The sequence below is a fragment of the Inquilinus sp. 2KB_23 genome (genome assembly GCF_052115705.1).
GTDB classification, from domain to species: domain Bacteria; phylum Pseudomonadota; class Alphaproteobacteria; order DSM-16000; family Inquilinaceae; genus Inquilinus; species Inquilinus ginsengisoli_A.
In genome coordinates, this window is record NZ_JBFRHF010000011.1 from 165,396 (window position 1) to 221,430 (window position 56,035).

At 69.0% G+C, this 56,035-nt stretch carries 53 protein-coding genes (2 of these 53 only partly in view); 31 read left to right on the forward strand and 22 right to left on the reverse strand.

Features of this window, described 5'->3' with window-relative positions; translation table 11 throughout:
• Positions 1-827, forward strand: the 3' portion of a protein-coding gene (locus AB4112_RS16300; protein ID WP_441721037.1) for an MFS transporter. The gene continues 493 nt to the left of window position 1, outside the view; the window shows 827 of its 1,320 coding nt (coding positions 494-1,320); its start codon lies beyond the left edge, outside the window; it ends in the stop codon at positions 825-827.
• A gap of 56 nt (positions 828-883) precedes the next feature.
• Here AB4112_RS16300 and AB4112_RS16305 read toward each other — a convergent pair whose 3' ends face one another.
• On the reverse strand, positions 884-1,756 hold the full coding sequence (locus AB4112_RS16305; protein WP_309793037.1) for an NmrA/HSCARG family protein: 873 nt from the start codon (positions 1,754-1,756) through the stop codon (positions 884-886).
• Positions 1,757-1,855: 99 nt separating this feature from the next.
• On the opposite strand from AB4112_RS16305, the gene AB4112_RS16310 reads away from it, so the two are divergent.
• Complete coding sequence (locus AB4112_RS16310) at positions 1,856-2,782, forward strand: LysR substrate-binding domain-containing protein (protein WP_441721040.1); 927 nt, start codon at positions 1,856-1,858, stop codon at positions 2,780-2,782.
• Positions 2,783-2,801: 19 nt separating this feature from the next.
• Here AB4112_RS16310 and hisI read toward each other — a convergent pair whose 3' ends face one another.
• The 3 genes from hisI to AB4112_RS16325 all read right to left on the reverse strand — a co-directional run bounded on the left by hisI (position 2,802) and on the right by AB4112_RS16325 (position 5,056).
• On the reverse strand, positions 2,802-3,200 hold the full coding sequence (gene hisI / locus AB4112_RS16315) for a phosphoribosyl-AMP cyclohydrolase (protein ID WP_309793035.1): 399 nt from the start codon (positions 3,198-3,200) through the stop codon (positions 2,802-2,804).
• Positions 3,197-4,381, reverse strand: coding sequence for a cystathionine beta-lyase (gene metC / locus AB4112_RS16320; RefSeq protein WP_441721042.1), 1,185 nt, complete (start codon positions 4,379-4,381; stop codon positions 3,197-3,199). The genes hisI and metC overlap by 4 nt, the downstream gene beginning before the upstream one ends.
• Before the next feature lie 105 nt (positions 4,382-4,486).
• The gene (locus AB4112_RS16325) at positions 4,487-5,056 is read right to left on the reverse strand and encodes a GNAT family N-acetyltransferase (RefSeq protein ID WP_309793032.1); all 570 of its coding nucleotides are present in this window, start codon (positions 5,054-5,056) and stop codon (positions 4,487-4,489) included.
• A gap of 137 nt (positions 5,057-5,193) precedes the next feature.
• On the opposite strand from AB4112_RS16325, the gene AB4112_RS16330 reads away from it, so the two are divergent.
• Positions 5,194-5,631, forward strand: a complete 438-nt coding sequence (locus AB4112_RS16330; RefSeq protein WP_309793031.1) for an HIT family protein — start codon at positions 5,194-5,196, stop codon at positions 5,629-5,631.
• A gap of 174 nt (positions 5,632-5,805) precedes the next feature.
• On the opposite strand, the gene AB4112_RS16335 is transcribed toward AB4112_RS16330, so the two are convergent.
• The 3 genes from AB4112_RS16335 to lptF form a co-directional block, all read right to left on the reverse strand.
• Positions 5,806-6,624 carry a hypothetical protein gene (locus tag AB4112_RS16335; protein ID WP_309793029.1) on the reverse strand — a complete coding sequence of 273 codons (819 nt, stop codon included), beginning with the start codon at positions 6,622-6,624 and terminating at the stop codon, positions 5,806-5,808.
• Positions 6,625-6,839: 215 nt separating this feature from the next.
• A complete protein-coding gene (gene recQ, locus AB4112_RS16340) occupies positions 6,840-8,654 on the reverse strand; it encodes a DNA helicase RecQ (protein WP_309793027.1) in 1,815 nt (604 codons plus the stop codon).
• Positions 8,655-8,772: 118 nt separating this feature from the next.
• Entirely contained in the window at positions 8,773-9,912 is a 1,140-nt protein-coding gene (gene lptF / locus AB4112_RS16345; RefSeq protein ID WP_309793026.1) for an LPS export ABC transporter permease LptF, read from the reverse strand.
• A gap of 117 nt (positions 9,913-10,029) precedes the next feature.
• On the opposite strand from lptF, the gene AB4112_RS16350 reads away from it, so the two are divergent.
• The 5 genes from AB4112_RS16350 (at position 10,030) to rnk (ending at position 16,135) form a co-directional block, all read left to right on the forward strand.
• Positions 10,030-11,541 (forward strand): FGGY-family carbohydrate kinase, encoded by a 1,512-nt coding sequence (locus AB4112_RS16350; RefSeq protein WP_309793025.1) that lies wholly within the window; start codon positions 10,030-10,032, stop codon positions 11,539-11,541.
• A 24-nt stretch (positions 11,542-11,565) separates the two neighbouring features.
• Positions 11,566-12,015, forward strand: a complete 450-nt coding sequence (locus AB4112_RS16355; protein WP_309793024.1) for an RbsD/FucU family protein — start codon at positions 11,566-11,568, stop codon at positions 12,013-12,015.
• 13 nt (positions 12,016-12,028) lie between these two features.
• Positions 12,029-12,958, forward strand: coding sequence for a ribokinase (rbsK, locus tag AB4112_RS16360; protein ID WP_309793023.1), 930 nt, complete (start codon positions 12,029-12,031; stop codon positions 12,956-12,958).
• Positions 12,959-13,244: 286 nt separating this feature from the next.
• Entirely contained in the window at positions 13,245-15,365 is a 2,121-nt protein-coding gene (locus AB4112_RS16365) for a calcium-binding protein (RefSeq protein ID WP_441721051.1), read from the forward strand.
• Between the two features lie 359 nt (positions 15,366-15,724).
• A complete protein-coding gene (gene rnk / locus AB4112_RS16370) occupies positions 15,725-16,135 on the forward strand; it encodes a nucleoside diphosphate kinase regulator (protein WP_309793020.1) in 411 nt (136 codons plus the stop codon).
• A gap of 20 nt (positions 16,136-16,155) precedes the next feature.
• Here the strand turns inward: rnk and AB4112_RS16375 are convergent, their stop codons facing one another.
• Positions 16,156-16,869: an HAD family hydrolase gene (locus tag AB4112_RS16375; protein ID WP_441721053.1), complete on the reverse strand. Its 714-nt coding sequence runs from the start codon at positions 16,867-16,869 to the stop codon at positions 16,156-16,158.
• Between the two features lie 117 nt (positions 16,870-16,986).
• On the opposite strand from AB4112_RS16375, the gene AB4112_RS16380 reads away from it, so the two are divergent.
• From AB4112_RS16380 to AB4112_RS16400, 5 genes are all read left to right on the forward strand, one after another.
• A complete protein-coding gene (locus tag AB4112_RS16380) occupies positions 16,987-17,856 on the forward strand; it encodes a carbohydrate ABC transporter permease (RefSeq protein WP_441721056.1) in 870 nt (289 codons plus the stop codon).
• Positions 17,853-18,890: a carbohydrate ABC transporter permease gene (locus AB4112_RS16385; protein ID WP_441721059.1), complete on the forward strand. Its 1,038-nt coding sequence runs from the start codon at positions 17,853-17,855 to the stop codon at positions 18,888-18,890. The genes AB4112_RS16380 and AB4112_RS16385 overlap by 4 nt, the downstream gene beginning before the upstream one ends.
• 26 nt (positions 18,891-18,916) lie before the next feature.
• Entirely contained in the window at positions 18,917-20,377 is a 1,461-nt protein-coding gene (locus AB4112_RS16390) for an extracellular solute-binding protein (protein ID WP_309793015.1), read from the forward strand.
• Positions 20,378-20,456: 79 nt separating this feature from the next.
• Entirely contained in the window at positions 20,457-21,542 is a 1,086-nt protein-coding gene (locus tag AB4112_RS16395) for an ABC transporter ATP-binding protein (RefSeq protein WP_441721063.1), read from the forward strand.
• Positions 21,543-21,829: 287 nt separating this feature from the next.
• On the forward strand, positions 21,830-22,339 hold the full coding sequence (locus AB4112_RS16400; RefSeq protein WP_441721066.1) for a winged helix-turn-helix transcriptional regulator: 510 nt from the start codon (positions 21,830-21,832) through the stop codon (positions 22,337-22,339).
• A 12-nt stretch (positions 22,340-22,351) separates the two neighbouring features.
• Here the strand turns inward: AB4112_RS16400 and AB4112_RS16405 are convergent, their stop codons facing one another.
• Positions 22,352-22,549, reverse strand: coding sequence for a hypothetical protein (locus AB4112_RS16405; protein ID WP_309793012.1), 198 nt, complete (start codon positions 22,547-22,549; stop codon positions 22,352-22,354).
• Positions 22,550-22,712: 163 nt separating this feature from the next.
• Here AB4112_RS16405 and AB4112_RS16410 point away from each other — a divergent pair, with 163 nt between their 5' ends.
• The 7 genes from AB4112_RS16410 to AB4112_RS16440 all read left to right on the forward strand — a co-directional run bounded on the left by AB4112_RS16410 (position 22,713) and on the right by AB4112_RS16440 (position 31,691).
• A complete protein-coding gene (locus AB4112_RS16410) occupies positions 22,713-23,654 on the forward strand; it encodes a nucleoside hydrolase (RefSeq protein WP_441721069.1) in 942 nt (313 codons plus the stop codon).
• Between the two features lie 339 nt (positions 23,655-23,993).
• Complete coding sequence (locus AB4112_RS16415) at positions 23,994-25,022, forward strand: amino acid ABC transporter substrate-binding protein (RefSeq protein ID WP_309793010.1); 1,029 nt, start codon at positions 23,994-23,996, stop codon at positions 25,020-25,022.
• Between the two features lie 92 nt (positions 25,023-25,114).
• Positions 25,115-26,305, forward strand: a complete 1,191-nt coding sequence (locus AB4112_RS16420; protein WP_309793009.1) for an amino acid ABC transporter permease — start codon at positions 25,115-25,117, stop codon at positions 26,303-26,305.
• Between the two features lie 2 nt (positions 26,306-26,307).
• Positions 26,308-27,486: an amino acid ABC transporter permease gene (locus AB4112_RS16425; protein ID WP_309793008.1), complete on the forward strand. Its 1,179-nt coding sequence runs from the start codon at positions 26,308-26,310 to the stop codon at positions 27,484-27,486.
• Positions 27,487-27,502: 16 nt separating this feature from the next.
• Entirely contained in the window at positions 27,503-28,273 is a 771-nt protein-coding gene (locus AB4112_RS16430; RefSeq protein WP_309793007.1) for an amino acid ABC transporter ATP-binding protein, read from the forward strand.
• 620 nt (positions 28,274-28,893) lie between these two features.
• On the forward strand, positions 28,894-30,042 hold the full coding sequence (locus AB4112_RS16435; RefSeq protein WP_309793006.1) for a porin: 1,149 nt from the start codon (positions 28,894-28,896) through the stop codon (positions 30,040-30,042).
• Positions 30,043-30,530: 488 nt separating this feature from the next.
• Positions 30,531-31,691 (forward strand): porin, encoded by a 1,161-nt coding sequence (locus AB4112_RS16440; protein ID WP_441721074.1) that lies wholly within the window; start codon positions 30,531-30,533, stop codon positions 31,689-31,691.
• A gap of 141 nt (positions 31,692-31,832) precedes the next feature.
• Here the strand turns inward: AB4112_RS16440 and AB4112_RS16445 are convergent, their stop codons facing one another.
• Genes AB4112_RS16445 through AB4112_RS16465 form a run of 5 tightly spaced genes read right to left on the reverse strand, consistent with a single transcriptional unit; the run spans position 31,833 to position 35,691 of the window.
• Positions 31,833-32,414, reverse strand: coding sequence for a GNAT family N-acetyltransferase (locus tag AB4112_RS16445; RefSeq protein ID WP_441721077.1), 582 nt, complete (start codon positions 32,412-32,414; stop codon positions 31,833-31,835).
• 2 nt (positions 32,415-32,416) lie between these two features.
• On the reverse strand, positions 32,417-33,271 hold the full coding sequence (locus AB4112_RS16450; RefSeq protein ID WP_441721080.1) for a sulfurtransferase: 855 nt from the start codon (positions 33,269-33,271) through the stop codon (positions 32,417-32,419).
• The gene (locus AB4112_RS16455) at positions 33,268-33,993 is read right to left on the reverse strand and encodes an alanyl-tRNA editing protein (protein WP_441721082.1); all 726 of its coding nucleotides are present in this window, start codon (positions 33,991-33,993) and stop codon (positions 33,268-33,270) included. Before AB4112_RS16455 ends, AB4112_RS16450 begins: the two co-directional genes overlap by 4 nt.
• Positions 33,990-35,018, reverse strand: a complete 1,029-nt coding sequence (locus AB4112_RS16460; RefSeq protein ID WP_441721085.1) for a cysteine synthase A — start codon at positions 35,016-35,018, stop codon at positions 33,990-33,992. The genes AB4112_RS16455 and AB4112_RS16460 overlap by 4 nt, the downstream gene beginning before the upstream one ends.
• Before the next feature lie 37 nt (positions 35,019-35,055).
• Entirely contained in the window at positions 35,056-35,691 is a 636-nt protein-coding gene (locus tag AB4112_RS16465) for an NUDIX domain-containing protein (protein WP_441721088.1), read from the reverse strand.
• A gap of 335 nt (positions 35,692-36,026) precedes the next feature.
• Here AB4112_RS16465 and AB4112_RS16470 point away from each other — a divergent pair, with 335 nt between their 5' ends.
• From AB4112_RS16470 to AB4112_RS16495, 6 genes are all read left to right on the forward strand, one after another.
• On the forward strand, positions 36,027-37,691 hold the full coding sequence (locus AB4112_RS16470) for an ABC transporter substrate-binding protein (RefSeq protein ID WP_309792999.1): 1,665 nt from the start codon (positions 36,027-36,029) through the stop codon (positions 37,689-37,691).
• 76 nt (positions 37,692-37,767) lie between these two features.
• A complete protein-coding gene (locus AB4112_RS16475) occupies positions 37,768-38,700 on the forward strand; it encodes an ABC transporter permease (RefSeq protein WP_309792998.1) in 933 nt (310 codons plus the stop codon).
• Positions 38,701-38,711: 11 nt separating this feature from the next.
• On the forward strand, positions 38,712-39,602 hold the full coding sequence (locus AB4112_RS16480) for an ABC transporter permease (protein ID WP_309792997.1): 891 nt from the start codon (positions 38,712-38,714) through the stop codon (positions 39,600-39,602).
• A gap of 4 nt (positions 39,603-39,606) precedes the next feature.
• Complete coding sequence (locus tag AB4112_RS16485; protein ID WP_309792996.1) at positions 39,607-41,706, forward strand: ABC transporter ATP-binding protein; 2,100 nt, start codon at positions 39,607-39,609, stop codon at positions 41,704-41,706.
• A 288-nt stretch (positions 41,707-41,994) separates the two neighbouring features.
• Positions 41,995-42,318 (forward strand): helix-turn-helix domain-containing protein, encoded by a 324-nt coding sequence (locus AB4112_RS16490; protein ID WP_441721092.1) that lies wholly within the window; start codon positions 41,995-41,997, stop codon positions 42,316-42,318.
• Positions 42,319-42,419: 101 nt separating this feature from the next.
• Positions 42,420-43,541: a DegT/DnrJ/EryC1/StrS family aminotransferase gene (locus AB4112_RS16495; protein ID WP_441721095.1), complete on the forward strand. Its 1,122-nt coding sequence runs from the start codon at positions 42,420-42,422 to the stop codon at positions 43,539-43,541.
• Here AB4112_RS16495 and AB4112_RS16500 read toward each other — a convergent pair.
• Positions 43,538-44,149 carry a LysE family translocator gene (locus AB4112_RS16500; protein WP_309792993.1) on the reverse strand — a complete coding sequence of 204 codons (612 nt, stop codon included), beginning with the start codon at positions 44,147-44,149 and terminating at the stop codon, positions 43,538-43,540. The genes AB4112_RS16495 and AB4112_RS16500 overlap by 4 nt on opposite strands.
• 261 nt (positions 44,150-44,410) lie before the next feature.
• Here AB4112_RS16500 and lpxA (AB4112_RS16505) point away from each other — a divergent pair, with 261 nt between their 5' ends.
• The 4 genes from lpxA (AB4112_RS16505) to AB4112_RS16520 all read left to right on the forward strand — a co-directional run bounded on the left by lpxA (AB4112_RS16505) (position 44,411) and on the right by AB4112_RS16520 (position 47,358).
• Positions 44,411-45,199, forward strand: a complete 789-nt coding sequence (lpxA, locus tag AB4112_RS16505; RefSeq protein ID WP_441721099.1) for an acyl-ACP--UDP-N-acetylglucosamine O-acyltransferase — start codon at positions 44,411-44,413, stop codon at positions 45,197-45,199.
• A 151-nt stretch (positions 45,200-45,350) separates the two neighbouring features.
• Positions 45,351-46,133 (forward strand): acyl-ACP--UDP-N-acetylglucosamine O-acyltransferase, encoded by a 783-nt coding sequence (gene lpxA, locus AB4112_RS16510; RefSeq protein ID WP_441721101.1) that lies wholly within the window; start codon positions 45,351-45,353, stop codon positions 46,131-46,133.
• Positions 46,134-46,232: 99 nt separating this feature from the next.
• The gene (locus AB4112_RS16515) at positions 46,233-46,703 is read left to right on the forward strand and encodes an SRPBCC family protein (protein WP_441721104.1); all 471 of its coding nucleotides are present in this window, start codon (positions 46,233-46,235) and stop codon (positions 46,701-46,703) included.
• Between the two features lie 94 nt (positions 46,704-46,797).
• Positions 46,798-47,358 (forward strand): GrpB family protein, encoded by a 561-nt coding sequence (locus AB4112_RS16520; protein ID WP_441721106.1) that lies wholly within the window; start codon positions 46,798-46,800, stop codon positions 47,356-47,358.
• 12 nt (positions 47,359-47,370) lie between these two features.
• Here AB4112_RS16520 and AB4112_RS16525 read toward each other — a convergent pair whose 3' ends face one another.
• On the reverse strand, positions 47,371-48,273 hold the full coding sequence (locus AB4112_RS16525) for an NAD-dependent epimerase/dehydratase family protein (RefSeq protein WP_441721108.1): 903 nt from the start codon (positions 48,271-48,273) through the stop codon (positions 47,371-47,373).
• 228 nt (positions 48,274-48,501) lie between these two features.
• On the opposite strand from AB4112_RS16525, the gene AB4112_RS16530 reads away from it, so the two are divergent.
• Positions 48,502-49,344, forward strand: a complete 843-nt coding sequence (locus AB4112_RS16530; protein ID WP_441721111.1) for an aldo/keto reductase — start codon at positions 48,502-48,504, stop codon at positions 49,342-49,344.
• An 8-nt stretch (positions 49,345-49,352) separates the two neighbouring features.
• On the opposite strand, the gene AB4112_RS16535 is transcribed toward AB4112_RS16530, so the two are convergent.
• From AB4112_RS16535 to AB4112_RS16560, 6 genes are all read right to left on the reverse strand, one after another.
• Positions 49,353-50,105: an SDR family NAD(P)-dependent oxidoreductase gene (locus tag AB4112_RS16535; protein ID WP_441721114.1), complete on the reverse strand. Its 753-nt coding sequence runs from the start codon at positions 50,103-50,105 to the stop codon at positions 49,353-49,355.
• A 181-nt stretch (positions 50,106-50,286) separates the two neighbouring features.
• Positions 50,287-51,354 carry a glycerol dehydrogenase gene (locus tag AB4112_RS16540; RefSeq protein ID WP_441721117.1) on the reverse strand — a complete coding sequence of 356 codons (1,068 nt, stop codon included), beginning with the start codon at positions 51,352-51,354 and terminating at the stop codon, positions 50,287-50,289.
• A gap of 38 nt (positions 51,355-51,392) precedes the next feature.
• The gene (locus AB4112_RS16545; RefSeq protein ID WP_441721120.1) at positions 51,393-52,898 is read right to left on the reverse strand and encodes a xylulokinase; all 1,506 of its coding nucleotides are present in this window, start codon (positions 52,896-52,898) and stop codon (positions 51,393-51,395) included.
• Positions 52,899-52,933: 35 nt separating this feature from the next.
• A complete protein-coding gene (locus tag AB4112_RS16550; RefSeq protein WP_309792980.1) occupies positions 52,934-53,917 on the reverse strand; it encodes an ABC transporter permease in 984 nt (327 codons plus the stop codon).
• Positions 53,918-53,919: 2 nt separating this feature from the next.
• A complete protein-coding gene (locus AB4112_RS16555) occupies positions 53,920-55,425 on the reverse strand; it encodes a sugar ABC transporter ATP-binding protein (protein WP_309792979.1) in 1,506 nt (501 codons plus the stop codon).
• A gap of 175 nt (positions 55,426-55,600) precedes the next feature.
• Positions 55,601-56,035: the final stretch of a substrate-binding domain-containing protein gene (locus AB4112_RS16560; protein WP_309792978.1), read on the reverse strand. Its footprint extends 531 nt past the window's final position; only the last 435 of its 966 coding nucleotides appear in the window; the start codon falls outside the window, past its right edge — the gene reads right to left on this strand; its stop codon occupies positions 55,601-55,603.

Consider the following 56,035-nt stretch of genomic DNA (forward strand, 5'->3'; position numbering starts at 1 on the left):
TCGGCGCCCCGATCGGCTTCCTCGCCGCCAACGGGCTGTTCCTGCTGCTGGCGCTGGGGCTGGACGACGCGCATTTCCGCAGCTGGGGCTGGCGGGTGCCGTTCCTGCTCAGCGCCGCGCTGGTGATCGTCGGCCTCTATGTCCGGCTGAAGCTGGTGGAGACGCCGGTGTTCCGCGAGGCGATGGCGCGGCAGGAGCGGGTGCGGGTGCCGATCGGCGAGGTGCTGACCCGCTACGGCAGGGTCACCCTCCTCGGCACCCTGGCGATGGTGTCCTGCTATGCCCTGTTCTACATCACCACGGTGTTCGCGCTGGGCTTCGGCACCAAGTCGCTGGGCTATTCGCGGCAGGCGTTCCTGGGCCTCGAATGCATCGCCATCGTGTTCCTCGGCATCGGCATCCCGATCTCGTCGCGGCTCAGCGACCGCTTCGGCCGCCGCCCGGTGCTGATGATCGGCGGCATCCTGACCGCGCTGTTCGGCTTCGCCCTGGCCCCGCTGCTCGGCAGCGGCTCGGTGGTGCTGGTCACCCTGTTCCTGTGCCTGGGGCTGTTCCTGATGGGGCTGATCTTCGGGCCGATGGGCGCGTTCCTGCCCGAGCTGTTCCCGACCCGGGTGCGCTACACCGGGGCATCGCTGACCTACAATCTGGCCGGCATCCTCGGCGCCTCGCTGGCCCCCTACATCGCCCAGACCCTGGCGACGGAAGGCGGCCTCGGCTGGGTCGGCGGCTACATCACCGTCGCCGCGGTGATCAGCGTGATCGCGGTGTGGCTGATCAACGAGACCAGCCGCGAGGACCTGACCCGGGTGTCCGGACACAACTGAGACGCACCGATCCCCGCGGGCACGACGCGCCCGCGGGGATCGGCGGCCAGTGCCCCTCAGCCGAGCACGCTCCAGTCGAAGCCGCCCGCCCAATCGGCATAGCTGTGCCAGCGGACCTCCGGGAAGTCCCGCCGCAACCCGGCGATGTCGGTGGAGTAGCCGGTGCGGGTGAACCACTCGAACATCAGCGCCGTGTCCTCGCTCTGCTGCCGCGCGGCGGCGATCGGGATCTCCTGATAGGCGATCGGGCGGCCGATGGCCTGTGACAGGATCCGCGCCTGCTCCGCGCCCGCCAGCTCGTCCCCGGCGATGTCGAAGCGCCGGCCGAACACCGGCTCGCGCCGCTCGGCCAGGGCCGCGACGAAGGCCCCGATATCCGCCAGGGCGACCAGCTGGAGGGCGCGATCGGGCGGCATGGCAAAGGCGTGCACGCCCTGGCGCAGCCCGCCGATCCCCCAGGGCGCGACGGCATTCTCCATGAACGCGACCGGCGCGCTGACGGTGAAGGGCAGGCCGAGCCCGGCGATATGCCGCTCGACCAGATATTTGCTCTCGAAATGCGGCACGCCGGTCTTGCGGTCGGCGCTCGCGACCGAGGAATAGATCAGGTGCCCGATGCCGGCGGTCTTCGCCGCATCCGCGGCCTTGATCCCCTGGCGGGTCTCTTCCTCCGGCCCGGCCTCGTAGCTGGTGCCCATCAGGAACATGGTGTCGACGCCCTGGGCCGCCTTCACCACGGCGGCCGTGTCGTCGAGATCGCCGGGCACGATCTCCGCGCCGGCCGCGGCCAGCCGCCGCGCGGCCTCGCCGTCCGGCTTGCGGGTCAGCGCCTTGACGCGATGGCCCCGCGACAGCAAGGCGTCGGCAACCGCGCCGCCCTGCTGGCCCGTGGCGCCGGTGACCAGGACGCTTCGTTTGATGCTGCTCATGGGTCTGCTCCTTCTGTGGCTGACGGAGCAGAGTTGGGGTCTCCCATATTGGTCCATTATAGGCGACAATCGGGAAATCCTGTCCCATCTGGGGATATAATGCTCGATCTGAACGACATCGTGGTGTTCGCCCGCGTGGTCGAGGCCGGCAGCTTCACCGCCGCCGCGCGGCTGCTCGGCATGCCCAAGACGACGGTCAGCCGCCGCGTCGCCGCGCTGGAGCTGGCGGTCGGGGTGCGGCTGCTGCAGCGGACCACGCGCAGCCTGGGCGTGACGGATGCGGGCCGGCTCTACTATGAGCAGGGCAGTCAGGCGCTGCGGCTGATCGACGACGCCCATCAGCGGCTGGCGGAAGCGCGGTCGGAGCCGTCGGGCACGATCCGGATCTCGGCGCCGGTCGGCTTCGGCAGCGGCTTCCTGACCGCCACGGTGTTCGACTTCCTGGCGGCCTATCCCAAAGCCAAGGTCGAACTGCGGCTGACCGACGACAAGCTGAACCTGGTCGAGAACGGCATCGATCTTGCCTTCCGGACGGGGATCCTCCCGGACTCGACCTTGATCGCGCGCAAGCTCGGCCCCATCCGCCGCATCCTGTGCGCCAGCCCGGACTATCTGGCGCGCCGCGGCGTGCCGGCCGCGCCGGCGGATCTCGCCGGCCATGACTGCATCATCGCGGGCCCGTCGGCGGCCGGCGCGTCCTGGGTGCTGGACGGGCCGCAGGGCCAGGAGACCGTGGCGGTGTCCGGGCGCTTCGCCGCAAACGAGATGCAGGCGGTGGCGGGGGCCACGCTCGCCGGCCACGGCATCGCCCTGCTGCCCGACGCGTTCGCCCGGCCCCTGGTCGCGGACGGGCGGCTGCGCCGCGTCCTGGCCGGCTACGCCACGCCGGCCGGCGGTCTCCATGCGGTCTATCCCAGCAGCCAGCACCTGCCGCCGCTGGTCAGGGCCTTCATCGAGCTTGCCGCCGCGAGGCTGGCCGCGCTCGGGATCGGCGCGCACGACGACGCCGGCATCGCACCGCCGTGACGATCGCCGCCCGCGCGGCTCACCCGTGGCTGTGGCCGTACAGCGCCTTGGGATCGTGCAGCACCGGCTGGTCGGTCTTCCAGGCGCCGCCATCGGCCACCCGGAAGAAGCAGCTGCGCCGGCCGGTGTGGCAGGCGACGCCGGTCTGGTCGACCCGGACCAGCACCGCATCGCCGTCGCAATCCAGCCGCAGCTCGACCAGCCGCTGGGTCTGGCCCGAGGTGTCGCCCTTGCGCCATAGGGCCTGGCGCGAGCGCGACCAGTAGCAGACCCGGCCGGTGGCCAGCGTCTCCGCCAACGCCTCGCGGCTCATCCAGGCCATCATCAGGATCTCGCCGGTGTCATGCTGCTGCGCGATCGCCGGAACCAGCCCGTCGGCGTCGAACCGGACCTCGTCGAGGAACGGATCCGCAGTCATGCCCCCGCCCGCAGCCGGTCGAAGCCGGCCTCCAGGTCGGCGATCAGGTCGCCGGTGTCCTCCAGCCCGACATGTAGGCGGATGCCGGGGCCTTCGGCCTGCCAATGCGTCGCGGTGCGGATCTTCTCCGGCTGGATCGGGGTGATCAGGCTCTCATAGCCGCCCCAGCTGGCGCCCATCTGGAACAGCTCCATCCCGTCCAGCATGGCGTCGACCTGGGCCTTCGCCGCCGGCTTCAGCACGAAGGAGAACAGGCCGGACGCGCCGGTGAAGTCGCGCTTCCACGTGGTGTGGCCGGGATCCTGCGGCAGGGCCGGGTGCAGCACCCGCGACACCTCGGGCCGCGCCTGCAGCCAGCGGGCGACCTCCAGGCCGTTCTCCTGGTGCTGGCGCAGCCGCACCCCCATGGTGCGCAGGCCGCGCTGGGCGAGGTAGAGGTCGTCGGGCCCGGCGCAGTGCCCGGCCTGGACCGCGAAGGTCTTCAGCTGCGACCAGACCGACTTCTCGCGGGCGCCGACGATGCCCATCATCGCGTCGGAATGGCCGACCATGTATTTGGTCGCGGCATGGACGGTGACGTCGACGCCATGGCCGAAGGCGTCGAAGTACAGCGGGGTGGCCCAGGTGTTGTCGAGGATGGAGACGATGCCCTGCGCCCGCGCCACGGCGGTGATCGCCGGCACGTCCTGCACCTCGAAGGTCAGCGATCCCGGGGATTCGAGATAGACCAGCCGGGTGTTGTCGCGGAACAGGGCCTCGATCCCGGCGCCGATCAGCGGGTCGTAGTATTCGACCTGGACGCCGAAGCGGCTCAGCACCGCATCGCCGTAGCGGCGGCCGGGGCCGTAGACGCTGTCGGTCACCAGGACATGGTCGCCGGCCTTGACGAAGGCGGTCATCGCCACGTTGACCGCGGCGAGGCCGGAGGACACGGCGATGCTGCCATAGCCGCCCTCCAGCGCCGTGACCACGTCCTCGAAGGCCTCGCTGGTCGGCGTGCCGACCCGACCATAGCTGTACTGGCCATGCTCGAAGCCGGTGTGCGCCGCGTCCATCGCCGCCACGGTCGGCCAGATCACGGTGGAGGTGTGATAGACCGGCGGATTGACCATGCCGTGATTGGCCCCGGGGTCGCGGCCGGCATGGGCGAGGATGGTGGCGGGGCGGCGGGATTTGGACATGGGGTTGGCTGTCAGTCGGTGGTGGCGCTGGACGCCGCCATCTTTCGGCCAGCCGGACAGCACGGTCAAACCCGATCCGCGCAATTCCGCCCTGACTGCGTGGATTCAGCGCGGAACGGCCGACCTCGCCCGGTGCTCCGCGGCGGTGGTCTCGTAGACCACGTGGCGCCGCAGGGCGTGGCCTTCCGGCAGGTTGGGATGGTCGAACTCGCCGAGCCGGCGCATGCCCAGCCGCTCCATCAGCCCCCAGGACGGGGTGTTCGCCGGCACCGTGAAGCTGACCACCCGGTCCAGCTCGAGGGTGCCGAAGGCGAAGTCCAGCGCGGCCGACGCGGCCTCCCGCGCCAAGCCCCGGCCTTGCCAGGGGGTGGACAGGCGCCAGCCGATCTCCACCGCCGGGGTGAAGAAGGCCGGCCAATCGGCCCGCGCCAGCCCGCACAGCCCGATCAGGGCGCCGCCCTCGCGCTCCTCGACCGCCCAGAAGCCCCAGCCGTGCCGGGCGAAATGCGCGTCGATCCGGTCCAGCATGGCATCCGACCCCTCGCGCGTGAGGGGGTTGAGGTGGCGCTGCACGGCGGGTTCGGCGTTGATGGCCGCGAAGCGCGGGCGATCCTCGGCGCGCCAGCGACGCAGCCGAAGCCGGGGAGTCTCCAGGTCGATACCGGCCGGTTCCATGTCGGCGAGGATAGCAGAGGGCGCGGGGCAGGGGCCACGGGCTACCGCTGCAACCCGAAACGCGATCGGTGCAAATCCGCGGTAACCCGGGCCGGCGATGCTGGCGCGATCGTCGATTTCTGCAGTCAGGACAAGCGATGTCGCTGGACGGACCCTACGACCCCGAGAACATCTTCGCCCGCATCCTGCGCGGCGAGGCCCCCGCGATCCCCGTCCATGAGGATGCCGACGCCCTGGCGTTCATGGACCTGTTCCCGCAATCCAGGGGCCATGTGCTGGTCATCCCCAAGGCCGACGCCCGCACCATCCTCGACGCGGAGGCCGAGACGCTGCGGCGGCTGATCGTGGTGGTGCAGCGGGTGGCGGCGGCGGTGCGGGTGGCGCTGCTGCCCGACGGCGTGGTGGTGACGCAGTTCAATGGTCGCGCCGCGGGGCAGACGGTCGACCACCTGCACTTCCACGTCATTCCGTGCTGGCAGGGCCGGCCGCTGAAGGGGCATGGCCACGGCCAGATGGCCGATGGCGACGACCTGCGCCGCCTGGCCCGGGACATCGCCGCGCATCTGGAGGTGTGAGGGGGGGCGGGCGGGACGCCGGGGCAGCCGTTCACCTCGCCTCTCCCGCCATCCCCCATTGTCATTGTGAGCGCAGCAAAGCAATCCATCGGGCCGCTCGTGCGGGCCCATGGATTGCTTCGTCGGCTTCGCCTCCTCTCAATGACGAGGGAGGGGGCGGGAGAGGCGACGCGCTCACCCCGTGTCCGGCGCCTCGGGCCTGCGGGCGGGGGCGGCGGGGGGCGCCTCCGGCTCGGGGATGAAACCCTCCTCCTCCAGCATCTCATCCGCCAGCTCGAGCCATCGATCCGCCTCCGGCGGCAGGCCGAGCTCCCGGCACAGCCGGGCCACCGCCTCCGGCGCCGGACTGCGCTCAATCATCTCCGCCACCTCCGGCTGCTCCAGCCGCTGGCAGACCCTGGCATGGAGGCGGTCGCTCTCCTCGCTCCCACTCCCGTCATCGGCCGCCCGGACGACGGCCAGCTTCACCCGCTCCTGGTGCCACGCCCACCGCGGCACCACGGTCGACCGGGCTTTCGGCATCGGGCAGCGCTCGACCCGTTCCGCCATCTCCACCCGCTCGGGACGTTCCAGCCGCTCGACGGTCTCGGCGCGCAGGTGGTCGCCCGCCTTGTTTTCGGTCCTTCCGACCGCCGCCTCGACAGCCACCTCGGCAGCCACTGGGGTGACGCCCAGCGTCGCGTGCTTCTCGTGCCAGTTGGCCCATGGCGATGCCGCGGGCCTGGCCTTCGCCAGCGCCGCGCGCTCCTCCGGGGGTCGGGCCATCTCCTCCTCCAGCAGCAGGGTCAGCCGCAGCGAGCGGGTGGCGACCGCGATGTGCTGGCAATAGTCGATGCCGGGCTGCGGTTTCGTGATCGCCTCGGTGCGGGTGGCCTCCATCACCTCCATCTGGATCTCGGCCGCCCGGGCCAGCAGGCGCAGATGCCGCGCCGCCCGCTCCTCCTGGGGAGCGGCCGGGGCCTCCGATGCCTGGGCGGTCTGCGGCTTGTTCATGGAACACATCATGAACGAGAATCGAGAGTTAAGGATATATGGGCTTCATCTTTTTTTTGTCATGCCACGGCTTGACCGTGGCATCCAGGGGCGGGCCAGAACAGCTCTTGGTGGCCCCTGGATTGCCCGGTCAAGCCGGGCAATGACATCTTAAGTAAGTCCCGTAGCTCACTGAAGCCAAGAGGGTTTCGCCCGACCCGAATCTGGCCTCCGCTCTATTCCGCGTGCTGTTCGATCACCGTCAGGAAGGCTTCGGCATAGCGCAGCAGCTTGGCCTGGCCGACGCCGGGGATGGCGGCGAATTCGGTCATCGAGCGCGGCTTGGCATGGGCCAGCTCGGTCAGGGTGGCGTCGTGGAAGATGACGTAGGGCGGCACGCCCTGTTCCCGTGCCAGCTCCAGCCGCCGGGTCCGCAGCGCCTGGAACAGCGAGGCCTCGGCCGGGTCGCTCGGCAGGGCCCGCGGGGTGCGGCTGCCGTTGCGGCCGTTGCCGCGAACCGCCTTCTTCACCGCCTCGCGCCGCAGCCGGATCTCGCGCTCGCCGCGCAGCACGTCGCGGCATTCCGGGGCCAGGTGCAGCGCGCCATGGCCTTCGGTGTCGACGATCAGCAGGCCGGCCGCCACCAGCTGGCGGAAGACCGATTTCCACTCCGCCTTGGCCAGGTCGCGGCCGATGCCCCAGGTGCTGAGCTTGTCGTGGCCGAGCTGGCGGACGCGGTCGGTCTCGGTCGCGGTCAGCACGTCGATCACCTGGCCGACGCCGAAGCGCTGGCCGGTGCGGTAGACGCAGGACAACGCCTTGCGCGCCAGCTCGGTGCCGTCGAAGGCCTCGATCGGCTCCAGGCAGGTGTCGCAGTTGCCGCAGGGGGCGGGCAGCGAGTCGGAGAAATACTCCAGCAGCACCTGGCGCCGGCAGCGCACCGTCTCGCAATAGCCCAGCAGCGCATCCAGCTTCTGCCGGTCGATCTGCTTCTGCCGCTCCGGTGCGTCCGATTCGGCGATCAGCCCCTGGATCTTGCCGACATCCTGGATGCCGTAGGCCATCCAGGCGTCCGAGGGCAGCCCGTCGCGCCCGGCGCGGCCGGTCTCCTGGTAATAGGCCTCCAGGCTCTTCGGCAGGTCGAGATGGGCGACGAAGCGGACGTCCGGCTTGTCGATGCCCATGCCGAAGGCGATGGTCGCGACCATGACCACGCCGTCCTCCTTGAGGAAGCGGTCCTGGTTCCGGGCCCGGACCTCGCGGTCCAGCCCGGCATGGTAGGGCAGGGCCTCGATGCCCTCGCCGCGCAGCCACTCGGCCGTGGTGTCGACCTTGTTGCGCGACAGGCAATAGACGATGCCGGCCTCGTTCTGGTGCTCGCGCTGGATGAAGGACAGCAGCTGCGCCTTCGGATTCTCCTTCGGCACGATGCGGTAGCGGATGTTCGGCCGGTCGAAGCCGGCGACGAAGATGCGGCCGCCCTGCAGCTTCAGCCGCTCGGCGATGTCGCGCCGGGTCGGACCGTCGGCGGTCGCGGTCAGGGCGATGCGCGGCACGCCGGGATAGCGCGTCGCCAGCACGTCGAGCTGCAGGTATTCCGGCCGGAAGTCGTGGCCCCATTGCGACACGCAATGGGCCTCGTCGATCGCGAACAGGGCCAGCTTGCAGCCGTCGAGCAGGTCCAGCAGCCCGTCGGTCAGCAGCCGCTCCGGCGAGACGTAGAGCAGGTCCAGCTCACCCGCCCGCATCGCCCGCATGATGTTCCCCGATTCGCCGGGGGGCAGCGATGAATGCAGCGCCGAGGCGCGGACGCCGAGCTGGCGCAGCGTCTCGACCTGGTCCTGCATCAGCGCGATCAGCGGCGAGACCACGACGCCGATCCCCGGCCGCACCAAAGCCGGCACCTGGAAGCACAGCGACTTGCCGCCGCCGGTCGGCATCAGCACCAGCGCGTCGCCGCCGGAAACCAGATGGTCGACGATCTCCGCCTGCTCGCCGCGGAAGGCGGAATAGCCGAAGACATCGTGGAGGACGGTGAGCGGATCGCGCATGAGCCGCTTATAGCGGCCCGCGCGGATCAAACCAAATGCTGGTTTGGGTTCGATTCAAACCACAACAGATTGTGGTTGGACGACGTCGTTCCACCAGCCTTGGCTGGCCGGATCCGCGTCAGGCCGGGGCCATGCCGGAGGCGCGCGGCGCCTCCGCCGGGACATGCCGGCGGCGGGACAGCAGCAGGATGGCGAAGCCCACCACCGTGGTCAGGACCGGCAGCGCGTACATGAGCGGCAGCAGCGCCAGCGAATCGCGGGCCATGCCGGCGACGCTCATGGTGGTGGCCTGCACGGCGACCACGCCGAGGGCGGCGATCAGGATGCGTCGGGCCAGGCCGCGGCGGTTGTAGTCGCCGCTGAGCAGCACGCCGAGGCAGAACACGACATAGGCGAAGGGCAGCAGCGGGTCGGTCAGCCGCTTGTGGCCTTCCATCACCAGCCGGCCATAGTTCTTCTGGTCGCGGGGCGAGTTCGGGTCGGGGTACAGCAGGTCGGGCAGGAACCGCTCGGAGGGCTGGCGGTAGTTGCGGGCCAGATCCTCGGCGCCGGCCGAGCTCAGGGGCACCGTATAGCTGTCGAAGGCAACCGGCTCGACCCGCCCGGTCTTGCGGTTGAGCTGCTGGATCACGCCGTCGATGGCCACCATCCGCGGCCCGTCGTCGCTGTCCTCGATATAGCCGCGCTTGGCGATGATGGTGACCGGCTGGTCCTGGTTGTCGGTGTTGTGCACCAGGATGTCGCTGAGATCGCCGGTCACCGGGTTGCGGTCGCGCACGAACACGGTCATCGAATCGCCGATGGCGTTGAACTCGCCGGTCTGCAGCAGCGCGGCCGAGACGTCCGACTGGGCGATGGCGCTGAGATCGCGGAACTCGCGATTGGCCACCGGCCAGAAGTACAGGGTCATCGAATAGCTGAAGCCGGTGATGATCACCGCCATCGCCAGGCCGGGCAGGGCCAGACGCATCTGGCCGATACCGGCGCCGCGCATCACCAGCAGCTCGCCGTCGGCCAGCATCCGGTTGTAGATGATCAGGCAGGCCGCCACGACGCCGATCGGCAGCACCGCGATCAGGAACTCCGGCATCGACAGGATGACGAGGTGCAGGAAGGTGCCCACGCCGACGCCGCCGTCGACGATCAGCTGGATCAGCCGCATCGAGGTGGTGAGCATGATGGCGAAGACGAGGATCACGGTGGCGAGCACCGTGGCCACCGCGATCTGACGGAAGACATAGCGGCTGAGCAGCGACATGGCCGAGGCTATACACCAGCGCGCGCGAGACGGCCAATGTTGCCAAGCGTCGCGGCCCTGATCCACAATGCCGCGCGCCGAAATGCACGACAAATCAACGCGCGAATGGGGAGGCGCATGGCAGGCGGATATGTGATCGGCGTGGATGGCGGCACCGAAGGGCTGCGCGCCGCCGTGTTCGACCTGCAGGGCGCCGTGCGGGGCATGGGTGTCGCGACCTATCCCACCCGGTTCCCGGCCCCGGCCCAAGCCGAGCAGGATCCCGAGGACTGGTGGCGGGCGATGGGCGAGGCGGTGCCGGCTGCCCTGGCCCAGGCCGGGATCGCGGCCGACCAGGTCGACGCCCTGTCGGTCGACACCACCTGCTGCTCCGTCGTCGCGCTCGACCGGGCGGGCCGGGCCCTGCGCCCCGCCTTGATCTGGATGGATGTGCGGGCCGCGGCACAGGCCGCCAAGGTGGCGGCATCGGGCGACCCGGCGCTGAAGGTCAACAGCGCCGGCGCCGGGCCGGTCTCGTCGGAATGGATGATCCCCAAGGCGCTGTGGCTGAAGGAGAACGAGCCCCGGGTGTTCGACGCCGCCGCGCTGATCGGCGAATACCAGGACTTCATCACCCTGCGCCTGAGCGGCCGCTGGGTCGGGTCGATCAACACCGCGTCGATCCGCTGGCACCACGACAACCGCAATGGCGGCCACCCCCGCAGCCTGCTCGACACGCTCGGCCTGTCCGCGCTGCTCGAGAAATGGCCGTCCGAGATCCTGCCGCTGGGTGAGGTGATCGGACCCCTGACGCCGGACGCCGCCGCCCATCTCGGGTTGAAGCCGGGGACGCCGGTGGCCCAGGGCGGGCCCGACGCCTTCATCGGCATGATCGGCCTCGGCGTGGTGACGCCGGGCAAGCTGGCCTTCATCACCGGCTCCTCGCATCTCCTGCTCGGCCTGTCGCCCACGGCCCTGCACGGCCGCGGCATCTGGGGCAGCTATCCCGACGCGGTGGTGCCGGGGCTGCATGTGGTCGAGGGCGGCCAGACCTCGACCGGCTCGGTGATCGCCTGGCTGAAGCGGCTGTTCGGCGAGGGCGCGAGCTACGACCAGCTGAACCGGGAGGCCGCGGCGCTGCCGCCGGGGGCCGAAGGCCTGCTGATGCTCGACCATTTTCAGGGCAACCGCACGCCCTACACCGACCCGGCCTCGCGCGGCGCCATCACCGGCCTCAGCCTCAAGCACGGGCCGGCGCACATCTTCCGCGCCGCGATCGAGGGCATTGCCTTCGGCAGCGAGCTGATCCTGGACGCGATGCGCGCCAACGGCTTCGCCCCCAGCGAGGTGGTGATCTGCGGCGGCGCCACCCGCTCGCCGCTGTGGCTGCAGACCCATGCCGACGTCTCCGGCGTGCCGCTGCAGGTGACCAGGGTGCCGGAGGCGCCGCTGCTGGGCAGCGGCATGCTGGCGGCGCTCGGCGCCGGCCATTTCGCCGACATGGCGGAGGTCGCGGCGGCGATGGTGCAGCCGGAGCGGGTGGTCGAGCCCGACCCTGCCCGCCACGCCGCCTACCGCGAGATCTACGCCCGCTACCAGCAGCTGTACCCGGCCCTGGCGCCGCTGCGCACGCCATCACAAACAATCTGAAGTTCTTCAGGGAAGCGACAGAAAATGCTCAAGAACATCGATCCGATCATCACCCCGGACCTGCTCTACACCCTGGCCAGCATGGGCCATGGCGACGACCTCGTGATCTGCGACACCAACTTCCCCGCCCGCTCGGTGGCGCAGCTGACCATGGTCAAGACACCGCTGGAGCTGCCGGGCATCAGCGCCGCCCGCGCGGTGCGCGCCATCCTGTCGGTGATGCCGCTCGACACCTTCGTCGACCATCCCGCCCAGCGCATGGAGGTGGTGGGCCAGCCCGACGAGATCCCGGAGGTGCAGCGCGAGGTCCAGGCCGAGATCGACCGCGCCGAGGGCCGGTCCTGGCCGATGGGGTCGATCGAGCGCTTCGCCTTCTACGAGGCGGCGAAGAAGTCCTTTGCCGTGGTCCGGGCCGGGGAGGGGCGGTTCTATGGCTGCTTCCTGCTGAAGATGGGCGTGATCGCGCCGAAGTAGGGAACCGACCGCCATGGCCTTGCCGAAGATCGCCATCCAAGGCGTGTTCGTCGCCGACCTCGCCTTCCGCGCCGCCCGCCTGCCGATGATGGGCGAGACCCTGCTGTCGAACGGCTTCAAGCTCGGCCCCGGCGGCAAGGGGTCGAACCAGTCGGTCGCGGCGGCGCGGGCCGGCGCCGACGTCGCCTTCATCACCAAGATCGGGGCCGATCCGTTCGGCGAGATGGCGCGCGGGCTCTATGCCGCCGAGGGCATCGATTCCGGCCATGTGCTGACCGATGCGCAGCGCCCGACCGGCGCCGCCTTCATCTTCATCGACAGCCGGACCGGCGAGAACGCCATCATCATCGAGGCCGGGGCGGCCGCCGCCCTGACCGAGGCCGAGATGGAGGCGGCGGCCCCGGCGATCGCCGGGGCGCGGATCTTCGTCGCTCAGCTCGAGCTGCCGCTGCCGGTGGTGCGGCGGGGGCTGGAGATCGCCCGGCGGCATGGCGTCACCACCATCCTGAATCCGGCCCCGGCCATGGCCTTGCCGGACGATCTCTATCCCCTGGTCGACTATCTCACCCCGAACGAGACCGAGGCGGAAAGCCTGGTCGATTTCGCGGTCGACAGCGGCCAGCAGGCCGAGCGGGCGGCCCAGGTGCTGCTGGCCAAGGGCGTCGGCGCCGTGGTCGTCACCCTCGGGGCCAAGGGCGCGCTTCTGAAGAACCGGTCAGAATGCATTCACATTCCAGCGTTTTCGGCCGGCGAGGTGGTCGAGACCGCGGGGGCGGGCGACGCCTTCAACGGCGGCTTCGCCCTGGCGCTGGCCGAAGGCCGGCCGGTCGCCGAGGCGGTGCGCTTCGGCTGCGCCGTCGCCGGCATCTCGGTGACCCGCCCCGGCACCGCCCCCTCGATGCCACGGCGCGACGAGGTCGAGGCCCTGCTGCGCAACGCCTAGCCCGGGCCATCCGGGCATTGCCGGTGCGGCACGGTCGCCGCAGCGGGTGGCCTGCGCACGGTGTTGATTAATATTTTATGCAAAGTGAAATCAAATACTGATGCAATTTGTTCTGCAGTTGAAAAGTTCTGAATCCTACTTTTCTGCATAAATTCTTATTCAAACCCGTAATGCGTGCTAGCTTGATAGCAGAGGCTAGCAACCATCGCAAAGAACGATGGCGTCTGGGGCAATTCTTTCCCTGGAGGAGGAGACGATGGCTTCAGCGAATTCCTTGGATGGATTGTTGGATGACGGCGGCCTGCTTGGGGGGTTGCTCGACGGCCTCTTGGGCGAGGACGGCCTGCTCGGCGGCGTCCTCACCGGCGTCGACGACCTGCTCGGCGGGCTCGACGACCTGCTCACCGGCGTGGTCGGCGGCCTGCTCGGGGCGGTGCTGGGCGGCGTCGGCGGCCTGCTGGACGGCGTGCTGAACGGCCTGCTGGAAGGCCTGCTCGGCGGGTTGCTCAGCAGCGGCCTGACCGGCTTGCTCACCGGGCTGCTCGACGGCTTGGCCGATGCCGGCGGCCTGCTCGGCGACTTGCTCAGCGGCGACGCGCTCACCGGCATCATCAGCGGGCTCGTCACCGATGTGCTCGGCAACCTCGACGGGTTGTTGGGCAACCTGCTGGGCGGCCTGCCCCTGGGCGCGCTGCTCGACGCGCTGCTCAGCGACACCGGCCTGCTCGGCGCCCATGGGCTGCTTGGCAACCTGCTGGGCGAGGACGGGCTGCTGACCCATCTCGTCGACGTGCTGCAGAGCGGGCCAGCCGGCCTGATCGACGCGCTGATCGGCGCTGACGGGCTGCTTGGCGGCGTCGTCGGCACGGTCGGCGGCATCGCCGACAGCCTGGTCGGCGAGCATGGCCTGATCACCGGGCTGATCGGCGGCCTGCTCGGGAATGTCGGCGACCTGTTCGACGACCTCTCGGTGTCCGGCATCGTCGGCAACCTGCTGGCCGAAGACGGCCTGATCGGCAGCATCCTGCACGGCATCGGGGTCAGCACCGACATCGGCGAGATCATCGGCGGGATCTTCACCTCGCTGCCGGGCCTGGACGTGCTCGACACCCTGCTGCAGGACGGCATCCTCGGCGGGCTGCTGGGCGGCGTGCTGGGGCCCGACGGCAGCGGCCTGACCGACCTCTTGACCGGCATCCTCGGCAGCCTGTCGCCGGACGTGCTGCTGGGCGGCCTGCTCGGCACCGGCGGGGTGGCGGGCCTGCTGAACAGCGTGCTCGGCGCCGCCACCGGCGTGGTCGACACCCTGCTGACCGATGTGCTCGGTGGGGTGCTGACCGGCAGCCTGCTGCACGGCGACGGCGGCCTGATCGGCAACATCTTCGGCGAGTTCGGCATCCTCGGCGGCGACCAGCTCGGCCTGCGCGGCGCCCTGAGTGACGGCCTGGTCGGAGACGTGTTCAACACACTGCTCGACGTCGGCGTGCTGGTCGCGGGCGGCGAGGTGATCAAGGTCGCCGGCCCGCTGGCGATCGCCGGCACGGTGGCCGACCTGCTGGCCGGCGACAACGGCCTGCTGCACGGCGTCGTGCCCGACGCGATCCTCAACCAGTTCTTCGGCGAGCATGGCGTGCTCGGCGTGGCGCTGGAGGACCTGGTCGGGGGCGTCAACGGCCGCGACGGCCTGCAGGCGGTGCTCGACATGACACTGACCAACACCTCCGACGTGGTGCAGGACCTCAAGGAGGTGATCGCCGACCTGCAGGACATCGGCGGCGTGCCGCAGCTGGCCGCCCTGATCCAGCTGGCCGGCACGCTGGAGAGCACGGTGGATGCGGCGGCGCAGACCCTGACCGACCTGCACGGCGCGCTGCGCGACATCAACGACATCCGCGTCGGCACATCAGGTGCCGACACCATCGACGGCTGGCTCGGCAACGACCAGCTCGACGGCGGCAGCGGCAATGACAAGCTCTCGGGCGGCACCGGCGACGACCTGCTGAAGGGCGGCGTCGGCAATGATGCCCTGAAGGGCGGGCTGGGCCAGGACGCGCTGGTCGGTGGCGCCGGCACCGACACCATGACCGGTGGCGGCGGGGCCGACACGTTCCGCTTCACGCTGGCCACGGAATCCGCGGTGGGCACCGGGCGCGACGTGATCACCGACTTCAGCCATATCGAGGGCGACAGGATCGACCTGTCGGCGATCGACGCAAACTCGAACTTCTTCGCCTTCGGCAACCAGGCCTTCACCTTCATCGGCAACCAGGCCTTCCACAATGTCGCGGGCGAGCTGCGGTTCGCCGGGGGGATCGTGTCCGGCGACACCAATGGCGACGGCCGCGCGGATTTCGAGATCCGCGTGGACACCCACGGCCAGCTGGTGGCGGCCGACTTCGTGCTCTGACCGGGCTTCGGTCCGGGACGGCCGCGCGGCGCCCAGCGTCGCGCGGCCCTTTTCCTTGCGTGGCCCTGGCCCGCAGCGGCCGTCGTTGACGCCTGCCGTCCGACTGCCTATCTCTTGGCTATGAGAACCGTGTGGACGAACCGGATGGCGGCGTGTCGAACGCCGCTTGTGATTCCAGGCCGCTGACCGCCGGGGCTGTCGCCCCGCACCGTCGGCGCCCTTCGTCCGTTCTCGCCTGAGTCGCGTCCCGCGACACCGTTCGCCCCACCCCCGAAAAAAGCCCTCGTGTCCCGGCCAGACTGGGCGCCAGCCGCGATCACGATCCCGGGGCGGTCGTCTTAAAAGAAAGGAAAAACAACATGTCCCGCAGCAGCCTGCCGAAGCGCCCCGAGATTCACGTCACCGCCGGCGACTTCGACCGTCTCGCCGCGCTGGCCGACGCCGCGGCAGATGCTTTCCCGGCGATCGCCGACTTCCTGGCGGACGAGCTGGAGCGCGCCCAGATCATCGACGCGGCCGCGGCCAAGGGCGTCGTGCAGATGCATTCGACCGTCAGCTACCGCGACGCCGAGACCGGGGACGAGCACACCGTCACGCTGGTGTATCCGGAGGAGGCCGACATCGAGGCCGGGCGCCTGTCGGTGCTGACCCCGGTCGGCGTCGCGCTGATCGGCCTGCGTCGCGGCCAGACCATCACCTGGGTCACCCCGTCCGGCAAGCCGCGCAACCTCACCGTGACCAAGATCGAGCGGGCGCAGGCCGCCGCCTGACCCCCGTCGGGGGCTGGCGGTCAGGCCCTGAGGCCTGCGACCAGCCCCGCGAGGTCGTCCATGTGCGGGCAGATCAGCCCGGCGCCGGCGGCGCGCAGCCGCTCGGCATGGCCGTCGCGGATGTGGCGGCCGCCGAGGAAGCCGATCACCCGCATGCCGGCGGCGACGCCGGCGGTGGTGCCGGGCACGCTGTCCTCGATCACCAGGCAATGCCGCGGGTCTATGCCCAGGCGCCTGGCCGCATGCAGATAGAGGTCGGGTGCCGGCTTCGGCAGCGCCACCATCTCCGGCGTGTAGACGTGGTCGCCGAAGAGATGCGAGATCCCGGCGATCTCGAGCGAGCGGCGGACCCGGGCGGCATGGCTGTTCGACGCCACCGCCATCGGCAGGGCCAGGCCCTCCAGCGCCGGGCGCACCCCCGGAATGGCGTCGAGGCCCTGGGCCAGCGCGTCGTCGATCACCCGCACCATGCGCTGGCCGATGTCGTCCGGGAACACCGTGCCGAAGCGCTCCGCCACCTGGCGCAGGATGTAGGTGTCGGGGGTGCCGACCAGCTGTTCGACCAGTTCCTCGACCGGCGCCCGCGGCTCGAAATGCGCGATCAGCTCGGCCACCGCACGGCAGGCCACGAACTCGCTGTCGACCAGCACGCCGTCGCAGTCGAAGATTACCGCCGACACGCCGGTCCCGAAAGAGACGGGTAGGGCGATCTGCACGGGGTCGACGGTATCCATCGGGTCTCTCTCCACTTCCGTCCGCCCGGTTGCGCGACAGGGCGGTCTTACCATAACGTACGACAAGTCAACGAGACCGGAAGGCAAGGACCGCCGGCGATCGGGGGGATAGGGGCGTTGCGAGAGCCGATCAAGCATGTCTTCATCTGGCCGGCCTTCCTCGTCGTCCTCCTGGTCGGCATCTTTCCGCTGATCTATTCGTTCACCATCAGCTTCCAGAGCATGCGGCTGGTGCCGCCGCTGCCGCCGCGCTTCGTCGGCTTCGACAACTACACGTCGCTGCTCGCCAATCCGCGCTTCTGGGCCACCGTCCAGACGACCTCGATCATCGTGTTCGTCTCGGTCTCGATCCAGTACGTCCTCGGCTTTGCTGTTGCGCTCGCGCTGCATAGCAAGATTCCCGGCGAACGTCTGTTCCGCGTCGGCTTCCTGCTGCCGATGCTGATGGCGCCGATCGCGGTGTCGCTGGTCGGGCGCATGCTGTTCCATTCGACCGTCGGGCCGGTCAACGACCTGTTCACCCAGTTCGGCCTGCCCAACCTGCCGTTCCTGACCGATGCGACCTGGGCCCTGGGCACCATCATCGCGGTCGAGGTCTGGCAGTGGACGCCCTTCGTCATCCTGATGCTGCTGGCCGGGCTGCAGAGCCTGCCGCAGGACGTCTACGAGGCGGCGCAGCTGGAGAACGCCAGCAGCTGGCAGCAGTTCTGGGGCATCACCTTCCCGATGCTGCTGCCGATCTCGGCCGCCGTGATTTTCATCCGCATCATCGAGAGCTTCAAGATCATCGACACCGTGTTCGTGCTGACCGGCGGCGGGCCTGGCGTGTCGACCGAGACCCTGACCCTGTTCGCCTATCAGGAGGGGTTCAAGAAGTTCAACCTGGGCTACACCTCGGCGCTCAGCTTCCTGTTCCTGATCGTGATCACCATCTTCGGCACAATCTACCTCGCCATTCTCAAGCCGCATCTGGAGAAGCAGCGATGAGCGGCGCCCAGGGCATCAACGGCGGCGGCCTCAGGCGCGGCTTCGTCTTCCTGCTGTGCCTGGGGTGGTTCCTGGTCACGCTGTTCCCGGTCTACTGGACGCTGATCACCTCGTTCAAGCCGCCGACCGCGGTCAATGGCGGGCCGACCTACCTGCCCTGGATCGACTTCCAGCCCACGGTCCAGGCCTGGGTCGACGCCTGGTCCGGCCTGCGTGGCGACTTCATCACCCCCTTCGTCAACTCGACCCTGATCGCGGTGTCGGCGACCGCGCTGTCGGTGCTGCTGGGGTCGATGGCCGCCTATGCGCTGGTGCGCTTCCCGTTCCAGGTGCGGCTGCTGGCCGGCCTGTCCTTCGCGGTGGTCGCCATTGGCGCCTTCCTGCTGCTGGGCAACGTGCTGGGGCTGAAGCGGCTGCCGGCGCTGGGCGGCGCCCTGGTGCTGGCCCTCGCCGTGTCGATGCTGCTGAACCGCCTGCGCCTGCCCGGGCCGGTCCTGGGCAATGACGACGTGGTGTTCTGGTTCGTCAGCCAGCGCATGTCCCCGCCGATCGTCACCGCCTTCGCGCTCTACCTGCTCTATTCCGAAGTCGGCAAGGCCGGCTTCCCGCTGCTCGACAGCTACTGGGGCATGGTGCTGTGCTACACCGCCTTCTCGCTGCCGATCGTGGTCTGGCTGATGCGCGACTTCTTCCAGGCGCTGCCGGTCGAGATCGAGGAGGCGGCGCTGGTCGACGACGTGCCGCGGATCCGCATCTTCTTCGAGATCGTGCTGCCGATGGCGCGGCCGGGGCTGATCGCCACGGCGATGATCACGCTCAGCTTCGTCTGGAACGAGTTCCTGTTCTCGCTGCTGCTGACCGCGGGAAGCTGGCAGACCCTGCCGATCCTGCTGTCGGGGCAGAACTCCTATCGCGGCGACGAATGGTGGGCGATCTCGGTCGCCGCCATGGTCTCGATCGCCCCGATGATGGTGATGGCCGTCCTCCTGGCCAGGCTCATGCGATCGGGCCTGCTGCTGGGCAGCATCCGATGATCGCGCGACAGGGAGGGAGAACAACAATGAAGACCATGCTTCTTGCAACCGCCGGTGCGCTGACGCTGGCGGCGGCGCTGGCCGGGCCGGCCGCGGCGGCCTGCGACCCCGACTACACCGGCGTGACCCTGACCGCGGGGTCGCAGACCGGCCCCTTCATCGCCCTGGCGGTGCAGATGGCGGCCAAGACCTGGGAGCAGAAGACCTGCGGCAAGGTCAATGTCGTGGAGTTCCCGTTCGGCGAGCTGTATCCGAAATACCTGACGGCGATGACCGCCGGGGAATCGACCTTCGACATCATCACCTTCGCTCCGGCCTGGATGCCGGATTTCGCACCCTACCTGTCGGAGATGCCGGCCTCGGTGCGCGAGGGCAAGGATTGGGAGGACATCGCCCCGGTCTATCGCGACCGGCTGATGGTGTGGGACGGCAAGCACCTGTCGCAGACCATCGACGGCGACCTGCACACCCTGTCCTACCGCAAGGATCTGTTCGACGACCCGAAGGAGCAGGCGGCGTTCAAGGCCAAGTACGGCTACGACCTGGCGGTGCCGAAGACCTGGAAGGAATACTACGACATCGCCGAGTTCTTCACCCGGCCCGACCAGAAGCTGTGGGGCACGGCGGAGGCGTTCCGGCGCGGCGGCCAGCAGTTCTGGTTCTTCTTCACCCACGCCGCCAGCTACACCAACGACCCGCAGAACCCCGGCAGCATGTTCTTCGACCCGGAGACGATGGACGCCGCGGTCAACAACCCGGGCTGGGTGCGGGCGCTGGACGACTACATCAAGTCGGTGAAGTTCTCGCCGCCGGGCGCGCTCAACTTCTCCTCGGGCGACATCCGCACCGCCTTCGCCGGCGGCCAGGTGGCGATGAACTTCGACTGGGGCGACACCGGCGTCATCGCCTCCGACAAGACCCAGAGCCAGGTCGCCGGCCATGTCGGCTCGGCCCTGACCCCGGGGTCGACCGAGATCTGGAACCACAAGACCAAGGATTGGGAGAAGACCGACCAGCCGGTGTTCTCGCCCTTCATGGCCTTCGGCGGCTGGCAGGCGGCGGTGCCCTCGGCCGGCAAGAATGTCGAGGCGTCCTGGAACTTCGTCGAATGGGTCTCGAACCCGGAGAACAGCGGCATCGCCACGGTGACCGGCGGCTCCGGCGTCAACCCCTACCGCCTCAGCCATTTCGTGCCGGACCGCTGGCTGGCCAAGATGACCAAGGAGGAGGCGGACGAGTATCTCGCCGCCCAGCGCGGCAGCCTGGAGGCCAAGAACGTCGCGCTCGACATGCGCATCCCCGGCTACTTCTCCTACACCGAAGTGCTGGAGATCGAGCTGTCCAAGGCGCTGGCGGGGCAGGAGACGGCGCAGCAGGCGCTCGACACCATCGCGACCGAATGGAACAAGCTGACCGACGAGTTCGGCCGCGACACCCAGCTTGCCGCCTATCGCGCCTCGATGGGCCTGCCGCCCCTGAAGAAGTAGACGGCAGCCGGGTCCCCGCCGCACCGTTCGTGGCGGGGACCCGCACCGAGGCCCACGGTTCCAGACCCGCAAGGACAGCATGGCCCGCGTCACACTCGAAGCCGTGACCAAGAACTACGGCGACGTCCCTGTCATCCCGTCGCTCGACCTCGAGATCGCGGACCGCGAATTCGTGGTGCTGGTCGGCCCGTCCGGCTGCGGCAAGACCACCACCCTGCGCATGATCGCCGGGCTGGAGCCCACCACCGGCGGCGCCATCCGGATCGGCGACCGCGACGTCACCCAGCTGCGGCCCGGCCTGCGCAACTGCGCCATGGTGTTCCAGAACTATGCCCTCTACCCGCATATGAGCGTGCGGGAGAACATCGGCTACGGCATGAAGGTGCGGCGCGAGCCGAAGGCCGAGATCGAGGCCAAGATCGCCAACGCCGCGCGCATCCTCGGCCTCGACCCCTATCTCGACCGCCGGCCGAAGCAGCTCTCGGGCGGCCAGCGCCAGCGCGTCGCCATCGGCCGCGCCATCGTCCGCGACCCCGATGTGTTCCTGTTCGACGAGCCGCTGTCCAACCTCGACGCCAAGCTGCGCATCGAGATGCGGGCCGAGATCAAGGCGCTGCACCGGCGGCTGCAGACCACCATCGTCTACGTCACCCATGACCAGGTCGAGGCCATGACCATGGCCGACCGGGTGGTGGTGATGAACCAGGGCCGGATCGAGCAGGCGGCCGAGCCGCTGACACTGTACGAGACCCCGGCCAACCTGTTCGTCGCCGCCTTCATCGGCGCGCCCAGCATGAATTTTTTGCCCGCGACCCTGGTCGCCAATGGCGGTACGCCGGGGCTGCGGCTGGCGGACGGCACGGTGCTGCCGGTGCCCGCGGCCAAGCGCGCCGCGCTGGCCGGGCGCGACGGCCTTGCCGTCACCATCGGCCTGCGGCCGGAGCATGTGGCGGGCGGCGACGCCGGGCCGGTCACGCTGCCGATCATGCCCCGGGTGATCGAGCCGCTGGGCGCCCACACCCTGATCCTGGGCGAAGTCGCGGGCGGCCGCTTCACCGCCCAGGTCGACGCCCATTTCCCGGCCCGGCCGGACGAGCCGACCACGATCAGCTTCGACCCGGAACGGCTGCACCTGTTCGAGACGGCCGGCGGCCAGGCGGTGTGAGGGTGCCCGACCGAGAGGAAACCGGGATCAACGCGGGGCTGAAGCAGAAGGTCGACGAGTCTTTCGCCGATCCGAAGCCGAGCGTACCGGCCCGGGATGTCTTCCGCCGGCTGCGCGCCTATCACGAGACGCAGGCCAAGACGGATTCCGGCAAGCCATTAAGGTCCCGGCCCAAGACGGAAAGGGATCCGGTCGGCTTTCCTCGGCGCTGCGTGTGGTTTCTTATAACAACTGGTTGCACCTCGATCATTCCGGTTGCATATTACAATCGGAATGGAGCGACCCTCATGAGCAGCGAACCGCGATCCGGCTGTCCGATCAATCTCACCCTCGAGGCCCTGGGCGACCGCTGGAGCCTGCTGGTGATCCGCGACATGATGTTCGGTGGCCGCCGGCATTTCCGCGAGCTGCTGACCCGGTCGGAGGAGGGCATCGCCTCCAACATCCTGGCCGACCGGCTGAAGCGGTTGACCGAATCGGGCTTCCTGACCCGGGCCGACGACGCCAGCCACAAGCAGAAGGCGATCTACAGCCTGACCGAGAAGGCGATCCAGCTGGTGCCGCTGCTGGCCCATATGGGCGCCTGGGGCCGGCGGCACACGCCGGCGACGCCGGAGCTGTCGATCCGAGCCCAGCTGCTGGAGGAGGGCGGGCCTGACCTCTGGGCCGAATTCATGGACGAGCTGCGCGCGGCCCATCTCGGCCTGCCCCACCCGGCCCGCGGACCCAGCGTCGGCGAACGCCTGCAGAAGGCCTACGAGGCCGTCCGCGACAGCGAGGGCGGTGCGGCGGCCTGATCCCGCCGCCTACTAAGCCTTCGGCCGGCCGTAGACGCCGCGCAGGAAGAAGTCCCAGATCGCATAGACCAGGGCGCCGCCCCAGAGGAAGAGCCACAGATGGTCCTGCAGCCACAGGACCTCCGCCGTCAGCGCCGCGATCAGCAGCACGATGATCAGCAGCCGGACCCAGAGCGGTTCGAGCCAGGGATGCGCTTGCGGCGTCGGCATGGATCTCCAGGGGAGGCAGGGCAGGGCAGGGGCGGGGAGAGTGGCACGGACCGCGGCGGGCATCCAGCCCGGCGCCTCCCGCAACGCGCTTTCTCCCCGGCAACCGCGGCGTTATGGTCGCCGGCTTTCGCCAATAGGGTTCGACCGGAAGGACGGTGCTGCGATGTCCAAGATCATTCTCGACTGCGATGTCGGCATCGACGACGCGCTGGCCATCCTGTGGCTGGCCGACCGGCCGGGCATCGAGATCGCGGCCCTCGGCAGCGTTCATGGCAACGCCCACGCCACGGTCGCCGCGGCCAACGCCCAGCATGTCTTCGACCTCGTCGGGCTAAGCCATGTGCCGGTCGCGGTCGGGGCCGAGGCACCGCTGGCCCAGCCGGTCAGCATCAGCGGCCATGTCCATGGCGATGACGGCCTCGGCGGCTACGGCCCCGGCGCGCCGCTGCGCCCCTTCGCGGCCGAGACGGCGGCGGAGCAGCTGGTCCGGCTGGTGCGCGCCGAACCCGGGGCCTGCACCATCCTGGCCACCGGCCCGCTGACCAACCTGGCGCTGGCGCTGCATCTCGAACCCGACCTGCCGCAGCTGGTCGAGCGGGTGGTGGTGATGGGTGGCGCGGTGACGGTGCCCGGCAACATCACCGCCGCGGCCGAGGCCAACATCTTCCACGATCCGGAAGCGGCGGAGGCGGTGTTCGCCGCCGCCTGGCCGGTCGTCCTGGTCGGGCTCGACGTCACCATGACTGCCTGGCTCGGCGAGGCGGAGCTGGCGCGGATCGAGGCCGACGGCCGCCCGCGCGGGCGCTTCGCCTGGTCGATCCTGCAGCACTACACCGGCTTCTATCACAGCCGCCACGGCGTGCGCGGCTGCGCCCTGCATGATCCGGCCGCGGCGATGCTGCTGGTCGATCCCGGCCTGGCCGACTACGCCGACTGGGCGGTGCGGGTCGAGCTCGGCGGCGACCTGACGCGCGGCATGACCCTGGCCGACCGTCGCGGCTATCCCGAGGAGCCGGATGCTGCGAGCCGGCCCGTCATCCGGGTGGCGACGCGGATCGACCGCGAACGCCTCGTCGCCGGCTTCATGGACGGCCTGCTGCGTTGACCACGGAGGCGGCGTTGGACCGGCCCGACGCTTCTTCTTGGCGATTGTCGCGATACATCCGGTCCCGGATGGGATGGCCGGCCGATCCACCCCCCGTCCAGGGTTCGGGCAGGGCAAAGCCTGGGTTGCCGAAAGAACCGGCAACTGTGCTTGTCTGGATTGGTCGGATGATTATTCGGAAAGCATTCCGCCCATTCCGGTCGTGATTGAGGGGGTAGCAAAAATGCCGTGCATTCCTCGGGAATGTTCATTCTAATGGCTCTCCCCCGGCGGCGGTATGCCGCCGGGACGATCTGCGGTTTCGCTTCGGCGAATGCTGGAGCCATAAGGGGAGGTTTCATGAATTTTCGTACTCTGCTCGCCGCGGGCGTTGCGGCCGTTGTCGCGGCAGGCTTCGCCGCCTCGGCCCAGGCCGGTGCGACCTTCGACGCCGTCAAGCAGCGCGGCTTCATCCAGTGCGGCGTGAACACCGGCCTCGCCGGCTTCGCGCTGCCGGACAGCCAGGGCAAGTGGACCGGGATCGACGTCGACACCTGCCGCGCCCTCGCCGCCGCGGTGTTCGGCGACGCCGAAAAGGTCAAGTTCACGCCGCTCAACGCCCAGGTGCGCTTCACCGCCCTGCAGTCGGGCGAAGTCGATGTGCTGGCCCGCAACACGACCTGGTCGCTGTCGCGCAACACCTCGCTCGGCCTCGACTTCACCGCCGTCAACTTCTATGACGGCCAGGGCTTCATGGTGGCCAAGTCGCTCGGCGTCACCAGCGCCAAGGACCTCAACGGCGCCACCATCTGCGTCCAGCCCGGCACCACCACCGAGCTGAACCTGACCGACTGGTTCCGGGCCAACAAGCTCGAGTTCAAGCCGGTGGTCATCGAGAAGCTGGAAGATGTCGAATCCGCCTTCTTCTCCGGCCGCTGCGATGCCTACACCACCGACGCCTCCGGCCTTGCCGCGACCCGCGCCGCCAAGGCGCCGAAGCCGGACGACTACATCATCCTGCCCGAGATCATCTCGAAGGAGCCGCTGGCCATCGGCGTCCGCCAGGGCGACCCGCAATGGGCCAACATCACCCGCTGGGTGTTCAACGCCCAGCTCCAGGCGGAAGAAAGCGGCGTCACCAGCGCGAACATCGACAGCTTCGCGGATTCGCCGGACCCGACGATCCAGCGCCTGCTGGGCAAGACCCCGGGCATGGGCGAGGCGCTCGGCCTGCCGGAGACCTGGGCCTACAACGCCATCAAGCAGGTCGGCAATTACGGCGAGATGTTCGAGCGCAATGTCGGCGAGAAGACGACGCTGGGGCTGAAGCGCGGCCTGAACGCGCTGTGGACCCAGGGCGGCCTGCAATACGCGCCTCCGATCCGTTAACGGACGATCAAGCCGCCGGCCCCGAAACGGGCCGGCGGTGTTGTTTCAGGCCGAAAAGAAGCGACAGGGCGGTTTGAACGAGGTGTGACGCAATGACCATGGACGTTGCCGCGGCAGGAACTGCCGTGCGCCGTGGATCGGCCTTCAACGACCCGAGGCTCCGTTCGATTTTTTACCAGGTCGTCCTTCTGCTGGTGGTGATCGGCGTCGGCTGGTTCCTGGTGTCGAACCTGATCCACAACCGCGAGGTTCGCGGCATCGCGACGGGATACGGCTTCCTCAACCGTGAGGCCGGCTTCGCCATCGCCGAGACGCCGATTTCCTACACGCCCAGCGATCCCTATTCCCGCGCCTTCCTGGTCGGGCTGGTGAACACGCTCAAGGTGTCCATTCTCGGCATCATCCTGGCGACCTTGCTGGGAGTCGTCGTCGGCGTCAGCCGGCTGTCCTCGAACTGGCTGGTGGCCAAGCTGGCCGCCGGCTATGTCGACCTGGTGCGCAACATCCCGCTGACCGTCCAGCTGCTGCTCTGGGCCGGGCTGATCCGGGTCAGCGCCCCGGCCCCGCGCCAGGCGGCGAACCCGGTGCCCGGCGTCTTCATCAGCAATCGCGGCATCCAGGTGCCGTCGATCGAGGACAACCCGATCTTCGTCTGGGTCCTGATCGCCGCGCTGGTGGCGCTGGTCATCGGCTGGGGCATCGCCCGCTGGGCCCGCCAGCGCCAGGCGGCGACCGGGCAGCCGTTCCACAGCTTCTGGGTCGGGCTGGCCCTGTTCATCGGCCTGCCGCTGGTGGTCTGGCTGGCCGGCGGTGCGCCAGCGGCGTTCGAGATCCCCGAGCTGAAGGGCTTCAACTTCTCGGGGGGCTGGACGCTTTCGCCGGAATTCGCGGCGATGCTGCTGGGCCTGACCGTCTACACCGCCAGCTTCATCGCCGAGATCGTGCGCGGCGGCATCCTCGCCGTCTCGCATGGCCAGACCGAGGCGGCCCGCGCGCTCGGCCTGCATTCCGGGGTCACGTTGCGCCGGATCATCCTGCCGCAGGCGCTGCGCATGATCATCCCGCCGATGACCAGCCAATACCTCAACATCACCAAGAACAGCTCGCTCGCGGTGGTGATCGGCTATCCCGAGCTGGTGTCGATCGGCAACACCATCGGCAACCAGACCGGCCAGGTGGTCGAGGCGATCTCGATCTTCATGGCGGTCTATCTGTTCATCAGCCTGTCGATCTCGATCGGCATGAACATCTACAACCGGCGCATGTCGCTGCGGGAGCGCTGATCATGGCGGCGACTCACTCCTTCACCGAACCCTTCGTCGCCACCCGGGAGATCCCGGCCGAGCCGCCGCCCGGCTCGACCACCGGGCCGATCGCCTGGGTCCGGCACAACCTGTTCAGCACCTGGTACAACATCGTCCTGACCGTGGTGATCGCCTACCTCGCGATCCGGTTGATCCCGCCCTTCATCTCCTGGGCGTTCATCGACCCGGTGTGGGGGCCGGCGACACCGGACCAGACGCCGGCCGATGTCGTCGCCGCCTGCCGGGCCGCGACGGGGGCGTGCTGGGCCTTCGTCAACGAGAAGTACCGGCTGATCTTCTTCGGCCTCTACCCGTTCGACGAATATTGGCGGCCGATCCTGGCCATGCTGCTGCTGCTCGGCCTTGCCGTCAGCAGCACCGTCCGGCGGTTCTGGGGCAAGCGGCTGATCGTCGCCTGGGTGGTCGTGATCGTCGCGGCCATCACGCTGATGTACGGGGCCATCCCGCTCGGCTTCCTCGAAATCCCGATCCCCGGCATGACGCTGGTCGAGACCGGGAAATGGGGCGGCCTGCCGCTGACCATGGGCCTGTCGATGATCGGCCTGGCCCTGGCCTTCCCGTTCTCGATCCTGCTGGCGCTCGGCCGCCGGTCGAACATGCCGGCGATCCGGACGCTGTGCGTCACCTACATCGAACTGGTGCGCGGCGTGCCGCTGATCACCGTGCTGTTCATGGCCTCGGTGATGTTCCCGCTGTTCCTGCCCGAGGGCTGGAACTTCAACTACCTGCTGCGCGCCCAGGTGGCGATCATCATGTTCACCGCCGCCTATCTGGCCGAGGTGGTGCGCGGCGGGCTGCAGTCGATCCCCAAGGGCCAGTTCGAGGCGGCCGACAGCCTCGGCCTGAGCTATTGGCAGAAGCAGCGGCTGATCATCCTGCCGCAGGCGCTGCGGATCTCGATCCCGGCCCTGGTCAACACCTTCATCGGGTCCTTCATGGACACGACGCTGGTGATCATGGTCGGCCTGTTCGACCTGCTCGGCGCCGCCCGGCTTGGCCTGTCCGACTCGATCTGGGGGCCGTTCTACAAGGAAGCCTATCTGTTCGTTTCGCTGCTGTTCTTCGTGTTCTGCTTCTCCATGTCGAAATACTCGCAGCACCTGGAGAGGTATCTGAACATCGGCACGCGCCGTCGCTGAGACAGGGAGACTGAAAATGGCCGCAACACCGGCGCCCGCCGCCACCGAACCGGACGTGCTGATCCAGATGTCCGGGGTCAACAAATGGTACGGTGAGTTCCATGTCCTCCGGGACATCAACCTCGCCGTCGAGAGGGGCGAGAAGGTCGTGATCTGCGGGCCCTCGGGCTCCGGCAAATCGACCCTGATCCGCTGCCTCAACCGGCTGGAGGAGCATCAGAAGGGCTCGATCATCGTCGACAAGATCGAGCTGACCAACGATGTGAAGAACATTGACGCCATCCGCCGCGAGGTCGGCATGGTGTTCCAGCAGTTCAACCTGTTCCCGCACCTGACCGTGCTGGAGAACCTGACCCTGGCCCCGATCTGGGTTCGCAAGATCCCGAAGAAGGAGGCCGAGGAGACGGCGATGTACTTCCTCAGTCGGGTCAAGATCCCCGAACAGGCCGGGAAATATCCGGGCCAGCTTTCCGGCGGCCAGCAGCAGCGCGTGGCGATCGCCCGCTCGCTGTGCATGAAGCCGAAGATCCTGCTGTTCGACGAGCCGACCTCGGCGCTGGACCCCGAGATGATCAAGGAAGTGCTCGACGTGATGATCGAGCTGGCCCGCGAGGGCATCACCATGATCTGCGTCACCCATGAGATGGGCTTCGCGCGGACCGTGGCGAACCGGGTGATCTTCATGGACCGCGGCCAGATCGTCGAACAGAACGAGCCGGAAGAGTTCTTCAAGAACCCGAAGTCGGACCGCACCAAGCTGTTCCTGAGCCAGATCCTGGCGCATTGACCGTGCCGGGGCGTCGCCGAGTCGGCGGCGCCCCTGGGTTCGGTCCGGAATGGGCCGGCCTCCGCTCCGCCTGACGTGCGTTGCCGTCGTGGCGGTCGATCCCCCCGCATAGCCTGCCTGTGCGACCCCGCCGTTTCGAGCCACCGGTCATGACGACCGGAATCAAGCGCGACTCCGGATCCCAGCGTGGCTGGAATTCGACAGCTCCCTCGCGGCCGGTGCCGGCAGGGACGCGGCCCTTCTGATTCAGCCAGAAATCGGATGATGCCATTCGGGTAACCGTCAGTGTTGCCGGTTCGCCACACATCGTTGCTATTTCATCTTACATACATTCTTGGATGTATAATCCCATTGCTCCACTTCCCAGCGCGGGACTAACGTCCGGCACATCAGAGGGACGTCATTCGGTGGGTGGGTAAGGCCGATCCGGATGGTGCTTTTGATGACACAGATCGGCGCCGTTTCGGGGGACTCGCTTTCGACACGACCGCCATCACCCGGCTTTCGAGGCCGGGTTCTTGCCCGGGGTTCCGGCAAACTGCCTAGGCCAGGGCAAGCAGACGGGCCGACAGGCGTCCAGAGCGAATAGCCTCACAGAGATGCGGGGCAGAGGAGGGAAGATGAAGAAGGTACTTATCGGCACCACGGCGCTGGTGGCAGTTGCGTTGGCCTCGGCCTCCGCCTCGGCTGAACTGCAGGTCAAGATCAGCGGTTTCGTCGCGTTCCAGGGCTCGCTGTCGCTGACCGACACCCGCAGCGACAACTTCGATCGCGACTATGATTTCCAGACCAACGCGCGACTGGTCTTCGACATCAAGAACGTCACCGATTCCGGCCTCGAATACGGTGCCCGCATCCGCTTCAACGACGTCAACCGCGATGCCGGCGTCAAGGTCACCCGTACCTATGTGTACGTGAAGGGCGGCTTCGGCACGATCACCTTCGGTAACGCGCCGACGGTGGCCGACGACATCGGCTACATCTACGCGCATGACGAACTGGCCGGGGAACGCGGCGCCGGCGGCGGCGACTTCGGCGACCTGCTCGACGGCGACAATATCGCCCAGGGCGGCATGAACTTCTACTCGATCGACGCCACCTACCTCGCGGGCCTGACCAACCAGGACACCCGCATCAAGTACATCTCGCCGACGATCAACGGCTTCAGCTTCGGCGTCGACTTCACCCCCGTGGTCGGTGGCGCAGCCCATGCCGGCTCCGGCGGCGTGAACGACCTGATCAACGACGACAGCACGATCTACGAGAACGTCGTCACCGGCGGCGTGAACTGGACGCAGGATTTCGACGGCCTCAACGTGTTGCTGGCCGGCACCGCCGCCTACGGTAACGGCGTGACCACCGCCAACAACCCCGAGAATCACGACCTCGAGGTCTACACCCTCGGTGGCCGGGTCCGGTCCGGCGGCATCGCGGCCAGCGTGAACTGGACCCACAACGCCAGCTTCTTCGCGACCGACAAGTCCGTCGACACCGTCATCGGCGACCTGAGCTACACCTGGGGTCCGTTCCTGGCCTCCGTGTCCTACGCCTACACCTGGGCCGGCAGCCACAACGGCCTCAATGCGGCCTCGGGCGACGGCGACGGCCAGGACCTGCGGGACAACCACATCGCCGGTGTGAACCTGACCTACACCGTCGCGCCGGGCCTGAACACCTACGCGGAAGTCATCTACGAGCGCCAGAATTTCCGCACGGGCTCGGAGTTCGAGAATGCCAACCTGCTGACGGGCATCAACCTGGCCTTCTGAGGCCCAGGAAGACCCGTCCGGACGGTTGGTCCGGGAAGACCGGGCGTGACAGACCACTCCTAACGGTCTCTGTCTCGTCCCCTCGAAGGCTGAAAGGTCACGTCCGGTCGAAGGAGGATGCGCGGTCTGCAGGCCGCGCATCCTTTTTTATTGCCTGGTTCCATTGGGGCGGCTCGCTGAGCCGCCCCTTTTCATTTCAGGCCAAGCCCGGACTCATATTGCATACATACATGTATGTATATTACGGTTGCTTTGGCACCAAGGAGCGGATTAACTTTCCGCACTCCTTCCGGGTAAGGTTCCCACGCAGGGCACCCGCCACGCCCCAGCGGCGAAGGCCGGCGCCTGCCCGGAGAGGCGTTTTTCGATGTGATTCTTTGTCAGGCTTGCATAGCCGGGCCTCGGCCCCCCGACGACAACCTCGGATGGCGGACCGGGAACGGCCCCCTGAGAGATGGAGATGGGGGACGCAAGGCAGAGGAGGGACCATGATGAGGGTAGTGATCAGCGGCGCCGTGGCGCTGGCGGTGGTGGCATTGGCTTCGGCCCCTGTTGCCGCCGCCGGCCTGCAGGTCAAGATCAGCGGCTTCGTTGCTTTCCAGTCCACATTGTCGCTGTCGGATTCCCGCAGTGACAGTTTCGATCGCGACTACGACTTCCAGACCAATGCGCGGCTGATCTTCGACGTCAAGAACGTCACCGATTCCGGCCTCGAATACGGCGCCCGGGTGCGCTTCAACTCCGTCAACCGGGACGACGGCGTCCGGGTCACGCGCACCTATGTCTATGTGAAGGGCACCTTCGGCACGATCACCTTCGGCAATGCGCCGACGATCGCCGACGACATCGGCTACGTCTATGCCCATGATGATCTCGTCAGCGATATGGGCGCGGGCGCGCTGGATTTCGGCGAGCTGCTCGACGGTGATTTCCCGCTCGGCGGCGGGAATTTCTACTCGATCGATGCGACCTACCTGGCCGGGCTGACCAACGAGGACACCCGCATCAAGTATCTGTCGCCGACCTTCAACGGCTTCAGCTTCGGCATCGACTTCACGCCCGTGGTCGGCGGCGCGGGCCATGCCGGCGCCGGCGGCGTCAACGACCTGATCAACGACGACCAGACCTTCTACGAGAATGTCGTCACCGCCGGCGTGAACTACGAGGACACGTTCGGCGATCTGTCGGTGCGGGGCGCCGCCACCGCGGCCTACGGCAACGGCGTCCAGACCTCGGCGGCCGGCGCCAATCCGCATGGCCACAATCTCGAGGTCTACACGATCGGCGGCAAGGTTGGGTACCAGGGCTTCTGGGCCAGCGTGAACTGGACCCACAATGAGAGCATCGCTCTTGCCGACAAGTCGGTCGACACGATCATCGGCGATCTCAGCTACCAGTCCGGCCCGTTCCTGGCATCGCTGTCCTACGCCTACACCTGGGCGGGCAAGCACAGCGGCCTGAACGCGGCCGATGGTGACGGCAACGGCCAGGACCTGCAGGACAACCACATCGTCGGCGCGAACGTGACCTACACCGTGGCCCCCGGCCTCAACACCTATGCCGAAGTGATCTACGAGAAGCAGAACTTCCGCGAGGGCGGGGATTTCGAGAACGCCAACCTGATCACGGGTCTCATCCTCGGCTTCTGAGGCAACGGGGTAGTTTGAGAGCCTGACATTCCATTTACAACTGTCATGCCCGGGCTTGACCCGGGCATCCAGAGGCTGTCGACAGCCTCTTCTGGATTGCCGGGTCAGGCCGGCAATGACAGCAAAAGGCTGGCTCAACCCTCAGGTTGCGAGCGGGATATGCGGCGCGGCGGTGATCGGCAGCAGGCCGGTCAGCCGGGGGTCGGGCCGGCGCACCACCCGCTGCCCATAGGGCGCGAAGCCGGCGCGCTGGTAGTGGGCCAGCGCCTTGGGATGGTCGAGGGTGCAGGTATCGACCGTCATCCGCCGGATCGGCCGCGACCAGGCGATGTCGATGATCGACCGCAGCAGGAACGGCCCCAGCCGGCGGCCGATGAAGTCGGGCAGCAGCCCGAAATAGGCGAGGTCGGCCAGGTCCGCCTCGGTCTGGAACAGCTCGCCGAACCCGGCCGGCACGCCGTCGACATACAGCACATAGACCTCGGTCCGGTCGTCGACCAGCCGGGCCTGYAGCCGGGCATCGTCCCACAGCCGCCGGTCGGTCCACAGCCAGTTGGTGCCGACCGTGTCGTAGAGGTAGCGGTAGTAGGACACGGTCGCGGGCTCGGCCCGCATCAGCGCATGCCGCGCCAGGGGCGGCGGCGGGGGCGGGCGCACCGGCCGGGCCGTCATCTCCAGCTGGGTGACGGTGATCGTCAGCTCGCCGACCGCCGGATCGCTCATGCTCACCTCCGGGCCGGGCCGGTCTCGACCGGCGTGTCCCCCGGCAGGCCCCATTCCGACCAGGCGCCATCATACACGGCGGCGTCCTCGCGGCCGATCCGGTGCAGGCCGAGGGCCAGGACGCAGGCGGTGACGCCGCTGCCGCAGCTGGTCGTGACCGGCCCGTCCTCCGGCAATCCGGCGGCGGCGAAGCGCGCGGCGATCGCCTCGGGCGGCAGCAGGGTCTTGGTGGCGGGATCCAGCAGGTCGCCGAAAGGCAGGCTGAGGCTGCCGGGAATATGCCCGCCGCGCAGCCCTGCCCGCGGCTCCGGCGCCGTGCCCTCGAACCGGTCGCCCGCGCGCGCGTCGATCACCGTGCCCGCCCTGCCGGCCAGGATCTCGCTTTTGGCGCGCACCAGTCGCGGCCGGGGATGGGCAACGAATCGGGCTGCGGTGGGCGTCGCCGGGCCGCTGGCCAGCGGCCGGCCCTCGGCCCGCCAGGCCGGCAGGCCGCCATCCAGCACCGCCACCCCGTCATGGCCGAAGGCGCGCAGCATCCACCAGGCACGGGCCGCGCTCATCAGCCCGTAGACGTCGTAGCAGACCACGAAGCTGTCATTGCCGATGCCGAGAGCGCCGACCTTCTCCGCGAACAGGGCCGGGGAGGGCAGCATGTGCGGCAGCCCGCCGGGCAGCTTGCTCTCCGGCGCCGCGATGTCGTCGACGTCGAACCGGACGGCGCCGGGGATATGGGCCTCGGCGAACTCCGCCGCCGCGTCGCGCTTCGCCGTCGGCAGGTGGTAGGTGGCGTCGACGATCCGGATGTCGGGATCATCCAGGTGGTCGGCCAGCCAGGCGGTGGAGACGATGGTGTTCATGCTTCGCCTGCGAAGGTGATGACGATCCGGCGGTTCTGCTTGCCCTTGTTCTCGATCTTGGCGATCGCGAGGGCGCCGATCTCAGCGGTGTTGCGGACATGGGTGCCGCCGCAGGGCTGCAGGTCGATCGGCGCCTCGGGATCGCCGATCCGCACCAGCCGGACCCGGCCGGAGCCGGTCGGCGGCTTCACCGACATGGTGCGCACCAGGTCCGGCCGCGCCGCCATCTCCTCGTCGGTGATCCAGGACGTCCCGATCGGCAGGGCCGCCGCGACCAGGCGGTTCAGCTCGGCGGTGACGGCCGCGGCGTCCGGCGGCCCGTCCGGCAGGTTGAAGTCCAGCCGGCTGCGATCGGCGCCGATCTGGCCGCCGGTGACGTCGCCGATGACGGCGATGCACAGCAGGTGCAGGGCGGTGTGCATCCGCATGTGGCGGTGCCGCCGCTCCCAATCCAACGCCAGCTCGACCGCGGTGCCGGGGGCGGGCAGGGCGGCGCCCTCCGCCACGATGTGGCGGATCTCGTCCGGCGCCTCGCCCTTGCGGGTGTCGGCGATCGCGGCCTCGCCGCCGGCCCAGCGGATGGTGCCGGTGTCGCCGGGCTGGCCGCCGCCGGTGGCATAGAAGATGGTCCGGTCCAGGACGATGCTCTCCGGCGTCGCGGCGACCACCGTGGCAGTCGCGGTGCGCAGATAGGCGTCGTCGCGGAACAGCAGCTCGGTCATGCGGCGGTCTCCAGCCAGTCGGGCAGCGGCAATCCCTTCTCGCGCAGGAATTCCAGGTTGTAGAGCTTGGATTGGTAGCGGCTTCCGTGGTCGGCCAGGATGGTGACGATGGTGTGGCCGGGGCCCAGCCGCTGCGCCATCTTGACCGCGCCGGCCAGGTTGATGCCGGTGGATCCGCCGAGCAGCAGACCTTCCTCCTTGGCCAGGCGGAACAGGATGGTCAGCGCCTCCTCATCGGTCGCCTGCTGTGCCCAGTCCAGCGGCATGCCCTCGAGGTTCCTGGTCACCCGGCCCTGGCCGATGCCTTCGGTGATCGAACTGCCCTCGGCCTTCAACTCGCCATGGGCATACCAATTGTACAGCGAGGCGCCGAGCGGGTCGGTCAGCGCGATCTGCACCTTGGGGTCGCGCTCCTTCAGCGCCATGGCGATGCCGGCCAGGGTGCCGCCGGTGCCGACGGCGCAGGTGAAGCCGTCGATCCGTCCGCCGGTCTGGTCCCAGATCTCCGGCCCGGTGGTGCGATAGTGGCCGTCGCGGTTGGCGGTGTTGTCGAACTGGTTGGCCCAGATGGCGCCGTTCGGCTCGGTCTTGGCCAGCTCGGCAGCGAGGCGGCCGGAGTAGTGGACGTAGTTGCCGGGGTCCTTGTAGGGCACCGCATCGACCTCGACCAGCTTGGCCCCGGCCAGGCGGATCGCGTCCTTCTTCTCCTGGCTCTGGGTCCGCGGCAGGACGATGACGCTGCGATAGCCCAGCGCCCGGCCCACCAGGGCCAGGCCGATGCCGGTGTTGCCCGCCGTGCCCTCGACGATGGTGCCGCCGGGCCTCAGCGTGCCGCGCGCCTCGGCGTCGCGGATGATCGCCAGGGCCGCGCGGTCCTTGACCGAGCCGCCGGGGTTGAGGAACTCGGCCTTGCCCAGGATCTCGCAGCCGGTCTCCTCCGACAGGCCGCGGAGGCGGATCAGCGGGGTGTTGCCGATGGCGCCGACGAGGCCGTCGACGATATGGCGGGATGGCGTGTCGGTCATGCTGGGTCCCATTCGGGTCGCGGCGTCCTTGCGGACCTTAGGCGGCGCTGCCGGAGGCTTCAAGCGAAGCCCAGCGGCGGCGCAGCGAGTCGCGGTTCAGGGCGAACCATTGCAGGGCGATCAGGGTGATGGCGTTCTGGATGCGGCCCTCGGCCAGCAGCGCCAGGGCGTCCGACGCCGGCATCGGCAGGATGCGGATGTCCTCCTGCTCCGACGCCAGCCCGTGCAGGCTGGTCTCGGCGGGCGCGTCGACCCGGCCGCAGAACAGGCTGACCCATTCGTTGAAGCCGCCCGGGCTGGTGGCGAACTCGCCGACCGGCAGCAGCTCGGCCACGGCGAGGCCGGTCTCCTCCAGGGTCTCGCGGGCGGCCGAATCCTCCTTCGACTCGCCAGTATCGATCAGCCCGGCCGGGATCTCGACCATCCAGCCCGGCCGGTCGGCGATCCAGGCGCCCAGCCGGAACTGCTCCAGCAGCACCACCCGGTCCGCGACCGGATCATAAGGCAGCAGGGCGACGGCGGGGCGGCGCAGCACCAGTTCGCGCGTCAGCGGGGCGGTCCAGTCGCCGTTGAAGCGGCGATGGCGCAGCTGCAGCCGGTCCAGCCGGAAGAATCCGGCATATTCGGTCCGGCGCTCGATCAGCTCGACATCCCGATCGTTGTCGAAAGCCACTCTGGTTCTCTCCTGCGCGACGGCAACCGCCGGACCATAGCGGCGCCCGCCTCGCGGCGCCACGGCGCGGCACGCCGCAGGCCCTGGACATCGCGTGCCGCGAGTCCGGGGATGCTGCCGGGATAGGGTTTGACGGGGCGGGAAAACGGCCGCGATACTCCGGGGTCGGGTTGGGGCGGCCCAATGTCGCGGACGGGCGCTTCACTGTCGCCAGGGGAAACAACGGGATCGCCGCCCGGCCGTCTAATGTCCTCGGCTTCGGGCCGAGGCTTCAAAAGCTAAAGAAAGCCGCCGCCCGACAGGGTGGGTTCCAGCGTCTCGACAGGGAGAGACAGATGAACATCAAAGATCTCGGAAAAGTCCACGTGGCGATTCCGAAGCTGGCGGAGGACCTCCGCGACGGGCGGGTCGACCGGCGCGAATTCCTACGCACCTCGGTGCTGCTCGGTCTCGCGATTCCGACCGCCTATTCCATGGCCTCGCTGCTGACCGGCGAACCGCTGATGCCGCAGGCGCTGGCGCAGGAGACGCCGCGCAAGGGCGGCACGCTGCGCCTGGGCATCTTCGTGATGGATGCCAGCGACCCCGCCATCTACGACTGGTCGGAGAAGGGCAATTCGGCGCGGCAGATCATCGAGCCGCTGGTGCGGGTCGGCACCGACAACCTCGCCCACCCCCATCTCGCCGAGAAGTGGGAGGCGAACGACACCGTCACGGTCTGGACCATGCATCTGCGCCAGGGCGTGAAGTGGAGCAACGGCGACGATTTCGGCGCCGACGACGTGATCGCCACCTTTACCCGCTGGCTGGACAGCAAGACCGGTTCGTCCAACCAGGGCCGCTTCAGCGGCCTGACGGTCAAGGACGGCGAGACGGTGAAGATGGCGCCGAACGCGCTGGAAAAGATCGACGACCACACCGTGCGCTTCAACTTCACCAACGCCATGCTCTCCTTCCCCGAGAGCCTGGGCGACTATCCCGCGCTGATTACCCATCGCAACTTCGCCAAGGACGGCGCCAACCTGATCAAGAACCCGATCGGCACCGGCCCGTTCACCCTGAAGGAATATTCCGTCGGCCAGCGCGCGATCTTCACCAAGAAGGCCGACTACTGGGGCGGCGAGCCCTATGTCGACGAGCTTCAGTTCATCGATCTCGGTGCCGATCCGGCGGCGGAGCTGGCGGCGCTGTCCTCCGGCCAGGTCGACCTCCTGTACAAGCTCGATCCCAACCTGCTGCCCGGCTACCAGGCCAATCCGGCGATCAAGGTCTACGACAAGGACACCGCGATCGTCGGCGTCGCCCGCATGCGGGTGACCGAGAAGCCGTTCGACAACAAGAAGGTGCGCCAGGCGGTGCAGGCCTGCGTCGACCACGACCGGCTGCTGCAGCTGGCCTATCAGGGGCTGGGCACCGCGGGCCAGGATTTCCACGTCGCCCCGATCCACCCCGAATACACCGATCTCGGGCCGCTGAAGCAGGATTACGACAAGGCCAAGAAGCTGCTGGCCGAGGCGGGCTACCCCAACGGCCTGGACATCGAGATCCACTGCGTCGACGACCCGAAATGGGAAGGCCAGATCGGCGTCGTCCTGTCCGAGATGCTGAAGCCGGCGGGGATCAACCTGAAGGTGAACATCCTGCCCGGCGGCACCTATTGGGACCGCTGGACCAAATGGCCGTTCAGCGTGACCCAGTGGACCACCCGCCCGCTCGGCGTGCAGGTGCTCGACGTCGCCTACCGCAAGGGTGCCGCCTGGAACGAGAGCGGCTACGACAACCCCGAGTTCGAGACTCTTCTGAACCAGGCGCAGGCCACGATCGACGTGCCCAAGCGCAAGGAGATCATGAAGAAGATCGAACAGATCCTGCAGGAAGATGCCATCAGCATCATCCCGTTCTGGCTGAAGATCTACACCGCGGGCACCGACAAGGTGCAGGGCTTCGCCTACCACTTCGCCCGCGAGATGTATCTCGACAAGGTGTGGCTGTCGGCGTGACGGCACAGCCTGTAGCTTCCGGACGGGGGCGCGTCTTGCGCCCCCGTGCCGGCAAGGCCGGCGAGGCGGTCTAGCCATGCTGATCTTCCTCGCCAAGCGCGCCTTCTTCATGATCCTGACCATGCTGGCGGTGTCGCTGCTGGTCTTCCTCCTGCTGGAGGTGAACGGGTCGGCCGTGGCGGTGAAGGTCCTCGGCCCCTACAGCTCGGACGAGCAGCGCCATCTTTGGCTCGAGGCGCATGGCTATTTCGCGCCGTGGTACGAGCGCTACTTCGCCTGGCTCGGCCGCATGGCGAGCGGCGATTTCGGCGATTCGCTGCGCTTCAAGACGCCGGTCGCCGCGGTGCTGTGGCCGCGGCTGGCCAACACCGGGATCCTGGCTGCCTTCGTCTTCGCGCTGATGGTGCCGGTCTCGGTCGTGCTCGGCGTGCTCGCTGGCATGCGCGAGGGGTCGGCCACCGACCGGTCGATCTCGGTGCTGTCGATCATCACCACCTCGATCCCCGAATTCGCCTCGGCGACCTTCCTGTCCTTCCTGTTCGTCCTGGTCCTGAAATGGCTGCCGGGCACCAGCGGGATGAACCAGGGCTTCGACCCGCTGCAGCTGGTCATGCCGGTGCTGGTCCTGGTGCTCTACGATTTCGGCTACATCACCCGGATGATGCGCGCCTCGATGGCCGAAGTGATGCAGAGCCCCTATATCCGCACCGCGGTGCTGAAGGGCATCCCGTACCGGCGGGTGATCATGCGCCACGCCTTGCGCAACGCCCTGATCGCGCCCTTCACCGTGATCGTGCTGCAGATCAACTGGCTGCTGTCGGGCGTGATCGTGGTCGAGGCCTTCTTCGGCTACAAGGGCTTCGGCGCCCTGCTGCTCGAGGCCTCGCTGAACCAGGACATCTATCTGATCCAGGCCTGCGCCATGGTCTCGGTCTTCGTCGCGGTGGCGACCCAGACCATCGCCGATGTCGGCTACACCTACCTCAATCCCCGCATCCGCTTCACCTGACGGAGACCGCAATGGCCGACGTCTCGCTGCCGCCCCCATCCTCGCTCAGCCGCAACCCGGTGGTGCGCGCGCTGCGCTCGGCGCTGCTGCTGCGCGAAAGCTGGGTCGGGCTGATCGGGGTGCTGATCGTCCTGGCCTGGATCCTGGTCGCGATCCTGGCGCCGGTGATCGCGCCGTTCCCGCCGAACCAGAACCTGGTGCCGTTCAAGCCGCCGGGCACGCCCGCGCCGGGCGGCGGAGTGTTCTGGCTCGGCACCGACCAGCTCGGCCGCGACATCCTCAGCCGGGTGATCTGGGGCGCCCAGCGGGTGCTGATCTACGCGCCGCTGGCCACCGCCTGCGCCTATGCCCTCGGCGTCACCATGGGGCTGTTCGCCGGCTACAAGCGCGGGTTGTGGGACGACGTGCTCAGCCGGATCGGCGACATCATTCTGTCCTTCCCGATCCTGGTGCTCTACGTCGTCATCATCACCACCTTCGGCCCGTCCGGCATCAACATCGTGCTGGCGGTGACCTGCGCCAGCGCCCCCGGCATCATGCGCATCGTCCGCGGCCTGGTGCTGGACCTGCGCAACCGCGACTACGTCGCCGCGGCGCAGACCCGGGGCGAATCCTCGCTCTACATCATGTTCGTCGAAATCCTGCCCAACGCCCGCGGGCCGCTGATCGTGGATGCCTGCCTGCGCCTGGGCTACACCATCATCACCATCGGCGTGCTCGGCTTCCTCGGCCTCGGCCTGCCGCCGCCGGACCCGGACTGGGGCGGCATGGTCAACGAGACCCGCGCCATGGCCACCTTCGCGCCGTGGATGACGGTCTTCCCCTGCATCGCGATCTCCTCGCTGGTCCTCGGCCTCAATCTCCTGGCCGACGGGCTGCGCGAGATCTCGCTCAAGGACTGAGCCGATGATTGCCGAGGTGATTCCGCCGCGCGACACCCGCTCGCCGATCCTGGAGATCGACAAGCTCTCGATCTCCTATCTCACCCGCGCCGCCGAGATCCCGGCGGTGGTGGATTTCTCGCTGACCATCCAGCCGGGCGAATGCGTCGGGCTGGTGGGCGAAAGCGGCTGCGGCAAGTCGACCGTCGCGATGGCGATCATGCGCTATCTCGGCGGCAACGGCCGCATCGCCGGCGGCTCGATGAAGTTCCGCGGCCGCGACATGCTGGCGATGTCGAAGGAGGATCTGCGCCGGATCCGCGGCGCCGAGATCGCCATGGTCTACCAGGAGCCGATGTCGGCGCTGAACCCGGCGCTGCGCATCGGCGACCAGCTGGCCGAGGTGCCGCTGTGCCATGAGCCGGGCTGCACCCCGGCCCAGGCGCGGGACCGGGCGCGGGACATGCTGGCCCGGGTGCGGCTGGCCGACCCCGGGCGGGTGATGCAGGCCTATCCGCACCAGATCTCGGGTGGCCAGCAGCAGCGCGTGGTGATCGCCATGGCGCTGCTGTCGAACCCGTCGCTGCTGCTGCTGGACGAGCCGACCACTGCGCTGGACGTCACGGTCGAGGCCGGCATCGTCGACCTGATCGCCGAGCTCGGCCGGACGTTGGGCACGGCGATGCTGTACATCAGCCACAATCTCGGGCTGATCCGCGAGACCTGCGACCGGGTCTGCGTCATGTATGCCGGCCAGGCGGTGGAAGAGGGGACGATCGCCCAGATCTTCGCCGCCCCGCGCCACCCCTACACCCAGGGGCTGTTCGGCTGCATTCCGACGCCCGGGCGCGACAAGACCAGCCGGCCGCTGGTGCCGATCCGCGGCCAGCTGCCGCTGCCGCAGAACCGGCCCAAGGGCTGCTGGTTCGCGCCGCGCTGCGACTTCTTCGAGGCCGGCCGCTGCGACGCGGCGCCGGTGCCGATGCTGCCGGCCGGCGAGACCCGTGGCGTGCGCTGCCTGCGCTGGCAGGAGATCGAGGCGCTGCCGCCGGTGGCGGCGGTGGCCGAGGCCCTGCCCGCGGCCAAGGCTGACAACCAAGTGGTGCTGCAGGTCGCCGCCATGGGCAAGCACTACCCGATCTACGACAACTCGATCGCCGCCTTCTTCGGCAGCGATCGCACCCGCTACATCCGCGCCAACGAGGCGCTCAGCTTCGAGGCCAAGGGCGGCCAGACCGTCGCCATCGTCGGCGAAAGCGGCTGCGGCAAGTCGACCTTCGCCCGGGTGCTGATGGGGCTGGAGACGGCGACCGCCGGCACCGTCGCCTTCCGCGGCACCGACATCGGCCGCCAGCCGGTGCAGAGCCGCGGCGCGCCGCTGCTGTCGTCGCTGCAGATGGTGTTCCAGAATCCGAACGACACGCTGAACCCCAGCATGACAGTCGGGCGGCAGATCGGCCGGGTGATCCGCAAGTTCGGGGTGAAGAAGCGGCGCGCCGATGTCGATGCCGAGGTCTTCCGCCTGCTCGACCTGGTCAAGCTGCCGCGCGCCTTCGCCGACCGCAAGCCGCGCCAGCTGTCTGGCGGCCAGAAGCAGCGCATCGGCATCGCCCGCGCCTTCGCCGGCGACCCGGCGATGGTGGTGGCGGACGAGCCGGTCTCGGCCCTCGACGTCTCGGTCCAGGCGGCGGTGACCGGCCTCCTGATCGACATCCAGCGCCGCTCCGGCACCACGCTGCTGTTCATCAGCCACGATCTCGGCGTGGTGCGCTACCTCGCCGACCAGGTGGTGGTGATGTATCTCGGCCAGATCATGGAGCAGGGCACCACCGACGCCGTGTTCCAGCCGCCCTACCACCCCTACACCGAGGCGCTGCTGGCCGCGGTGCCGGTGGCGGACCCGACGATCGAGAAGAAGCGCATCATCCTGGAAGGGGCGATGCCCAGCCCGCTCGACCCGCCCCTGGGCTGCCCGTTCCACACCCGCTGCCCGCGCAAGCTAGGCGACATCTGCGAGAGCGAACCGCCGCCGGACCGCGCCAATGGCGACGGCCATGTAATCCGCTGCCATATTCCGTTGCCCGACCTCGCGGCGGTGGAACCCGTTCTGGGGCGTGCGGGTTAAACGTCCCGGTGCAGATCGCCTTATGCGGGTATTGCGGCCGGGTTGCTCGCGGCATACTATAGTATGTAGGCGGGCCCGGTTCGACGCTGCGGCTTTGGGGAACCGCACCAAATTCGACCGTTCGCGGTCGTATCTGGTGTCGGGCCAAGGCCCGCAGGAGGATAGAATAGTATGGCCACCCAGGGTATGGATCGACAGCGCCGTCGCAAGACGATTTCAGAAGACGGCCCGGATCCGGTGGACATCCATGTCGGCGCGCGCCTGCGCCAGCGCCGGACCCTTCTGGGAATGAGCCAGGAAAAGCTGGCGGCGGCCTTCGGCGTCTCGTTCCAGCAGATCCAGAAGTACGAACGCGGCGCCAACCGTGTCAGCGCCAGCCGGCTGCATCAGCTGACCCGCATCCTGAACGTGCCGGTCGGCTATTTCTTCGAGGGCATCGTCGACCTCCAGCACAACGGCAATGCCACCCATCCGGCCAATGACAGCGAGATGGTGGCCAGCCGCGAGACGCTGGAGCTGGTGCGCGCCTATTACCGGATCGAGGATCCGACCATCCGCCGCCGGCTGGTCGACCTGCTGCGCTCGCTGGGGCCGGAGGCGACGGAGCACTGATTCGCGTCGTCCCGGCGCGCCGCCGGAGTGCACTTCCGGCTGGCGCCGGCGGCGGCGCGGGGCTACATCAGCCCCAGTTCCGTTCCAGCCGAGGCTCGCCCGTGTCTCTTCCCTTCGTCGACCTCAAGCAGCAATACGCGCGCCTGAAGCCCCTGATCGACGCCCGCATCCATGCGGTGCTCGACCACGGACAGTACATCCTGGGGCCCGAGGTGGGGGAGCTGGAGGCCGAGCTGGCGCGCCGCGCCGGCGCTCGCCACTGCCTGACGGTGGCCAGCGGCACCGACGCGCTGATCATGCCGCTGATGGCCCGCGGCATCGGCCGGGGCGATGCGGTCTTCGTGCCCGGCTTCACCTTCACCGCGACGGCAGAGGCGATCCTGCTGCTCGGCGCGTCGCCGGTCTTCGTCGATGTCGACCCGCACACCTTCCTGATCGACCTCGCGGATCTCCAGCGCCGGATCGCGGCGACCAAGGCCGCTGGCCAGCTGGCGCCGAAGGCGGTGATCGCGGTCGACCTGTTCGGCCTGCCGGTCGACTATCCCAAGCTGCAGGCGATCGCCGACGCGCACGACCTGTTCGTCATCGCCGATGCCGCGCAGAGCCTCGGCGGCCAGTTCCGTGGCCGCCCCGTCGGGTCGCTGGCGCCGGTCACCGCCACCAGCTTCTACCCGGCCAAGCCGCTGGGCTGCTACGGCGACGGCGGCGCGGTCTACACCGATGACGACGGGCTGGCCGAGGTGCTGAAGTCGATCCGCGTCCATGGCGAGGGCAAGAGCCGCTACGATACCGTTAGGGTCGGCCTCAACGCCCGGTTCGACACCATCCAGGCGGCGGTGCTGCTGGCCAAGCTGCCGAGCTTCCAGGACGAGCTGGACGCCCGCGACCGGCTGGCGCGGCACTATTCCGCCCGGCTGTCCAACCGGGTGCAGACGCCGGTGATGCCGGACGGGCTGTTCTGCGCCTGGGCCCAGTACACCATCCGCGTGGCGAACCGCGACGCCGTCCGGGCCAGGCTGGGCGAGGCCGGGATCCCGACCGCGATCTACTACCCGACGCCGATGCATCTGGCCGAGGCCTACCGGGCCCATGGCGAGGGCGAGGGGTCGCTGCCGGTCAGCGAGGCGCTGTGCCGCGAGGTGCTGAGCCTGCCGATGCACCCCTTCCTGTCCGACGCCGACGCCGACCGGGTCTGCGACGCGGTGATCGCGGCGCTGGGCTAACGGGTCGCGACGGCCACCGCGGCGCCGGCCATCACGGCGCCGGTGCCGCGGTTGATCACCCGCATCGCCTGGGGCGACCGGAACATCCGGCGCGCCCGCAGGGCCAGCACGACATAGAGCGTGAGCACCGTGGTGTAGACCGCGACCAGGGTGGCGGCGACCTCGGTGAAGCCGACCCAGGTGAGGTGCGGCAGGTCGATCAGGGTCGGCAGCAGCGCCAGGTAGAACAGCGTCGTCTTCGGGTTGCCCAGGCAGACCGACAGCCCGGTCAGGAACAGCCGCAGCCCTTCGCCGCGCACCGGCTGGGCCTCGACCGGCGCCGCGGCCGGCGCGGTCCACAGCCGCCAGGCGAGATACAGCAGATAGGCGGCGCCGGCATATTTGATCACCACGAACACCGGCTGCAGCGTCGCCGCCAGCATGGCCAGGCCCAGCACGGTGGCGCTGAGCCACAGCAGGTCGCCGAACAGCAGCCCGCCGCAGAAGGCGAGCGCTCCCTGGGTGCCGCGGCCCAGCACGCGCGCCACCAGCGCCGCCGTTGTCGGGCCCGGGACGGCGCAAGCCACGCCGAGCGTGACGGCATAGATCAGAAGCGTCGACGGATCCATCGGCTGCACCTTCGGCAAGGGCTTGGCAATATCGGCCCGGCCATTATGCACGCTCGAAATCGTCTCGTCTCGCAGCCTATTGAAAAGGTTAGACATTCGTCAAATTAGAACGATTCTGACGATCCAGAATAAATCCAGAAATAAATTTTAACTTTTGTTTGCGGCATGATTGGGCGCAGTATCGATAAGCGATAAAAAAGTGCCATCGATCTACTCCAGATCCGGCCCGCTTTATCCAAATATTTTGGGGCATCGGAAAACATGTCTTCACCGAGCTTGCTCCATGCCACCTCCATCATTGCGCCCGGTGTCGAAATCGGCGAAGGCACGCGCGTCGGGGCTTATGCCGTGATCGGCGAAGGGGTTCGGCTCGGGCGCGACAACATCATCGGCCCGCATGCCGTGGTCGAAGGCGACACCGAGATCGGCGACCGCAACCACATCTTCCAGTTCGCCTCGGTCGGCGCCCAGCCGCAGGACCTGAAGTTCAGCGGCGGCAACAGCCGGCTGCGGATCGGCGACGGCAACGTCTTCCGCGAACATGTCACCATCCATTCCGGCGCGGCGCGGCCGCTCGGCGTGACCTCGATCGGCGACGGCAATCTGTTCATGGCCAACGCCCATGTCGCCCATGACTGCCGCATCGGCAACCACACCCGCTTCGTCAACGGCGCCATGATCGCCGGCTATGGCGAGGTCGGCGACCACGCCTTCCTCAGCGGCCTGGTCGCGGTCCACCAGTTCACCCGCATCGGCGCCTACGCCTTCGTGGCGGCCGGCGCCATGGTCTCCCAGGACGTGCCGCCCTTCTGCCTGGCCCAGGGCGACCGGGCCCGGCTGGTGTCGCTGAACGAGGTCGGGCTGCGCCGCAACGGCTTCATCGAGGCCGATGTGCTGATGCTGCGCAAGGTGTTCCGCATGCTGTTCCGCCACGGCGGCAGCAAGGCCGAGCGCATGGCGGCGGTCAGCCACTCCTATGGCGAACGGCGCGGCGTCGACCAGCTGCTGACCTTCCTGTCGGACAGCAAGCGCGGGCTCGCGGCGGCCTGAACCGCCGGTGGCGCAATGCCGCCGGGCAACGCAATGATTCGTAACAAATTTTGAGTTTGTGGGCTTCGTCTCCGGCGGCAGGATCGGCGGCAGCGATGGATCGGCTTCGGCCGGCCGCGCCTGTCCGTTTCCGCTGTCGGGAGCCTGCGCGATGCCGTCCCAGATCCATGCCACCGCCATCATCGAACCCGGCGCCGAGATCGGCGAGGACGCACGCATCGGCCCTTATGCCGTGATCGGGCCGAAGGTCCGGCTGGGGCGCGACTGCATCGTCGGGCCGCACGCCGTGATCGAGGGCCGGACCGAGATCGGCGACGGCAACCAGATCTTCCAGTTCGCCTCGGTCGGCGCGCCGCCACAGGATCTGAAATGGAGGGGCGAGGAGACGCGGCTGGTGATCGGCCGCGACAACATCATCCGCGAATACGTCACCATCCAGCCCGGCGTCGGCGTCTCCGGCGGGCTGACCGAGATCGGCGACGGCAACCTGTTCATGGCCTGCGCCCACATCGCTCATGACTGCCGCATCGGCAGCCACACCCGCTTTGCCAACGCCGCCACCCTGGCCGGGCATGTCGAGGTCGGCGACCACGCCCATGTCAGCGGCCTCGTCGGGGTGCACCAGTTCACCCGCATCGGCGCCCATGCCTTCGTCGCCGCCGGCGCCATGGTGGCGCAGGACGTGCCGCCCTTCTGCCTGGTCCAGGGCGACCGGGCGCGGCTGGTGTCGCTGAACGAGGTCGGGCTGCGCCGCCATGGCTTCGAGGAAGCGGAGGTCCTGGCCCTGCGCCGGGTGTTCCGCCTGCTGTTCCGCGGCACCGGCGCCAAGGCCGAACGCATGGCGCTGGTGCGCCGCGACCATGCCGGCGAGAAGGGCGTGGCCGAGCTGCTGGAGTTCCTGGCCGACACCAAGCGCGGCCTGGTCGCCGCCTGACGTGGTGATTTCCGGCGGCTGCGGCTGTTGATGACTCGACCCCCCAGTGTCGCGCGCCCTTCGCCGCGGCCGCTGGGACGCCCTTCGAGGGAGACAGTCGTGATCGGAGACACTCTCAGCCCGGTTCGGGCCAGCATCACCGTCGAGGCGCCGCAAGAACGGGCCTTCGACAGCTTCACCAACCGGCTCGGGCGTTGGTGGCCGCTCGAATACACCTATGGCCAGGCGGCGTTCGACACCGCGGAGATCGAGCCGCAGGCCGGCGGCCGCTGGTACGAGCGTGATGTGCACGGCCGCGAGACCGGCTGGGGCGAGGTCCGCGCCTTCGAGCCGCCGTCGCGGCTGGTGCTGTCCTTCGCCATCAGCCCGCAGCGGGCGCCGGAGCCGCTGGAAAAGGCCAGCGAATTGGAGATCCGCTTTGCGTCCGAAGGCAGCCGGACCCGCGTGGAGCTGGAGCATCGGGATTTCGAGCGGCACGGCGAAGGAGCGGCACGGATGCGAGACGCCATGGCGTCACCGCAGGGCTGGCCGCTGATCCTTGCCGCTTACGCCCGGGCGCTGCGCCCCTGACGGTCGGGGCGGGACAGGCCCGCCATGGCCAGGCACTGGACCCGGCGCCGCGGCGGCGATAGAACCACCGGCCCCGTTCCAGCCGGAGCCGATCATGATCGTCATGGCCGCCTATGACCCGTCCTGGCCGGCTCAGTTCGCGGCGCTCGCCGGGCGGATCCGGGCCGCGCTCGGCCCCGTCGCCCTGGCCATCCACCACATCGGCTCGACCGCCGTGCCCGGCCTCCGCGCCAAGGATGTGATCGACCTCCAGGTCACCGTCGCCGAACTCGACGCGCCGATCCAGGCGGCGCTGGAGCGGATCGGCTTCACGCTCGGCGCGCCGCGCTGCGATCATTCCCCGCCCGGGCTCGACCTGCCGCCGGCGGAGCTGGAGAAGCGGTTCTACAAGAAGGCAGACCGGCCGGCGAACCTGCACATCCGGGTCGCGGGCCGGTTCAACCAGCGCTATCCCCTGCTGTGCCGCGACTATCTCAGGGCCGAGCCGCGGGCGGCGGATGCCTATGGCGAGATCAAGCGCCAGCTGGTGCGCCGCTTCGCCCACGACGTCGATGTCTATTACGACATCAAGGACCCGGTGTTCGACGTGATCATGGCCGCTGCCGCCCAATGGGCCGCGCGCACCGGCTGGACGCCGCCGGCCTCCGACGCCTGAGGCGAACCGGCCTCACACCACCGGCATCTCGGTCTTGATCCAGTCGGTCAGCGAGGCGTGCTTCGGCGCCCAGCCCAGCTCCGCCCGGGCGCGCCTGCCGCGCACCCGGCTGTTGGAACCGAGGGAATAGACGGCCTTGCCGAAGCCCAGCGCGGCGATGGCGTCGTCGATCGGCCAGTCCTGCGGCTCGCCGAGGCCGAGGCGCCGGGCGATGGCGGCGGTGGCCTGGGCGAAGGACGCCTCGCCGTTCTCGACGAAGTAGAAGGCGCCGGCCGGGGCCCGGTCCAGCGCCAGGGCGTAGAGGTCGGCGACATCCTCGACATGCACGTTCGACCAGATGTTCAGGCCGCGCCCGACGTGGCGGACGATGCCGCTCTGGCGCGCCTGGGCCGCCAGGGTCGGGATCTGCACGCTGTCGGCATGCAGGCCGGGGCCGGTGCCGTAGATCAGGGTGTTGCACAGCACCACCGACCGCACGCCGCGGCCGGCGGCGTCCGTGACCAGGCGGTCGATGGCGACGCGCGCGGCCTTGCCGGGCAGCGGGTCGATCGGCGTGTCCTCGTCATAGGTGCGGTCCGACGCCCAGTCGCCGCGGGCCTCGTCGGCCACGATGCTGCTGCCGCTGGTGTGCAGGAACGGCTTGCCGGTCCCGGCCAGCGCGTCGAGGAAGGCCTCGACCGCCGGGCGGTCGTCGGAGCTGGCGGCGTTGACCACGGCATCGGCCGCCCGGGCCTCACGCGCCAGCAGCGCTGTGTCCGACAGGTCGCCCAGCACCGGCTCGATCCCGAGATTCTGCAACTGCGCCGCCTTTTCCGGCGTCCGCACCAGGCCGCGGATGCCGTGCCCCGCGGCGATCAGCCGGGCGGCGATGGCGCCGCCGATGAAGCCGGTGGCTCCGGTGAGGAAGATCGTCATGGGTGGCTCCGGGCTGTGGGCTTGTGGCCCTAGAGATGGGGCAGGGAGGGGCTGGTGATAAGCGCCCCTGCCGGACAAGCTGGCGTGAAGCGAATTCCCAGGCAGCAATCCCGCCAGCCGTGAATTCAATTCACAGGTTCTTGGCTGCGGCGCCGGATTATCGCCGGCCCGGTCCCGACCCACATTGCGGTCCGACCCGAACGCTTCGGCCAAACAAGGAACCCTGAGATGTCCAACCTTCCCACCGTCACCGCGAATGGCGCCGAGATCCCGGCGCTGGGCTTCGGCACCTTCCGCATGAACGGCGCGGACACCGCGCGCATGGTCCGCCACGTGCTGTCGCACGGCTACCGCCATGTCGACACGGCGCAGATCTACGGCAACGAGGCCGAGGTCGGCGAAGGCCTGGCCGCGTCCGGAGTCGCCCGCAACGACGTGTTCCTGACCACCAAGGTCTGGGTCGACAACTACCGGCACGACGCCTTCCTGCGCTCGGTCGACGAGAGCCTGAAGAAGCTGCGCACCGACCATGTCGACCTGCTGCTGCTGCACTGGCCGAACGCGCAGGTGCCGCTGGCCGAGCAGATCGGCGCGCTGAACCAGGTCAAGGCGGCGGGCAAGGTGCGCCACATCGGCGTCAGCAACTTCAGCACGGCGCTGATGGCCGAGGCGGTGGCGCTGAGTCATGCGCCGCTGGTCACCAACCAGGTCGAGTACCACCCCTATCTCGACCAGGCGCCGGTGCTGGCAGCGGCCCGGAAGGCGGGCATGAGCGTCACCGCCTATTACGGCATGGCCGACGGCAAGGTGATCGGCGATGCCGCGATCCGGGCGATCGGCGCCCGCCACGGCAAGACCGCGGCCCAGGTGGTGCTGCGCTGGCTGGTGCAGCAGCAGGGCGTCGTCGCCCTGTCGAAGACGGTCAGCGAGGATCGGGCCGCCGCCAATCTGGCGATCTTCGACTTCGCGCTGTCGGATGACGAGATGGCCGCGATCCATGCTCTGGCCCGGCCGGATGGCCGCTTGGTCAGCCCCGATGGCCTGGCCCCGGTCTGGGACGCGGCTGTCTGAGGCGCCCCTTAGCCCGTCACGTAGCCGCCATCCACCGGCAGGTCGGCGCCGGTCAGGAAGGCGGCGGCGGGGGAGGCCAGGAACAGGGCGGTGCCGACCAAATCCTCGGCCTCGCCCCAGCGCTTCAGGGCCGAGCGCGCGGCGATGCGGGCCGCCGGCTCCGGGTCGTCCCACAGCGCCTTGGTCATGTCGGTGCGGTGATAGCCCGGCGAGATGGCGTTGACCCGGATGCCCTCCGGCCCGAAGGCATGGGCCAGCTGCCGGGTCAGCCCGACCACGCCGGTCTTGCTGGCGCCATAGGCCGGGACCGTGGCGTCGGCCAGGTAGCTCAGCATCGAGGCGAAGTTGATGATCGACCCCCGGCTGGCCGCCAGATGCGGCCGCGCCGCCATCGACAGGCGCATGACGCTGTTCAGGTTGACGTCGATGACCTCGAGATAGGTCGCGTCGGTGAACTCCGCCGTCGGCCGGGCGATGCCGGCGGCGTTGACCAGGACATCCAGGCCGGGCAGGGCGCCGACGAAGGCGATGATCGCCGCGGGGTCGCGCACATCCAGCGTCTCGAAGCGGATGCCTTCATTGCGGCCGTCGGCCCGCGCCGCCGCCAGCTTGGCCTCGGAGGTGCCGGTGGCGATCACCGCGGCCCCGACATCGCGGAAGCCGCGGGCCACGGCCAGGCCGATGCCGCTGGAGGCGCCGGACACCAGCACGCGCTTGCCGGCATACAAATCCGGCCGGAAGGTCGCCTTGATTTCGTCCACGGTGGTCTCCGGTTTTGGTCGATCGATTCAGTCAGACAGATGTTACGACCACCCCCTCCCTTGTCATCCTCGGGCTTGACCCGAGGATCCAGGGGCCATCGAGAGCGGCTCTTGGCGGCCCCTGGATTGCCCGGTCAAGCCGGGCAATGACAGGTGGGGGAGGCCTGAAACGTCACTGGCGTCACACCAATTCGCGCAGGACCTGCACGACCATCTCGGCGGTCACCGGCATCGCCTCGTTGTGCATGATCTCGCCCGGGCGGCAGGCGCGTTCGGCGATGATGCGCAGCTTCGCCTCGGTGGCGTCGGTGATGCCGATGTCGCGCAGCCGGGTCGGCAGCCGGACCGCGGCGCAGAAGTCGCGCACCCTGATGTACTCGTCTTCCGGCACGCCCTGCAGCTTCAGCTCGGCCAGCACGCCGATCGCGACCTTTTCGCCATGCAGGTGATGGTGGACCTCGTCCAGCTCCGACAGCCCGTGATGGATGGCGTGGGCGCCGGCGACGCCGCCGGATTCGAAGCCCAGGCCGCTCAGCAGGATGTTGGCCTCGACGATCCGCTCGAAGGCTGGGCCAGGCACCTTGGCGTCGCATTCGGCCAGGGCCGCTACGCCGAACTCGAACACGGTGTCGCGGCAGATCCGGGCGATCTCATAGGCCAGCGGCACGCCACGCACGCCCAGGCAGTTCAGCGCGCCGCTGCGGCGGCAGGCCTCGGCCTCGTACCAGGTCGCCAGCGCGTCGCCGATGCCGGCGGCCAGGAAGCGGGCAGGCGCCTTGGCCACGATCTCGGTGTCGACCATCACCAGGTCCGGGTTGCGCGGCAGGAAGTAGTCGTGGTCGACCGACCCGTCCGGCTTGTAGACCACGGCCAGGGCGCTGCAGGGCGCGTCCGATGCGGCGATGGTCGGCATCACCACGCAGGCGATCCCTGCCTCGTGCGCCGCCGCCTTGGCGGTGTCCAGCGCCTTGCCGCCGCCGGCGCCGAGCACCACCCGGGCGCCGGACGCCTTGGCCGCCGCTGTCACCAACGCGATCTCGTCCTTCGAGCATTCGCCGCCATGGCGGATCAGCTCGATCGCGAGATGGCCGTCGCAGGCCGCGCGGATGGTGTCGGCCAGCAGGTCGTAGACGCCGCGGTCGAGCACGATGATGGCCTTGGTCCCGAAGCCTGCCAATTCCTGGCCCAGCCGGGCGACGATGCCGGGACCCTGCAGATAGCGGCCGGGGAAACGGGCGCCGATGATCATGATGGGAGGCTCCTGCGGGCGGTCTCGCCGCCCGGTCGTCATTGCGCGATGCGGTCCAGGTCGTCGTAGAGCGCCTGGCTGTGATGGTAGAGCCGGTCGAACACCGGCTGCATCCGGGCGTATCGGTCGGCCCATTCCGGGTCCGGCGCGATCTCGGCGCCGTAGCGGACGAAGGCCTCGGCCGCGTCCTGCACCGTGCCGAAGCGGCCGGTGGCGGCGGCGACCATGGCGGCGCAGCCGACCACGCCGCATTCCGCCTCCTCCGGCACCAGGATCGGGATGCCGTAAGCACTGGCTTTGATCTTCAGCCACAGCTCGGTCTTGGCGCCGCCGCCGGAGGCGATGACGCGGTCGAGCGGGCGGCCCGATGCGGCCTCCATGACGCGGATGTGGCGGGTGACGGCGAAGGCCACGCCCTCCAGCACCGCCCGGTGCAGCTCGGCCAGGCCGTGCCCGGCGCCGAGGCCGAAGAACTGGGCTCGGGCGTTGCGGTGGGTGCCCAGCCGCTCCCCGGTCAGGTAGGGCACGAACAGCAGGCCCTGGGCGCCGGGCGCGGCCTCGGCCGCCTTGGCGACGATCTCGGGATAGCCCAGCGCGCCCTCATGGAAGGCGCGGCGGGCCCAGCGCATGGCGTCGCCGCCGGTCTCCAGCAGCACGAACGGCCCCCAGCCGCCCTCGATGGTGGCGACGTTGGAAATCTCCGGGTCCAGCAGCGGCGCTTCGGTGATCAGGGTGATGATCGAGGAGGTGCCGGTGACGTCGGACCCCAGGCCGGGGCGGCAGGCGCCCGACCCCAGCAGCGCCACCGGATAGTCGGCGCCGCCGACCAGCACCGGCGTGCCCTCGGCCAGGCCGGTCTCGCGGGACGCGGCGGCCGTGACCCTGCCCAGGATCTCCAGCGGCGAGCGCAGCCGCGGCAGCTTGGCCGCATCCAGCCCCATCATCGCCACCATGGCGGTGGACCAGTCGCGCGTCGCCGGGTTCATCAGGAAGCTGCAGGATCCCTCCGTCGCCTCCATCGCGATCTCGCCGGTCAGGCGGAAATTGACGTAGTCCTTGGGCATCATCACCGCGGCCGCGGCGTGGTAGGCCTTCGGGTCGTGGTCGCGGATCCAGGCCAGCTTGAAGGCCGGCCAGGCCGGGGTCGGCGGATTGCCGCTTTCGGCCAGGTAGTCCTTCGGGTCGTGGCTGCGCTCGAACGCGGTGACCAGGTCCAGGGTGCGCTTGTCGTTCCACAGCGGGACGGTGTCGCGGGTCAGGGCGCCGTTGGCGTCGACCAGCACCGTGCCGTGCATCTGGCCGCAGGCGCAGACAGCGGCGATCCGGCTGCGGGCGCCGTCGACCCGGTCCAGCACGGTGCGGACCGATTCGGTGACGCCGGCCCACCAATCGGCCGGCCGCTGCTCCGACCAGCCGAAGGCCGGGACGATCTGGTCGTATTCCCGCGCCGCGATGGTCAGGATCCGGCCGCCGGCATCGACCAGCGCGGCCCGGGCGCTGCCGGTGCCGACATCGATCGAGAGATACAGGTCCTGGCTGGTCATGGTGGATCCGCGCGGCTGGGGTCGGGGCAGGGGGCCTAGCGGCGCAGCCACCGCGTGCCGTGCTGCAGCAGGACGGCGATGACGATGATGGCGCCCATCAGGACCTGCTGATGATAGCCCGGCACGTTGCCGAGATTCATGATGTTGCTGATCACGCCCATCACCATGGCGCCGAGCAGGGTGTTGATCACGCCGCCGCGGCCGCCCATCAGGCTGGCGCCGCCGATCACCACCGCGGCAATCACCGCCAGCTCGGCCCCGACGCCGACCTGGGCCGAGCCGACCCCCGCGCGGGCGGTGGAGATGATGCCGGCCAGGGCGGCCAGGGCGCCGGAGATGACGTAGACGGCGCAGACATAGCGCGGCACGGCCAGGCCGGACAGGCGCACCGCCTCCTCATTCGACCCGATCGCCTTGACGATGCGGCCGAATTTGGTGAAGGCCAGCAGCACGCCGCCGACGATGAAGACGGCGAACATCAGGATCACCGGCTGGGGCACGCCGAACAGGAAGCCGGCGCCGAAATCGGTGAAGGCCTGGCCGCTGTCGCCCAGCAGGATCGGCTGGCCGTTCGAGACGATCAGCGACAGGCCGCGCGCCGCCGTCATCATCGCCAGGGTCATGACGAAGGCGGGCAGGCGCAGATAGGCGACCAGGATGCCGGTGACCAGGCCGCAGCCGGCGCCGGACAGGACGGTCAGCGCCGTCGACGCCCCCGGCGACCAGGTGGCGACGAGATAGGCGGACAGCACGCTGCCCAGCGCCGAGACCGACCCCACCGACAGGTCGATGCCGCGGGTCAGGATCACCAGCAGCATGCCCACCGCCATGATCCCGGTGCCGGAGATCTGGCGCAGCACATTCATGATGTTCCGCTCGGTCAGGAAGGCCGGCGACATGAAATGCGCGCCGATGATCAGCAGCACGAAGATGCAGAAGGTGCCGTAGCGGTGGAACAGCTCGCCGATGTCGATGCGGTCGTGCGCCTTGTCCGGCGCCGGGGCAGTCGTGGTGGTCATGGTCAGCCCGCCATCTTCAGCTCGCCGTCGCGGCGGGTCATCGCCAGCGACAGCAGGTTTTCCTCGCTGTAGCGCTCCGGCGGCAGCTCGCCGCGGATCTCGCCTTCGCCCATCACCAGCACCCGGTCGCACAGGCCGAACAGCTCCTGGTGCTCCGACGAGATCACGATCACCGCCTTGCCCCCGGCGGCCATGCGCTCGATCAGGGCGTAGATCTCGGCCTTGGCGCCGACATCGACGCCGCGGGTCGGTTCGTCGAGGATGATGACCTCGCCGCCGACATGGAACCACTTGGCCAGCACGATCTTCTGCTGGTTGCCGCCGGACAGGCTGGACACGGGCGCCTCGATGCCCGCCGCCTTGACCCGCAGGCTGTCGGCCAAGGCGCCGACGGTGCGCCGCTCGACCGCGCGGCGGATGAAGCCCAGCGGGTTCACCACCGGCTTCAGCCGCGCCATGGTGGCGTTGACCCGGATCGACATGCCCAGCACCACGCCCTGGCCCTTGCGGTCCTCCGGCACCAGCCCGATGCCGGCGCCGACGGCGTCCAGCGGGCTGCGGATGGCGACCTTGCGGCCGTTGCGGAAGATCTCGCCGCCGTCGCGCCGGTCGGCGCCGAAGATCAGGCGCGCCACCTCGGTGCGGCCGGACCCGACCAGGCCGCCGAGGCCCAGGATCTCACCGGCCCGCACAGAAAAGCTGATATCGCGCACCCGCCGCCCGGCGTTCAGGTTCTCAACCCGCAGCGCTTCCGCGCCCGGACGGCGCTGCGCCTTGTCCGCGAACATCGCCGCCAGCGGGCGGCCGACCATCATGCGGATGACGTCGTCGATCCCGGCCTCCTGCGGCGTCACGGTGCCGACCGTGCGGCCATCCTTCATCACCGTCATGCGGTCGGCGAGGCCGAACACTTCCTCCAGCCGGTGCGAGATGTAGACGATGCCGACGCCGGCGCCGCGCAGGTCGCCGATGATCCGGTGCAGCCGCTCCGCGTCGCGGGTCGACAGCACCGCGGTCGGCTCGTCGAAGACGATGACCTTGACGTCGCGCGACAGCGCCTTGGCGATCTCGACCACCTGCTGGTGGGCGACGGCGAGGTCGCCGACCAGGCGGCGCGGGTCGATGTCGAAGCCCAACCGGTCGATCAGGGTGCGGGCGCGGCGGTTCAGCGTCCGCCAGCCGATCACGCCGGGCAGCTCGCGCAGGAAGATGTTCTCGGCCACCGACAGGTCGGGCGCCAGCGCCAGCTCCTGGTGGATCACGGCGATGCCGCGCTCCAGCGCCTCGCGCGGGCCGCCGAACACGATCGGGTGGCCGTCGATCCTGACCTCGCCGGAATCGGGCCGCATCTCGCCGCCCAGCACCCGCATCAGCGTCGACTTGCCGGCGCCGTTCTCGCCCAGCAGGGCATGCACTTCGCCCGGGCGCACCGCGAAGTCGACCCCGTTCAGGGCGCGGACGCCGCCGAAGGCCTTGGTGATGGCGCGCAGGTCGACCAGGTCGGTCATGGCACTCCTTTCCTCATGCCGCTCGTGGCGTCGACAACCCCCTCCCGCGAGGGGAGGGGGGACAAGGATTGCTTGGGTCGAGAGAACCGTTCTTCCTCCCCGCTACACTCGAGTCCTCCCTCCCCCTGCGGGAGGGGGTAGGGGGAGGGGGTTCGCGCCCCAAGAGCCGGCGGCCTCAGAACACGGCGTCGGGCCGGTAGTATTTGGCCACGTTGTCCTTGGTGATGGCGTCGGGGGTGGTGAGGTCGACCTTCGGGAAGTCGGCGGGCAGCGACCCGTCCAGCGCCTTCAGGCCGACATCGACCGCGGTGCGCGCGATCAGGGCCGGGTCGTTCAGCCCGGTGGCGCCGTACTGGCCCTCCTGGATCAGCTGCAGCGCCTCCTTCTGCCCGTCGGCGGCGGCGACCAGCAGCACGTCGTTCAGCTTGCCCGCGGCCTCCAGCGCCTTGCGGGCGCCCAGCACCATCGAATCGTTCTCGCCCAGCACCACGTTGATGTCGGGGTGCGCGACCAGCAGGTCCTCCATCGCCTTCAGCCCGCCCTCATGCGTCCAGCCGCCCCAGCCCTGGCCGACCACGGTGAAGCCGACCTTGCCGTCATGGACCAGTTG

What these genes read in the sequence shown, in the direction of transcription:
- AB4112_RS16305 (WP_309793037.1), bottom strand. Translation starts at nt 1,756, where the DNA reads ATGAGCAGCATCAAACGAAGCGTCCTGGTCACCGGCGCCACGGGCCAG.
- AB4112_RS16310 (WP_441721040.1), top strand. Translation starts at nt 1,856, where the DNA reads ATGCTCGATCTGAACGACATCGTGGTGTTCGCCCGCGTGGTCGAGGCC.
- hisI (WP_309793035.1), bottom strand. Translation starts at nt 3,200, where the DNA reads ATGACTGCGGATCCGTTCCTCGACGAGGTCCGGTTCGACGCCGACGGG.
- metC (WP_441721042.1), bottom strand. Translation starts at nt 4,381, where the DNA reads ATGTCCAAATCCCGCCGCCCCGCCACCATCCTCGCCCATGCCGGCCGC.
- AB4112_RS16325 (WP_309793032.1), bottom strand. Translation starts at nt 5,056, where the DNA reads ATGGAACCGGCCGGTATCGACCTGGAGACTCCCCGGCTTCGGCTGCGT.
- AB4112_RS16330 (WP_309793031.1), top strand. Translation starts at nt 5,194, where the DNA reads ATGTCGCTGGACGGACCCTACGACCCCGAGAACATCTTCGCCCGCATC.
- AB4112_RS16335 (WP_309793029.1), bottom strand. Translation starts at nt 6,624, where the DNA reads ATGAACAAGCCGCAGACCGCCCAGGCATCGGAGGCCCCGGCCGCTCCC.
- recQ (WP_309793027.1), bottom strand. Translation starts at nt 8,654, where the DNA reads ATGCGCGATCCGCTCACCGTCCTCCACGATGTCTTCGGCTATTCCGCC.
- lptF (WP_309793026.1), bottom strand. Translation starts at nt 9,912, where the DNA reads ATGTCGCTGCTCAGCCGCTATGTCTTCCGTCAGATCGCGGTGGCCACG.
- AB4112_RS16350 (WP_309793025.1), top strand. Translation starts at nt 10,030, where the DNA reads ATGGCAGGCGGATATGTGATCGGCGTGGATGGCGGCACCGAAGGGCTG.
- AB4112_RS16355 (WP_309793024.1), top strand. Translation starts at nt 11,566, where the DNA reads ATGCTCAAGAACATCGATCCGATCATCACCCCGGACCTGCTCTACACC.
- rbsK (WP_309793023.1), top strand. Translation starts at nt 12,029, where the DNA reads ATGGCCTTGCCGAAGATCGCCATCCAAGGCGTGTTCGTCGCCGACCTC.
- rnk (WP_309793020.1), top strand. Translation starts at nt 15,725, where the DNA reads ATGTCCCGCAGCAGCCTGCCGAAGCGCCCCGAGATTCACGTCACCGCC.
- AB4112_RS16375 (WP_441721053.1), bottom strand. Translation starts at nt 16,869, where the DNA reads ATGGATACCGTCGACCCCGTGCAGATCGCCCTACCCGTCTCTTTCGGG.
- AB4112_RS16385 (WP_441721059.1), top strand. Translation starts at nt 17,853, where the DNA reads ATGAGCGGCGCCCAGGGCATCAACGGCGGCGGCCTCAGGCGCGGCTTC.
- AB4112_RS16390 (WP_309793015.1), top strand. Translation starts at nt 18,917, where the DNA reads ATGAAGACCATGCTTCTTGCAACCGCCGGTGCGCTGACGCTGGCGGCG.
- AB4112_RS16395 (WP_441721063.1), top strand. Translation starts at nt 20,457, where the DNA reads ATGGCCCGCGTCACACTCGAAGCCGTGACCAAGAACTACGGCGACGTC.
- AB4112_RS16400 (WP_441721066.1), top strand. Translation starts at nt 21,830, where the DNA reads ATGAGCAGCGAACCGCGATCCGGCTGTCCGATCAATCTCACCCTCGAG.
- AB4112_RS16405 (WP_309793012.1), bottom strand. Translation starts at nt 22,549, where the DNA reads ATGCCGACGCCGCAAGCGCATCCCTGGCTCGAACCGCTCTGGGTCCGG.
- AB4112_RS16410 (WP_441721069.1), top strand. Translation starts at nt 22,713, where the DNA reads ATGTCCAAGATCATTCTCGACTGCGATGTCGGCATCGACGACGCGCTG.
- AB4112_RS16415 (WP_309793010.1), top strand. Translation starts at nt 23,994, where the DNA reads ATGAATTTTCGTACTCTGCTCGCCGCGGGCGTTGCGGCCGTTGTCGCG.
- AB4112_RS16420 (WP_309793009.1), top strand. Translation starts at nt 25,115, where the DNA reads ATGACCATGGACGTTGCCGCGGCAGGAACTGCCGTGCGCCGTGGATCG.
- AB4112_RS16425 (WP_309793008.1), top strand. Translation starts at nt 26,308, where the DNA reads ATGGCGGCGACTCACTCCTTCACCGAACCCTTCGTCGCCACCCGGGAG.
- AB4112_RS16430 (WP_309793007.1), top strand. Translation starts at nt 27,503, where the DNA reads ATGGCCGCAACACCGGCGCCCGCCGCCACCGAACCGGACGTGCTGATC.
- AB4112_RS16435 (WP_309793006.1), top strand. Translation starts at nt 28,894, where the DNA reads ATGAAGAAGGTACTTATCGGCACCACGGCGCTGGTGGCAGTTGCGTTG.
- AB4112_RS16440 (WP_441721074.1), top strand. Translation starts at nt 30,531, where the DNA reads ATGATGAGGGTAGTGATCAGCGGCGCCGTGGCGCTGGCGGTGGTGGCA.
- AB4112_RS16450 (WP_441721080.1), bottom strand. Translation starts at nt 33,271, where the DNA reads ATGAACACCATCGTCTCCACCGCCTGGCTGGCCGACCACCTGGATGAT.
- AB4112_RS16455 (WP_441721082.1), bottom strand. Translation starts at nt 33,993, where the DNA reads ATGACCGAGCTGCTGTTCCGCGACGACGCCTATCTGCGCACCGCGACT.
- AB4112_RS16460 (WP_441721085.1), bottom strand. Translation starts at nt 35,018, where the DNA reads ATGACCGACACGCCATCCCGCCATATCGTCGACGGCCTCGTCGGCGCC.
- AB4112_RS16470 (WP_309792999.1), top strand. Translation starts at nt 36,027, where the DNA reads ATGAACATCAAAGATCTCGGAAAAGTCCACGTGGCGATTCCGAAGCTG.
- AB4112_RS16475 (WP_309792998.1), top strand. Translation starts at nt 37,768, where the DNA reads ATGCTGATCTTCCTCGCCAAGCGCGCCTTCTTCATGATCCTGACCATG.
- AB4112_RS16480 (WP_309792997.1), top strand. Translation starts at nt 38,712, where the DNA reads ATGGCCGACGTCTCGCTGCCGCCCCCATCCTCGCTCAGCCGCAACCCG.
- AB4112_RS16485 (WP_309792996.1), top strand. Translation starts at nt 39,607, where the DNA reads ATGATTGCCGAGGTGATTCCGCCGCGCGACACCCGCTCGCCGATCCTG.
- AB4112_RS16490 (WP_441721092.1), top strand. Translation starts at nt 41,995, where the DNA reads ATGAGCCAGGAAAAGCTGGCGGCGGCCTTCGGCGTCTCGTTCCAGCAG.
- AB4112_RS16500 (WP_309792993.1), bottom strand. Translation starts at nt 44,149, where the DNA reads ATGGATCCGTCGACGCTTCTGATCTATGCCGTCACGCTCGGCGTGGCT.
- lpxA (WP_441721099.1), top strand. Translation starts at nt 44,411, where the DNA reads ATGTCTTCACCGAGCTTGCTCCATGCCACCTCCATCATTGCGCCCGGT.
- lpxA (WP_441721101.1), top strand. Translation starts at nt 45,351, where the DNA reads ATGCCGTCCCAGATCCATGCCACCGCCATCATCGAACCCGGCGCCGAG.
- AB4112_RS16520 (WP_441721106.1), top strand. Translation starts at nt 46,798, where the DNA reads ATGATCGTCATGGCCGCCTATGACCCGTCCTGGCCGGCTCAGTTCGCG.
- AB4112_RS16525 (WP_441721108.1), bottom strand. Translation starts at nt 48,273, where the DNA reads ATGACGATCTTCCTCACCGGAGCCACCGGCTTCATCGGCGGCGCCATC.
- AB4112_RS16530 (WP_441721111.1), top strand. Translation starts at nt 48,502, where the DNA reads ATGTCCAACCTTCCCACCGTCACCGCGAATGGCGCCGAGATCCCGGCG.
- AB4112_RS16540 (WP_441721117.1), bottom strand. Translation starts at nt 51,354, where the DNA reads ATGATCATCGGCGCCCGTTTCCCCGGCCGCTATCTGCAGGGTCCCGGC.
- AB4112_RS16545 (WP_441721120.1), bottom strand. Translation starts at nt 52,898, where the DNA reads ATGACCAGCCAGGACCTGTATCTCTCGATCGATGTCGGCACCGGCAGC.
- AB4112_RS16550 (WP_309792980.1), bottom strand. Translation starts at nt 53,917, where the DNA reads ATGACCACCACGACTGCCCCGGCGCCGGACAAGGCGCACGACCGCATC.
- AB4112_RS16555 (WP_309792979.1), bottom strand. Translation starts at nt 55,425, where the DNA reads ATGACCGACCTGGTCGACCTGCGCGCCATCACCAAGGCCTTCGGCGGC.